Source organism: Pseudomonas sp. MCal1 (assembly GCF_026341415.1).
Classification (GTDB): Bacteria; Pseudomonadota; Gammaproteobacteria; order Pseudomonadales; family Pseudomonadaceae; genus Aquipseudomonas.
On the sequence record NZ_JAKUMP010000008.1, the window covers coordinates 55,353 to 113,023 of the forward strand.

At 62.9% G+C, this 57,671-nt stretch carries 50 protein-coding genes (1 of these 50 only partly in view); 28 read left to right on the plus strand and 22 right to left on the minus strand.

Features of this window, described 5'->3' with window-relative positions:
- Positions 1-75 precede the first annotated feature (75 nt).
- Together MKZ87_RS14625 and gspG are read right to left on the minus strand one after the other, a co-directional pair.
- A complete protein-coding gene (locus MKZ87_RS14625) occupies positions 76-1,263 on the minus strand; it encodes a type II secretion system F family protein (protein ID WP_115077250.1) in 1,188 nt (395 codons plus the stop codon).
- Positions 1,264-1,277: 14 nt separating this feature from the next.
- On the minus strand, positions 1,278-1,706 hold the full coding sequence (gspG, locus tag MKZ87_RS14630; RefSeq protein WP_085698578.1) for a type II secretion system major pseudopilin GspG: 429 nt from the start codon (positions 1,704-1,706) through the stop codon (positions 1,278-1,280).
- 203 nt (positions 1,707-1,909) lie between these two features.
- On the opposite strand from gspG, the gene MKZ87_RS14635 reads away from it, so the two are divergent.
- The 22 genes from MKZ87_RS14635 (at position 1,910) to MKZ87_RS14740 (ending at position 25,905) form a co-directional block, all read left to right on the plus strand.
- Positions 1,910-2,521, plus strand: coding sequence for a lytic transglycosylase domain-containing protein (locus tag MKZ87_RS14635; RefSeq protein WP_266201188.1), 612 nt, complete (start codon positions 1,910-1,912; stop codon positions 2,519-2,521).
- 202 nt (positions 2,522-2,723) lie between these two features.
- Positions 2,724-8,567: a manganese-oxidizing multicopper oxidase MnxG gene (gene mnxG, locus MKZ87_RS14640; RefSeq protein ID WP_323873473.1), complete on the plus strand. Its 5,844-nt coding sequence runs from the start codon at positions 2,724-2,726 to the stop codon at positions 8,565-8,567.
- Positions 8,568-8,741: 174 nt separating this feature from the next.
- A complete protein-coding gene (locus tag MKZ87_RS14645) occupies positions 8,742-10,664 on the plus strand; it encodes a YncE family protein (RefSeq protein ID WP_266201189.1) in 1,923 nt (640 codons plus the stop codon).
- 13 nt (positions 10,665-10,677) lie between these two features.
- Complete coding sequence (locus tag MKZ87_RS14650) at positions 10,678-11,328, plus strand: SCO family protein (RefSeq protein ID WP_266201190.1); 651 nt, start codon at positions 10,678-10,680, stop codon at positions 11,326-11,328.
- Complete coding sequence (locus MKZ87_RS14655) at positions 11,325-11,951, plus strand: SCO family protein (protein WP_227235122.1); 627 nt, start codon at positions 11,325-11,327, stop codon at positions 11,949-11,951. The genes MKZ87_RS14650 and MKZ87_RS14655 overlap by 4 nt, the downstream gene beginning before the upstream one ends.
- Before the next feature lie 9 nt (positions 11,952-11,960).
- On the plus strand, positions 11,961-13,511 hold the full coding sequence (locus tag MKZ87_RS14660) for an ABC transporter substrate-binding protein (protein ID WP_266201191.1): 1,551 nt from the start codon (positions 11,961-11,963) through the stop codon (positions 13,509-13,511).
- Between the two features lie 15 nt (positions 13,512-13,526).
- Positions 13,527-14,480: a peptidylprolyl isomerase gene (locus MKZ87_RS14665; RefSeq protein ID WP_266201192.1), complete on the plus strand. Its 954-nt coding sequence runs from the start codon at positions 13,527-13,529 to the stop codon at positions 14,478-14,480.
- Between the two features lie 236 nt (positions 14,481-14,716).
- Positions 14,717-15,250, plus strand: coding sequence for a response regulator (locus MKZ87_RS14670; RefSeq protein ID WP_085698586.1), 534 nt, complete (start codon positions 14,717-14,719; stop codon positions 15,248-15,250).
- 83 nt (positions 15,251-15,333) lie between these two features.
- Positions 15,334-17,055, plus strand: coding sequence for a GspE/PulE family protein (locus tag MKZ87_RS14675; RefSeq protein ID WP_085704843.1), 1,722 nt, complete (start codon positions 15,334-15,336; stop codon positions 17,053-17,055).
- Complete coding sequence (locus MKZ87_RS14680) at positions 17,036-17,839, plus strand: hypothetical protein (protein ID WP_085698588.1); 804 nt, start codon at positions 17,036-17,038, stop codon at positions 17,837-17,839. Before MKZ87_RS14675 ends, MKZ87_RS14680 begins: the two co-directional genes overlap by 20 nt.
- Position 17,840: 1 nt before the next feature.
- Entirely contained in the window at positions 17,841-18,386 is a 546-nt protein-coding gene (locus MKZ87_RS14685; RefSeq protein WP_266201195.1) for a PilN domain-containing protein, read from the plus strand.
- Positions 18,373-18,921 carry a GspMb/PilO family protein gene (locus tag MKZ87_RS14690; protein WP_085698590.1) on the plus strand — a complete coding sequence of 183 codons (549 nt, stop codon included), beginning with the start codon at positions 18,373-18,375 and terminating at the stop codon, positions 18,919-18,921. The genes MKZ87_RS14685 and MKZ87_RS14690 overlap by 14 nt, the downstream gene beginning before the upstream one ends.
- Complete coding sequence (locus MKZ87_RS14695) at positions 18,921-19,439, plus strand: hypothetical protein (RefSeq protein ID WP_085704849.1); 519 nt, start codon at positions 18,921-18,923, stop codon at positions 19,437-19,439. Before MKZ87_RS14690 ends, MKZ87_RS14695 begins: the two co-directional genes overlap by 1 nt.
- Positions 19,436-21,283 carry a secretin N-terminal domain-containing protein gene (locus MKZ87_RS14700; protein ID WP_085698592.1) on the plus strand — a complete coding sequence of 616 codons (1,848 nt, stop codon included), beginning with the start codon at positions 19,436-19,438 and terminating at the stop codon, positions 21,281-21,283. Before MKZ87_RS14695 ends, MKZ87_RS14700 begins: the two co-directional genes overlap by 4 nt.
- Positions 21,284-21,285: 2 nt before the next feature.
- A complete protein-coding gene (locus tag MKZ87_RS14705) occupies positions 21,286-21,759 on the plus strand; it encodes a type II secretion system protein (RefSeq protein ID WP_007956136.1) in 474 nt (157 codons plus the stop codon).
- 5 nt (positions 21,760-21,764) lie between these two features.
- Complete coding sequence (locus MKZ87_RS14710; RefSeq protein WP_011333435.1) at positions 21,765-22,139, plus strand: type II secretion system protein; 375 nt, start codon at positions 21,765-21,767, stop codon at positions 22,137-22,139.
- Complete coding sequence (locus MKZ87_RS14715) at positions 22,114-22,665, plus strand: type II secretion system protein (protein WP_085704853.1); 552 nt, start codon at positions 22,114-22,116, stop codon at positions 22,663-22,665. Before MKZ87_RS14710 ends, MKZ87_RS14715 begins: the two co-directional genes overlap by 26 nt.
- Positions 22,662-23,054 carry a curli production assembly/transport protein CsgE gene (gene csgE, locus MKZ87_RS14720; protein ID WP_085698595.1) on the plus strand — a complete coding sequence of 131 codons (393 nt, stop codon included), beginning with the start codon at positions 22,662-22,664 and terminating at the stop codon, positions 23,052-23,054. Before MKZ87_RS14715 ends, csgE begins: the two co-directional genes overlap by 4 nt.
- A complete protein-coding gene (locus MKZ87_RS14725) occupies positions 23,051-23,482 on the plus strand; it encodes a curli assembly protein CsgF (RefSeq protein WP_007956141.1) in 432 nt (143 codons plus the stop codon). The genes csgE and MKZ87_RS14725 overlap by 4 nt, the downstream gene beginning before the upstream one ends.
- A 29-nt stretch (positions 23,483-23,511) precedes the next feature.
- Entirely contained in the window at positions 23,512-24,372 is an 861-nt protein-coding gene (locus MKZ87_RS14730) for a CsgG/HfaB family protein (protein WP_227235128.1), read from the plus strand.
- A gap of 887 nt (positions 24,373-25,259) precedes the next feature.
- Positions 25,260-25,640 carry a DUF6124 family protein gene (locus tag MKZ87_RS14735; protein WP_085704922.1) on the plus strand — a complete coding sequence of 127 codons (381 nt, stop codon included), beginning with the start codon at positions 25,260-25,262 and terminating at the stop codon, positions 25,638-25,640.
- A gap of 73 nt (positions 25,641-25,713) precedes the next feature.
- Positions 25,714-25,905, plus strand: a complete 192-nt coding sequence (locus MKZ87_RS14740; RefSeq protein WP_085698598.1) for an antitoxin — start codon at positions 25,714-25,716, stop codon at positions 25,903-25,905.
- Between the two features lie 140 nt (positions 25,906-26,045).
- Here the strand turns inward: MKZ87_RS14740 and MKZ87_RS14745 are convergent, their stop codons facing one another.
- From MKZ87_RS14745 to MKZ87_RS14770, 6 genes are all read right to left on the minus strand, one after another.
- Positions 26,046-26,330 carry a type II toxin-antitoxin system RelE/ParE family toxin gene (locus tag MKZ87_RS14745; protein WP_080770598.1) on the minus strand — a complete coding sequence of 95 codons (285 nt, stop codon included), beginning with the start codon at positions 26,328-26,330 and terminating at the stop codon, positions 26,046-26,048.
- Positions 26,320-26,526, minus strand: a complete 207-nt coding sequence (locus MKZ87_RS14750) for a hypothetical protein (RefSeq protein ID WP_039767856.1) — start codon at positions 26,524-26,526, stop codon at positions 26,320-26,322. Before MKZ87_RS14750 ends, MKZ87_RS14745 begins: the two co-directional genes overlap by 11 nt.
- A gap of 271 nt (positions 26,527-26,797) precedes the next feature.
- Positions 26,798-28,249 carry a curlin gene (locus MKZ87_RS14755; RefSeq protein WP_085704857.1) on the minus strand — a complete coding sequence of 484 codons (1,452 nt, stop codon included), beginning with the start codon at positions 28,247-28,249 and terminating at the stop codon, positions 26,798-26,800.
- A gap of 26 nt (positions 28,250-28,275) precedes the next feature.
- Complete coding sequence (locus MKZ87_RS14760) at positions 28,276-28,740, minus strand: curlin (RefSeq protein ID WP_064595177.1); 465 nt, start codon at positions 28,738-28,740, stop codon at positions 28,276-28,278.
- Positions 28,741-28,833: 93 nt separating this feature from the next.
- Positions 28,834-31,068, minus strand: a complete 2,235-nt coding sequence (locus MKZ87_RS14765) for an Ig-like domain-containing protein (RefSeq protein ID WP_085704859.1) — start codon at positions 31,066-31,068, stop codon at positions 28,834-28,836.
- A gap of 35 nt (positions 31,069-31,103) precedes the next feature.
- Positions 31,104-32,450 (minus strand): hypothetical protein, encoded by a 1,347-nt coding sequence (locus tag MKZ87_RS14770; protein WP_085698601.1) that lies wholly within the window; start codon positions 32,448-32,450, stop codon positions 31,104-31,106.
- Between the two features lie 287 nt (positions 32,451-32,737).
- Here MKZ87_RS14770 and MKZ87_RS14775 point away from each other — a divergent pair, with 287 nt between their 5' ends.
- The 5 genes from MKZ87_RS14775 (at position 32,738) to MKZ87_RS14795 (ending at position 41,238) form a co-directional block, all read left to right on the plus strand.
- Positions 32,738-34,186, plus strand: coding sequence for an ATP-binding protein (locus tag MKZ87_RS14775; RefSeq protein ID WP_266201200.1), 1,449 nt, complete (start codon positions 32,738-32,740; stop codon positions 34,184-34,186).
- A gap of 159 nt (positions 34,187-34,345) precedes the next feature.
- Complete coding sequence (locus MKZ87_RS14780; protein ID WP_085698603.1) at positions 34,346-37,153, plus strand: multicopper oxidase domain-containing protein; 2,808 nt, start codon at positions 34,346-34,348, stop codon at positions 37,151-37,153.
- Positions 37,154-37,170: 17 nt separating this feature from the next.
- Positions 37,171-38,241 (plus strand): SCO family protein, encoded by a 1,071-nt coding sequence (locus MKZ87_RS14785; RefSeq protein ID WP_416383551.1) that lies wholly within the window; start codon positions 37,171-37,173, stop codon positions 38,239-38,241.
- Positions 38,242-38,345: 104 nt separating this feature from the next.
- The gene (locus MKZ87_RS14790; RefSeq protein WP_085704863.1) at positions 38,346-39,839 is read left to right on the plus strand and encodes an ATP-binding protein; all 1,494 of its coding nucleotides are present in this window, start codon (positions 38,346-38,348) and stop codon (positions 39,837-39,839) included.
- Positions 39,808-41,238, plus strand: a complete 1,431-nt coding sequence (locus MKZ87_RS14795) for a sigma-54-dependent transcriptional regulator (protein WP_266201202.1) — start codon at positions 39,808-39,810, stop codon at positions 41,236-41,238. Before MKZ87_RS14790 ends, MKZ87_RS14795 begins: the two co-directional genes overlap by 32 nt.
- On the opposite strand, the gene MKZ87_RS14800 is transcribed toward MKZ87_RS14795, so the two are convergent.
- Positions 41,229-41,597 (minus strand): hypothetical protein, encoded by a 369-nt coding sequence (locus MKZ87_RS14800; RefSeq protein ID WP_085698607.1) that lies wholly within the window; start codon positions 41,595-41,597, stop codon positions 41,229-41,231. The genes MKZ87_RS14795 and MKZ87_RS14800 overlap by 10 nt on opposite strands.
- A 163-nt stretch (positions 41,598-41,760) precedes the next feature.
- Between MKZ87_RS14800 and MKZ87_RS14805 the strand changes: the two genes are divergently transcribed.
- Positions 41,761-42,567 carry a class I SAM-dependent methyltransferase gene (locus MKZ87_RS14805; RefSeq protein ID WP_085704865.1) on the plus strand — a complete coding sequence of 269 codons (807 nt, stop codon included), beginning with the start codon at positions 41,761-41,763 and terminating at the stop codon, positions 42,565-42,567.
- A 163-nt stretch (positions 42,568-42,730) separates the two neighbouring features.
- Here the strand turns inward: MKZ87_RS14805 and MKZ87_RS14810 are convergent, their stop codons facing one another.
- The 13 genes from MKZ87_RS14810 to MKZ87_RS14870 form a co-directional block, all read right to left on the minus strand.
- The gene (locus MKZ87_RS14810; RefSeq protein ID WP_085698904.1) at positions 42,731-43,423 is read right to left on the minus strand and encodes a GNAT family N-acetyltransferase; all 693 of its coding nucleotides are present in this window, start codon (positions 43,421-43,423) and stop codon (positions 42,731-42,733) included.
- Positions 43,424-43,541: 118 nt separating this feature from the next.
- A complete protein-coding gene (locus tag MKZ87_RS14815) occupies positions 43,542-44,330 on the minus strand; it encodes a ChbG/HpnK family deacetylase (RefSeq protein WP_085704867.1) in 789 nt (262 codons plus the stop codon).
- Positions 44,302-45,489 carry a GNAT family N-acetyltransferase gene (locus MKZ87_RS14820; RefSeq protein WP_085704869.1) on the minus strand — a complete coding sequence of 396 codons (1,188 nt, stop codon included), beginning with the start codon at positions 45,487-45,489 and terminating at the stop codon, positions 44,302-44,304. Before MKZ87_RS14820 ends, MKZ87_RS14815 begins: the two co-directional genes overlap by 29 nt.
- A 4-nt stretch (positions 45,490-45,493) precedes the next feature.
- Entirely contained in the window at positions 45,494-46,183 is a 690-nt protein-coding gene (locus tag MKZ87_RS14825) for a GNAT family N-acetyltransferase (protein ID WP_085698906.1), read from the minus strand.
- Positions 46,184-46,251: 68 nt separating this feature from the next.
- Positions 46,252-48,171 (minus strand): hypothetical protein, encoded by a 1,920-nt coding sequence (locus MKZ87_RS14830; protein WP_085704871.1) that lies wholly within the window; start codon positions 48,169-48,171, stop codon positions 46,252-46,254.
- Entirely contained in the window at positions 48,168-49,487 is a 1,320-nt protein-coding gene (locus MKZ87_RS14835; RefSeq protein WP_085704873.1) for a lipopolysaccharide biosynthesis protein, read from the minus strand. Before MKZ87_RS14835 ends, MKZ87_RS14830 begins: the two co-directional genes overlap by 4 nt.
- The gene (locus MKZ87_RS14840) at positions 49,484-50,485 is read right to left on the minus strand and encodes a polysaccharide deacetylase family protein (protein ID WP_085704875.1); all 1,002 of its coding nucleotides are present in this window, start codon (positions 50,483-50,485) and stop codon (positions 49,484-49,486) included. Before MKZ87_RS14840 ends, MKZ87_RS14835 begins: the two co-directional genes overlap by 4 nt.
- A gap of 13 nt (positions 50,486-50,498) precedes the next feature.
- A complete protein-coding gene (locus MKZ87_RS14845) occupies positions 50,499-51,635 on the minus strand; it encodes a glycosyltransferase (RefSeq protein ID WP_085704877.1) in 1,137 nt (378 codons plus the stop codon).
- Entirely contained in the window at positions 51,628-52,596 is a 969-nt protein-coding gene (locus MKZ87_RS14850) for a glycosyltransferase (protein ID WP_085698615.1), read from the minus strand. Before MKZ87_RS14850 ends, MKZ87_RS14845 begins: the two co-directional genes overlap by 8 nt.
- Positions 52,593-53,963, minus strand: coding sequence for an O-antigen ligase family protein (locus MKZ87_RS14855; RefSeq protein ID WP_085704880.1), 1,371 nt, complete (start codon positions 53,961-53,963; stop codon positions 52,593-52,595). The genes MKZ87_RS14850 and MKZ87_RS14855 overlap by 4 nt, the downstream gene beginning before the upstream one ends.
- Complete coding sequence (locus MKZ87_RS14860) at positions 53,960-55,051, minus strand: glycosyltransferase family 4 protein (protein ID WP_085704882.1); 1,092 nt, start codon at positions 55,049-55,051, stop codon at positions 53,960-53,962. Before MKZ87_RS14860 ends, MKZ87_RS14855 begins: the two co-directional genes overlap by 4 nt.
- Entirely contained in the window at positions 55,048-56,640 is a 1,593-nt protein-coding gene (locus MKZ87_RS14865) for a GumC family protein (RefSeq protein ID WP_085698618.1), read from the minus strand. Before MKZ87_RS14865 ends, MKZ87_RS14860 begins: the two co-directional genes overlap by 4 nt.
- Positions 56,641-56,657: 17 nt before the next feature.
- On the minus strand, positions 56,658-57,671 hold the 3' portion of the coding sequence (locus MKZ87_RS14870) for a polysaccharide biosynthesis/export family protein (protein ID WP_085698619.1). The gene runs 12 nt beyond the window's last position; 1,014 of the gene's 1,026 nt are visible here — the last part of the coding sequence; its start codon lies off the right edge, out of view; its stop codon occupies positions 56,658-56,660.

Here is a 57,671-nt window from a genome sequence, read left to right on the forward strand (position 1 = left end):
TTCTCCGTCTTTGTTGTCTTGATTGGGAACGTGGATGTGCCTTGTTTTTGCGTGTGATCCGACCCGTTCCCGAGGTCAGTGGATACTCGAAGCCAGTTCGAAGATCGGGATGTACATCAGGATCACGATCACCCCGATCAACAGGCCGATGAAGGTCATGAGCAGCGGTTCGAACAGACGCACGAACCACTCGATCCAGCGGCTGATTTCCTCATCGTAGAAATCGGCGCTGCGTTCCATCATTTGCCCGAGGTTGCCGGACTGTTCGCCGGCGCGCAGCAGGCGCAGGGACACGGGTGTCACCAGCCGGTTGAGCTCAAGCGCGGTGGACAGCGATTGCCCCTCGCGCACCCGCTCGCAGGCCTGATCCAGCCGCGCCCGCGAGGCTACGGTGAGCAGGCCGCGCACCATACCCATGGCCGTCACCAGTGGAATCCCGCCTTGCAGCAGAATCCCCAGAGACCGGTAAAACCGCGCCAGCTCATACATGAAAATCCGCTGGTGCACGGCGGGCAGTTTCTCCACCAGCCGATCCAGCCCACGGCGAAACGCCGGTTGTTTCTGCAGCACGGCGAGGGCGATGACGATTGTCGCCAACAGGCCGAAAAACTCACCCTGATGGGCGTGCAGAAACATGCCGCTGCTCATCAGGATCTGCGACAGCCACGGCAGGTTCGAGCCCAGCCCTTCGAACACCAGGCTGAAGCGCGGCACCACGTAGCCCATCAAAAACAGCACCACGCCACCGCCGACCACCAGCAACAACAGCGGGTAGATCGAGGCGCTGACGATCTTCTGCCGCACCTCGTCCATGCGCTGGCGATAGCTCACGTAGCGGCCCAGCGCATCGCCGACCGCACCGGTCTTCTCGCTGGACTGTACCAACGCCACGTACAACGGCGGGAAAACCGCCGACAACTGGCCCAGTGCCTGGGAGAAGGATTTGCCTTCGTACAGCAGTCGCACCAGCTCGCTCAGGGTTTTGCGGGCGGCGGGGGCGGTTTCTTTTTCGGCCAGGCTTTCCAGTGCATCGATCAGTGGCAGGCCGGCGTTGAGCAGGGTGGTCAGTTCCTGGCTGAACAGCACCAGGTTGAAGGTCTCGCGCTTGCTCAGACGCAACGAGCGCCAGTGACGCTCGGCGTGCAGGCTGACCACGCGCAAGCCTTGATCTTCGGCGATGCGCCGCGCTTCGCTCTGGCCGGGCGCCTCGACGCTCAGCGACACCACCCCGGCCTTGCCCACTGCCTTCAAATGAAAACGCATGCGCTGTGCTCCGCTCATTGCCAGTTGGTGACTTCGGCGTTTTCGCCTTCGCCGCCGGGCTGGCCGTCCTTGCCCATCGAGAGCAGGTCGTACTCGGCGTTTTCGCCGGGATAGCGGTAGGTGTAGTTACGCCCCCACGGATCCTGCGGCAGTTTTTTCTGCAAGTACGGGCCGGTCCATTTGGCTTCGTCGCTCGGTGCGGTCACCAGCGCCTGCAAGCCTTGTTCGGTGGAGGGGTAGTGGCCGACTTCCAGCCGATACAGATCCAGCGCCTTGCTCAGGCCTTCGATCTGCGCCTTGGCGACCTTCACTTCGGAACGCCCCAGCTGGGCGAAATATTTGGGCGCGACGATCCCGGCCAGCAGGCCAAGCACCACCAGCACCACGAGCAATTCGAGCAGGGTGAAACCGCGTTGGGCATGCGGACGAAAATGCAGCTTCATGATGACCTCCCGTGAGTGGCAGCCGTGTCGCCACAGGGGCTTATGCAATTGCCATGCTCAGCCCCCGATAAATTCGGCTGTCGGGCTGTAGCCCTTGTATTACGGGCTCTTCAAGATTCGGCACAGTGCTTGCGTAGGGCTGGATGACGACGGGTCAGTGGGGCATTTCCCCCAATTTTTCGGGGCCTGTCAGGGGAGGCCCAATGATCCATTCATTCACTGCAGGACTGCTCGGCTGCGTGCTGTCAGTCGGTGCCGCGCAAGCCGATGTCTTTGTATCCGTGGACGCCAAGGGCAGCTACGTGCTGTCCAACGTCCACCGTCCCGGACGCACTTACGAGCGGGTGATCCGCGAAGCCGATGCGCCGCTGGTCAGCCTTGACCGGCAACCACAATTGATCGCCAACCAGCCCTATGCCGAGCTGGTGTCAGCGGCGGCCAGCGCCAATCAGCTGCCTGAAGCCTTGCTGCACGCGGTGATCAAGTCCGAATCCAATTACAACCCCGGCGCCACCTCGCCCAAGGGGGCCGGCGGACTGATGCAATTGATGCCCGACACCGCCCGCGAGCTGGGGGTGAAAGACGTCTACGACCCCAAGGCCAACATCCAGGGCGGGGCCAAATACCTCAAGCGCCTGATGACCCTGTTCGACAACGACATCGCCCTGGCCGTGGCGGCTTACAACGCCGGGCCTGACGCGGTGCTCAGCCGCGGCCGGGTGATCCCGCCGTTCGCCGAAACCCAACGTTACGTGCCCAGCGTCTTGCGCCAGTACCGGCGTCTGCAAGGGCTGGCAGTGGACGCGCCGTTGTAGGTCCGGACACGGATTTTCCCCACTTTCGGGGCAAATCCGAGGGGCCGGAAAAGTGGGGAAACGGGTGGGGAATATCCCCCGGATTCTCAAATGGCTTGTGTAACTGATTGAGATGGAAAGCAATTTTTTGTGGCATGCGGATTGCTCCAAGGGGTTTATCGAGAATCGTTCCCTGTGAGCACCCACTACGAGGTTTCCGATCATGGTTGGCATTCACCACGCACCGTCCCTGTTGAACTGGCTGCTGTTGCTGGTCTCGATGCTCAGTGTCGAACTGGCCAGCGCCACCGTGCGCTGTGAGCGCAATCTGGTGGCCAACGTCGTCGCCTTCGATCAACCGCTGATGTTCAACCGCCTCGGTGCGCAGAATGCCAACGGGATGATGTACGCGCTGCGCCGCGATGTGGTGGATGAGCATGACGTTTCGCTGGCCAATGGCGGCAGCGCGGTGCCGGGCAAAGTCTCGCTGCGGCCGGACAAACGTCCGCGGCCGCTGGTGCTGCGGGTGGCCGCCGGTGATTGCCTGACGATCAACCTGCAGAACCTGCTCGATTATCAGGCCAACCCGAACAAGCATTTCGAAGGCCCTGAAGGCGAAGAAGGCGAGGAGGGCACCGAGAACGCCAACGGCGCCGATGCTTTCAAAGTCGACGAGCAGGTCGCCGACCGCCATGTCGGTTTCCAGGTCAACGGCCTGCAAGCGGTGAACAGCATCGACGACATTTCCTCCTATACCGGGCGTAACGCCAATACCCTGGTGCCGCCGGGCGCGAGCCGTTCGTATGTGCTGTACGCCGAGCGCGAAGGAGCGTTTGCCGTCAGCAGTCGCGGCGCGACATTCGGTGGCGAGGGCGCGGCCGGGAATACCGCCAATGGACTGTTCGGCCAGGTCGTGGTCGTGCCGAAGTCGGGCCGCACCTATCGCAACACTCTCACTGAAGAAGAAATGCGTCTGGCCACCACCGGTCGCACACCGGCCGGTCAACCCATCGTCGATTACCAGGCTCGCTACCCGCAGCGCGAACCATGGCTGCGCGAAGGCAAGGCTGGCACGCCGATCATCAGCATGGTCGACGGCAACGAAATCATCTCCAGCGAAAGCGATGCGATTGTCATGGGCAGCAATGCCGATGGCAGTTTTGCGCCCAGCACCTATCCGTTGGAATCGATGGGCAAACGCAACCCGGCGATCCCCAACCGCCTCGAACCATTTCGCGATTTCGCCTCGCAGTTCCAGGATGAAACTGCCGCCACCCAGGCATTCCCCGCCTACTGGGCCGACCCGGTCATGGCCCATGTGCTGGAGCCGACCCGCGACTCGTTCATGATCAACTACGGTTCCGGCGGCATGGGCGCTGAAGTGGTCGCCAACCGTCTCGGCGTGGGGCCGATGCACGATTGCCTGTCCTGCGCCTACGAAGAATTCTTCCTCAGCTCGCACACCGTCGGTGATGTGGCGATGCTGGTGGATGTGCCGGCCAACACCGGGCTCGAGAACATCGCCCCCGGCCAGACACCCAGCGCCGATCAGGTCGGCGTCAAGGCCACCATGGCCCTTTATCCGTCGGAGCCGTCGAACGTCAATCACAGCTACATCGGTGACTTCGTCAAATTCCGCAACACCCACAACGGCCACGAGCAGCACATCTTCCACCTGCACGGTCACCAGTGGCTGTTCAACCCCAATGATGACAACTCCGATTATGTCGATGCCCAAGGCATTGGTCCGGGCGCCGGCTATACCTACGAAATCGCCAACGGCGGCTCCGGCAACCGCAACCGGGTGGCTGGCGATGCGATCTATCACTGTCACTTCTATCCGCATTTCGCTCAGGGCATGTGGTCGATGTGGCGGGTGCACGATGTGTTCGAAGAAGGCACCCGGCTTGAAGTGTCGCAACAGGGCGCCGATGGTTATCACAGCGAACCTTACGCACTGCGCAGCGGTAAACCGGCCGCCGGTGCCCGCGCCTTGCCGGATGGCGAGATCATTGCCGGCACGCCGATTCCGGCCGTCGTGCCGCTGCCCGGCAAAGCCATGGCCCCGATGCCGGGCAAAGTGGTGGTCGTGCCGAAAATCGGTGAAACCCTGGTCGCCGGCCACGATGACGACGATGAGGAAGAAGAGGGCGATGACGATGGCGAACACCATGGCGGCAACGGCGGATCGCAAGCCATCGGTTCCCTGGCATTGGTCGATCGCAGCGAAGCCAACCGCAACGCCGACGGCAGCCTGAAAAACCCCGGCTATCCATTCTGGATCGGCGGCATGGAAAGTTCGGTGGGTCAGCGTCCGCCAACCCCACCGCTGGACATGCTCGACGCCGCCACCGCGCAATCGTTGAAAGCCAGCGGCAAGGCGCTGTGGGCCAACCTCGACCCGAACCAGTCCGGCGGCTGGGATGGCGGCTTGCAGCGGCACGCCCTCGACGGAGTGGCGGCCGGAGGCGAGGCACACACCGTGACCACTTCGCTGGACTTCTCCAAGGAAGTCACCCGCGCCAAACCGATTTACCTGCCCGAAGAGGGCACGGAAGTGGAACAGGCCGCGATGGTGTTCCACGCGAAAAAAGACCACCCAAGCTTTGCCTTGCTGCCTGGCAATCAAATCGTGGCCAAGGCCTTCCGCACCAACGGCGCCTTGCCGATGGCCGGCGCGCCGTACTACGAACCGTGCATGGACGACCGGCAAAAACGCCTGACCAGCAGCGCCGGCAGCGGTGAATTCGCCAGCGGCGACCGGCTGGACGGCATGTCCTTCGTCGGCGCCTCGACCTTCACCGCCGACCGGCCACGGATCTACAAGGCCGCCAACATCCAGTTCGATGCGGTCTACAACAAGGTCGGTTATCACTTCCCGCAAGCCCGGATTCTGGCGCTGTGGGAAGACGCCTGGCCGGTGATCACCAAGCAGCGTCCGCCAGAGCCGCTGGTGATGCGCATGAACACCTTCGACTGCGTGCAATACCAGCAAACCAACCTGGTGCCCGCCACCTACGAGATGGACGACTATCAGGTGCGCACCCCGACCGACGTGATCGGCCAGCACATCCACCTGCCGAAGTGGGACCTGACGTCCGCCGACGGTTCCTCCAACGGCTGGAACTACGAGGACGGCGTGCTCTCCCCTGGCGCTGTTCAGGAACGCATTCACGCGATCCGCGAGTTCAACCAGTGCGAGGGCAGCGACCCGCGCGACGGCACCCAGGCGTGCCCGAAAGCCAAGGCGCATCCATTCTTCGGCCAGTTCGGGCGCAGCGACTGGATGGGCGCACGCACGGCCATGCAACGCTGGTTCGTCGATCCGGTGGTCAACGCCAAGGGCGTGGACCGGGGGCTGGGCACGATCTTCACCCACGACCACCTCGGCCCATCGACTCACCAGCAGATCGGGCTGTATGCCACGGTGCTGGCGGAGCCGGCCGGTTCCACCTGGTTCCACGCCGAAACCGGCGAGCCTCTGTACAGCGGCGCGCGCCAGGACGGCGGGCCGACCTCGTGGCAGGCGGTGATCAACACCGGCGACCTCGACGGCGACGGCAAGAACGACAGCTTCCGTGAGTTCTTCCTCGAATACAGCGATTTCCAGCATGCCTATGAAGCCGGTGTGTACGTGGGTGCCGGCCCTAACGGCGTGCCTGATCCGCAAGGGTTTCCGGCCACCGCCGACAGCTTCCGCTACGCGATCAACCCGCCGGTGCGCAGCAACGCCAGCTCCTTGCTCGAGGGCGTGCTGGAAATGCAGGGCGGTCAGGTGCCGGGCTGCCCGAGCCGGCCTTGCCCGCAAGCGATCTCCGTGGATGATCCGGGCATGTTCGTCGTCAACTATCGCAACGAGCCGCTGGCCCTGCGGGTCTACGACCCGAACAAGGTCGGCCCGGACGGCAAGCGCGGCATGCAGGCCGACGGCCTCGGCGGCGATCTGGCGTACGCCATGCAAAGCCGTACCGACCGGGCGATCCCGGCGATGAACCTGGCGCCGAATCTGGTGACGGCTGCCACCGGCCCGACCGGCGGCACCACGCTGTTCCCGCCGCACATCAACAAGGGCGGCAGCGAGCCGGGCGATCCGTTCACCCCGATGCTGCGTACCTACACCGGCGACAACGTGCGTCTGCGGGTCCATGCCGGCGGCCACGAGGAAGAGCACAACGTCACCCTGCACGGCGTGAAATGGCTGCAGAGCGGTTCCGGTTTCGGCAACAGCTCCAACTCTGGCTGGCGCGCCTCGCAGATGATCGGCATCTCTGAACAGATGGGCTTCATCGCACCCGTTTCGATGCTGTCCAGTTCCGCCGCGACCACCGGTGACTATCTGTACTCGATGGACGCTTCGATCGAAGGCTACTGGAGCGGGATCTGGGGCGTGATGCGCAACTACACGGCCAAACGCAATGACCTGTTCGCCATCCCCAACAACCCGAACCCGGCCGGCATGCGCAACACCGTGGCGTTTGAAGGCAGCTGCCCACGGATCAGCGCCAACCCCAACGGCATCGGCACCCGGCCGACGGTGCAGCGCAACTATGAAGTGGTCGCCGCGCTGGCCAACGACATCCTCGGCAATTCGCTGGGCCTGAGCATCGGCGATTCGGCCGGGCTCGGTCAGCATGTCGGCGGGCCGCTGAATCCGGCGGGCGGCACCCTGGTGCTGAACTCGCGCACGGTGAGCATCCCGCAAGTGACCGTGACTGATCCGGAGGACGGCGAGACCATCACCATCGGTGGCCAGAGCGGGCCGCTGCATGATCCGACGGCGATCCTGTACGTGCGCAAATCCGACCTCGATCCGGTCAGCGGCAAGCTCAAACCCGGCATTCCGGTCGAACCGCTGGTACTGCGCGCAGCGGCGGGGGACTGCATCAACATCACCCTGGAAAACCGTCTGCCGAGCGTGATGCCGGACCTGACCCAGACCGCGGTGATGCAAGGCATCGTCAAGCGCGACCGCAACAGCGGCCTGGGCTCGACCACTTTCAGCAACAACCTGATGCGGCCGTCCAGCCACGTGGGGCTGCACGCCCAACTGCTGGCCTACGACATCACCAAATCCGACGGTGCCAACGTCGGCGCCAACCCGATCCAGACCGTGCCGCCACGGGTTGGCAGCAGCGGCGCCTACCCGACCCGTACCTATCAGTACTACGCCGGGCACCTGGAGCGTGAAGGCAAACCGGTGACTCAACTGGGGCGCAGTGTCGACAACATCAACGCCACGGCCGTGGAATTCGGTGGCCTGAACATCACCCCGGCGGATGTGATCAAGCAACCGCAAAAAGGTCTGGGGGGGGCGATGAGCATCCTGCCGATCGGCGCGACCTGGGTCGACGATGCGCGCAAGGTCAACGCCACGGTCACCGCACCGGGGCAGACGACTTACCGCGACTTCGCGATGGTCTGGCACAAGGCGCTGAACACGCGCTGGGCCAATGGCCGGCCGGTCGAAGGCATCGCTGCCGAGGGCTTCGGCGTGCCGACCGATCCGCAGGACAACTCGAGCATGGCCATCAACTACAAGACCGAGCCGCTGTGGTATCGCTTCGGCCTCGCTCCGGATGCGCCGTTCGGCCATGCCGATGGCGCCGGTTACGGCGACATGACCAACGCGCACATGGCCTACAGCAATGCGCTGGTGGGGGGCGATCCGCAGACGCCGGTGCTGTATGCCAAACCGGGGCAGCCGTTGCGTACGCACATCCTGATGCCGAGCGGTGGCAGTCGCGGCACGACGTTCCAGCTCGACGGACATGTCTGGTCGCTCAACCCGTTCCAGGCCGAGAAGAGCGACACCGGTGGCTACCCGATGGGCACGCCGGGTGTGGGCTCGGTGCGCTTCGGCTACAACCCGATGTCGATGTACATCGGCGCTCACGAGAGCGTTCTGCCGGCGGCGCACTTCAGCTTCATGATCCCGAGCGCCGGGGGCAGCAACGCGATACCGGGGGACTACCTGTTCCGCGATTACGCCGCCTACGGCAATACCTCGGGGCTGTGGGGATTGCTGCGGGTGACCAATGAGCCGGAGCCGGCGCCGCCTGCTCAGTAGCTGGAATGCGATGGATCGGTGGATGCAAAAACTGTGGGAGCGAGCTTGCTCGCGAATGAAAGCAACTCGGTTTCGAGGGGTGAGGCGTCTGACGCCTTCGTCGGAACGCCGCCCGGACCAAGCTCGCTCCCACAGGGCGGTGGTGTTTCGGACAATGTGTCAGGGGAGAGCGACATGAACAGGATCATCAACATTATCGGCATCTGCCTGCTGGCGATGGCCGGCGCGCTGCTGACGCTGAGCGAGATAGCCCTGGCGCAAACCGGCGCCGGGCAGGTGCTGACCCGCGACGGCGTGTCGATCGCCTTCGATCTGAAGCCGCTGGCCAGCGACGGCCAGTTGCGTGAGGGCGAGTTCGCCGACGTGCAGTTTCGCGTCACCGACGGCGTGTCCGGCCAGCCGTTGTCCGGTGTGGCGCCGGGGGCGTGGATCGATCCGCAAACCGTTGCCGCCGATCAGGCCCAGGGCCGCGATCAGAGCTGCAAGTCGCGGGTCGGCACGTTCCTCAAATCCAACATCGGCGCGCGGCCATTGCTCGATCTCAACAGCTATTTCCTGTTGGTGATGAACCGCGATGCCAGCGTTTCGGTGGTCGATCCCTCTGTCTCGGTCGGCGGCATCACCAGCACGCTGGCGCGGATCGAACTCAAGCAATCGCCGATGGATTGGGTCACGCCCAAGGACAACAAAAAGGTCTTCGTGTCGATGCCGGCGGCGGGAGAAGTGGCGGTGATCGACAGCGAGCAGTTCAAGGTCATCGACTCGGTGGCCGCCGGCAGCCAGCCAGTGCGAGTCGCGCTGCAACCGGACGAGCGCCTGCTGTGGGTCGGCAACAACGCAAGCAAGGCTGAAGCGTCAGGCGTCACGGTGATCGACACCCAGAGCCTCAAACCGCTGAAACACCTGGCGACCGGTCGCGGCCACCACGAAATCACCTTCAGCAAGGACAGCCGTTTCGCCTTCGTCAGCAACCGCGACGACGGCACCCTCAGCGTCATCGACGTCGCCAGCCTGAGCCTGCTGCAACAGGTGCAAACCGGTTCCAGCCCGCTGTCGGTGGCGTACTCGCCGCTGTCCGGCGCGGTGTACGTGGCCGATGGCAAGGACGGCACCGTCACCGTGATCGACAGCAACAGCCGCGCAGTAAGGCGGGTAATCAAGCTGCAACAGGGCCTCGGCCCGATGGGTTTCAGCGCCGACGGCCGTTTTGGCGTGGTGCTGAACACGGTGGAGAACCGCGCCACGGTGATCGACGCGGCCAACGATTCGGCGATCCATGACCTGGAGGTTTCAGCCGAACCCTATCAAGTGGTGTTCACCCAGGCCTATGCCTACGTGCGCGGACTGGCCTCGCCGAAAGTCACCATGATCAACCTGTCTTCGCTGGGCGACGGGCGTCAGCCGATTACTCAAGGTTTTGAAGCCGGGCCGCAGCCGCCACGGCTGGCCGGGGATCTGCCGCTGGCGTCGAGCCTCGCGGTATCGCGCGATGACAACGCGGTGTTCGTGGTCAACCCGGTGGACAACACCACCTATTTCTACGCCGAAGGCATGAACGCGCCGATGTCCGGTTACCCCAACCGGGGTCAGATCGCCCGTGCCGCGCTGGTGATCGACCGCAGCCTGCGCGAGGTGTCGCCGGGGCTCTACAGCGCACGGGTCAAGCTGCCGGCGGCGGGGCGCTTCGACGTGGCGTTCCTGCTCAACCAGCCAAACATCATTCATTGCTTCACCGCGCAGATAGCGTCCGACGGCGCGCCTGAAAAACATCTGGGCCTGCCCAAAGTCGAGTTCCTGCTGGACAAGACCGCCGTGGCCCTCAACGACCCGTATGTGGTGCGTTTTCGCATCGTCCAGGGCAAACAGAAGATCCAGCGCAGCGGCGTGACCGACGTGCAGTTGCGCTACTTCCTCGCGCCGACCTCGCGCCCTCGCGAAGTGGCGGCACAGGAAGTCGCCGACGGCGTGTACGAAGCGCCGGTGACCCTCGACCGCAGCGGCGCCTGGTACCTGCATGTGCGCGCGGCCTCGCTGGGCGCCGGTTTCGACGACAAGACATTTGCCAGTGTCCGGGTGCTGCCCGGCCAGACCCAGTGACGAGGAAACGACCATGAACCGATTTGCATCCCGTGGCCTGCTGACCCTGTGCCTGTTGACCGTCGGTATCCAGCAGGCCAGCGCCCACTCGGCGGACGAGCACGCCGGGCACACGGCCCCAGCCGCCAACAGCCAGGAGCATGCCCAGGTCAAATTCGCCGACGTGCCGCTGCTCGACCAGAACGGCAAGACCGTGCACCTGGAGCAGGATCTGGTACACAACAAAATCGTGGTCATGAGTTTCATCTACACCAGCTGCACGACGGTGTGCCCGGTGGTCTCGTCGATCATGGGCAAGGTGCAGAAACAGCTCGGTGCCCGGGTCGGCACCGAAGTGCAACTGGTGTCGATCAGCATCGACCCGCAGCGCGATGACCCGAAACGTTTGCAGGATTACGCCCGCACCTTCCAGAAAGGCCCGGGCTGGAGCTGGCTCACCGGTTCGCCGCAATCGATCACCGCCACCCTCAAGGGCCTCGGCAGTTTCAGCGGCGACTTCAAGAATCACCAGCCGCTGATCCTCGTCGGTGACGGCAACAGCCGCCACTGGACGCGCTATTACGGCTTCACCGACCCGGTATTGCTGGCCAGGGAAGTCGAGAAACTCAGCGGCCTGCGCACCCACGCCAAACACACCGCGATTGCCATGGAGCAACAACCATGAGAACCCTGGACTGGATCACCCTGACGCTGTGTTTCTGGATTTTCAGCGCCATGGCCCTGGCCCACGAAGGCCACGAACAACCTGCACCGACAACGGCCAGCGCTGCGCCGGCACCGGCCAAAGGCACCCACGACGCGAAAACCTGGTTCACCGACACGCCGCTGCTGGATCAGAACGGTGACGTCCAGCGATTCTACAGCGACGCGCTGCACAACCGCGTGGTGCTGCTCAACGTGATCTTCACCCGTTGCAATGACGCCTGCCCGCTGATCACCCGCAAGCTCAAGGAAGTCCGCGAGCTGTTGGGCGACGAGGCCGACGGCATCACCTTCATTTCCCTTACCAGTGATCCGCTGCGCGACACGCCGGCGGTGCTCAAGGCTTACACCTTGAAGCAGGGTGCCGATGACCCTCACTGGCTTTTCCTCACCGGCGACAAGGCGCAGATGGACCTGGTGCTGGGCCGCATCGGGCAGATCGTGCCGACGCCCGAGCAGCACTCGACCCAGTTGATCGTCGGCGATGTCGCCAACAAACGCTGGAGCAAAATCCGTCCCGATGCCCCGGCCGCCGCCATTGCCCAGCGCTTGCAGTTGCTGACAATGCCCGTGGCCGGCCGCTGAGTCCGCGCCATGAACCTCGGCCGCGTCCTCGCCCTGATCCTGCTCGCTGGCGTCAGCCTCGGCGCGGCCGCGTTGCCGCTGACCGATGAAGAAAGCGCCGGCAAGCGCCTGTACCGCGAAGGTTTGTCCGCCAGCGGCGAACCGATCATGGCGCGGGTCGGCGCGGCGGATGTGTTGCTGCCGGCCACCAGCCTGCCGTGCGCCAACTGCCACGGCGCCGACGGTCTCGGTCGGCCCGAAGGCGGGGTGCGTCCGCCGGAACTCAACTGGTCGCGGCTGACCAGCGTCCACGGTCAGCAGCAAATCAATGGCCGCCATTACCCGGCTTACACCGAGAGCAGTCTGGCGCAGGTGATCCAGCAGGGCCGCGACCCCGGCAACAATCGCCTCGACCCGAGCATGCCGCGCTTTCTGCTGTCGATGAAGGATCAGCGCAACCTCACCGCGTACCTCAAACACCTGGCCGATGACCGCGATCCGGGGCTTGATGACCAGACCTTGCACCTGGGCACCTTGCTGCCCAGCCAGGGGCCGCTGGCCGAGGAGGGCGCAACCATCGCGGCGGTGCTCAACGGCAGCGTGGCGCGGATCAATCAGGCCGGCGGGATTCACGGCCGGCAGTTGCGCCTGACCGTGGCCGATCCCGGCCCGGATCGCGCGAGTGCTGAACGGGCCCTGCAACGGCTGATCGAGGAGGAGAAAGTTTTCGCCCTGATCGCACCGCTGGCCCCGGCACTGGACAGCGAACTGGCGCCGCGCCTGGAACAGTCCGGCGTGCCGTTGATCGGGGCCATGTCGCTGCTCGGTCCGGTGCAGGCCAGCCCGCAGATTTTCGAACCGCTGCCGGGATTGCGCGAGCAGCTGATCGCGCTGGCCGACTACGCCACCGCCAGCCTGCGAGTGCTGCAAGGGCCGACGCTGATTGCCTATCCCGATGACCCGGCGCAAGTGCTGGCGGCACAGACCCTCGGTCGCTATCTGCAGGAACACGGCTGGCAAAAAGTCCATCTGCAGGCTTACGACCCGACGGTGGACAGCTTGCCGCTGGGCTCGCGCTCGGTGTTTTACCTGGGCAGCGGCGGTGGTTTCAGTCGGCTGGCGACCGGATTGCAGAATGCCGGGCAAGTGCCTTATCTGTTTGCCGCATCGAGCCAGGTGGCGGGGGATCTGCTGCAAGTGCCGGAGGGATTTTCCCGGCGAGTGTTTCTGGCGTATCCGTTCGTGCCCAGCGACTGGACCCAGGCCGGGCGCATGGCGCTGACGCTGTTGCGCGAGCATCAAGGCCTCGGCGCCCAGCACGCGGTGCTGCAAGTCGGCGCTTACGCCTCGATGCTGTTGTTCAGCGAAGGCATGAAGCAGGCCGGCCGCGACGCCAGCCGCGAAAAACTGGTGGCAGCGCTCGAAGGCCTGCACGACTTCGACACCGGCCTGACCCCGCGCCTGAGCTTCGGCCCCGGCCGACGATCAGGCCTGAGCGGGGCGCACGTGGTCACCGTTGACTTGCCCGACCAGCGTTTTTACCTGGTCGCTCCCTACAAACCGATTATTGCCACGCCCTGACCGGAGGCCCTGATCATGAAGCTCAAAACCCTGTGTTTGCTGCTGACAGGCTGGTTGTCGGTGGCGCTCGCGAACGATGAACCGGTGGCCGCCCGGGTCAACGGCGAGGCGATTTCCGAGTTTCGCCTGGAACGCTATTTCGCCGAGTACCTGGAAGATCAAGGCCGCGCGGTGGCGAGCATCCGCAACCCGAAGGCCTATAAACAACTGCGGCAGGCCGCGCTGGATGCGTTGATCGACAAGGAACTGCTCTGGCAGGAATCGCGCAAGCGCGGGGTCAGGATCGATGAGCAAACGGTGCGCGATCAGGTCGAGCAGACCCGTACCGCGATCGGTGGCACCGATAAATTCCTCCAGCGTTTGCAAGACGCCGGTTTCGACGAGACCTCGTTCACCGAGTACACCCACCGCGAACTGGCGGCGCAGCGGATGTTCGCCGAGCTGACCCGGGTCCAGGCCCCGGACGAGCAAACGGTGCGGGCTTTCTTTGAAGAACACCGCGCTGAAATGGGCGCGCCGGAGCAGGTGCAGGCCCGGCACATTCTGATCAAGGTTGCCGGCGATGCTGACGCCGCCACGGTTGAAGCGGCGCGGCTACGCTTGATGCAAATGCGGGCGGCTATCGCTGAGGGGCAAACCTTTGCTAGCGTCGCCCAATCGGGATCGGAAGATGTTACCGCCCGCCAGGGCGGGGACCTGGGGTATTTCGCCCGTGGGCAAATGGTGCCGGCCTTCGAAACGGCGGCGTTTGCCCTCAAGCCTGGCGAAGTCAGCGAGGCGGTGCGTACACCGTTCGGCTGGCATTTGATCTTTGTCGAGAACCACAAGGAGGCGGCCGATGTCCCAGAGGAGCAAGGGCTGGAAACAGTCAGGGCGTACCTCGCCCGACAGCAACAGACCCAGGCTCGTCGTCAGGTGCTCGCGCAGTTGCGGGCAGAGAACAGGATCGAACGAATTGACGACGACTGAAGGTTCCCCCCCAAAAGTGGGGAATGGCTTCGATGCCCATTCAGGTGCTTCCCCGTTTCTGGGGAACGGGGTACCGGGACGAGCGGGCATTTCCATTCAATTCAAGGACATGAAGACAAAAATTTACCGGCACTCAGCCTGGCATGAAGTGTGCGTTACCTCTTGTGAGGCGCACTCCAGCAGGTTCGGGTCATTGAATTTCAATTGCCGGCACTTGAGGTTTCAGGGAGTCCACCTTGGTTAACAAAGTACTGGTTGTCGAAGACGAACAGCTGCTTGCACAGAACCTTCAGGATTATCTGTCGGCGCAAGGGCTGGAAGTCCGGATTGCACATGACGGCGCAGAGGGAATCGGCCTGGCCGAGACTTTCGCCCCCGACGTGCTGGTGTTCGATTACCGCTTGCCCGATATGGAAGGGTTCGAGGTGCTCGACGCGGTCCGCCAGAACAGGACGTGTCATTTCGTGCTGATAACGGGTCACCCGACCGCTGAAGTCTGTGAGCGGGCGCGGCAACTGGGGGTCAGTCACATCCTGTTCAAACCGTTTCCACTGGCGGAACTGGCCCGAGCTGTCTGTGACCTTCTGGGGATCCAGCGCGAAGAGAAACCCGGTGCGAGCCCATCCGAAGGCTTCGTCGAACGACGCCAGAGCAGGACCGAGAGCTTCCCGTTGCAGTTGTACGATGGCAGTTGGGTGCTGGCGGACCGCCGACGAAACCGGTCGGAGGCCATGGCACCGGACGACGATCAAATGCTCACCGGGGAGTAATGGCGCGATAGACGTTCCGGCACTCGCCGAACCCGCCTCCCGCGCCGTCAGGGCCTCAAGCCCCGGGTGTTGGAGAGCAAGCCATGGATCGTCTGTCCGTTGTCGTCGAACCGCTGTCGGTCACTCCTCCACAGGAGGCACAGACCCCGCCACGCTTTTCCAGTGAGCAACTGGCTCAGGCCCGGGCACGGGCCAGCACTTCCGGGGAACGGGTGCTCGATGCACTGGCCGTGCTCTGCGAACTGGCGCCGATGCCGTTCATTGCCAGCCTTGGCGCCACCCTGCATTACCCGGTGCTCGACACCGACACGCTGTTTCTGGCGACCCCGGTGTTCGACCGGGTCACCCTCGCGCAATGCCTCAAACGTGAATTCATCCTGCTGCGCCACAACGACGAAGTCATCGGCGTCTTCGCCGACCCCTTCGACACGTCGCGCCTGGCCTGGATCGACGAATGCCTGCACGGCGCGCCGCTGTACCTGGTGCACGCCGACGACCTCAAGGCCTATCTGGCCCGCCACGAAGAAAGCTTCCACGCCGTCGAATCGCTCAACGCCCAGGCCGATGCCGGCAGCGAGACCGACACCCTGCAAAGCCTGTCGCTGACCAGCATCAGCGAAGACTCGAGCGTGGTGGTGAAACTGGTCAACTCGACCCTGTACGACGCGTTGAAAATGCACGCCAGCGACATCCACCTCGGCACCACCGGCCATGGCCTGGTAATCAAGTACCGGATCGACGGCGTGCTGAACAACATCGGCAAGATCCAGGGCAGCGAGTTCGCCGAGCAGGTGATCTCGCGGGTCAAGGTCATGGCCGAACTGGACATCGGCGAAAAACGCGTGCCCCAGGACGGTCGCTTCAAGATCGGCATCAGCGGCCGGCAGATCGACTTCCGGGTGTCGATCATGCCGAGCATCTTCGGCGAAGACGCGGTGCTGCGGGTGCTGGACAAACAGGACCTGGCCGACAAGGTCTGCGGCGTACAACTTCAGGCGCTGGGCTTTGAAGACGAAACCCTGCGTCAATTGCGCCGTCTGGCTGCCGAACCCTACGGCATGGTGCTGGTGACCGGCCCCACCGGCAGCGGCAAGACCACCACGCTGTACGCGATGATCACCGAGATCAACCACGGTGTGGACAAGATCATCACCATCGAAGACCCGGTGGAATATCAGCTGCCGGGGGTGTTGCAAATTCCGGTCAACGAGAAGAAGGGCCTGACCTTCGCCCGTGGCCTGCGCTCGATCCTGCGTCACGACCCGGACAAGATCATGGTCGGCGAGATCCGCGACCCGGACACCGCGCAGATCGCCGTGCAATCGGCACTCACCGGGCACCTGGTGTTCACCACCATTCACGCCAACAACGTATTCGACGTGATCGGTCGTTTTACCCAGATGGAAATCGACCCCTACAGTCTGGTGTCGGCGCTCAACGCGATTCTCGCCCAGCGCCTGATCCGGCTGGTGTGCAGCAGTTGCAGCACACCGGTCAACCCGAGCGATGAAGAGCTGCGTGCCTCGGGCCTCGATCCACAGCAAGTCGATCACTACCACTTCGTCCACGGCAAAGGTTGCGGCCATTGCCGCGGCAGCGGCTATCGCGGTCGGACGGCGATTGCCGAGCTGCTGCATCTGGACGACGAACTGCGGCAGATGATCGTCGAGCGCCAACCCATCACCCAGATCAAAGCCCTGGCCTGCGCCCGTGGTTTGCGCCTGTTGCGCGAATCGGCACTGGAACTGGTGGAGCACGGTCGGACCACGCTGGAGGAGATCAATCGTGTCACTTTTATCGCGTGATCAATTCATCGCCGTGCTCGGCGCCAGCGGTGTCGGCCTCGGCCAGCGCCGGGGCAGCGACACCCTGTGGCTGGGCAGCGTCGGCTACATCGACGAAGGCTTCCAGAGCTACGCGGTGGCGCTGGACACCCTCGACCGTCTGCTCGGCGAACACACCCGCGCCGGTGCCGAGCTGAGCGTGGTGATCTCCGGCCATTTCAGCCGCTTTTGCCTGGTGCCCTGGAGCGAACAGATCAGCAGCCCTGAAGAACTGCGCGGCTTCGCCCGGTTGTGCTTCGAAGACCTGTTCGGCGCACCGACCCAACCGTGGAGTCTGGTGCTGTCGGCCGAGCCGGCCGGGCATGACCGGATCGCCAGCGCCTTGCCACAGGATTTGCTGGAACGCCTGCGCACGCTGGTCACGGGTCGCGGCCTGCGTCTGCGCTCGGTGCAGCCGTACCTGATGACCGCGTTCAACCGCTTCGACAAAAGCCTCGACGCCGGCGACTTCCTGTTCATCGTCGCCGAACCGCAACGCAGCGTGTTGCTGCTGGCAAGGGAAGGGCGCTGGTCGTCGGTGCGCTCGGTGGGCGGCAGCGACAGCGACGCGGCACTCAGCGCGCTGATCGGTCGCGAACGGCAATTGCAAGCTTCCACCAGCGAGCGCGCCTTCAACGTTTACCTGCACGCCCCGGCACGCCTCGATGCGCAACCGGATGTGGCGGGGGTGCACCTGCGCACCCTCGAAGACGAATCGATGACCGTGCGTGACGCCTTGTACGTCATGTCCCGGGCGGTGGCCTGACATGCGCGCCTTGAACCTCGACTTCCAGCCTCGTCCGCGTTCCGGCCCGTTGGGCTGGAGCCTGTTCGGCGGCGGTGTGTTGCTCGCGCTGGCGTGCTTCGGCGTGCAGCAGCACTTCGACGATCAGGCCGAACAACAGCAAGGTCACTTGCAGCACACCCAGCGCCAGCTCACCGGCGACAGCGGCGCCAAGACCACGCTGAGCCCGGCAGAAACCCGCGAGCAGGCGCAGAACCTCGCCGAAATGCGCAAGGTCTCGCAGCAACTGCGCCGCCCCTGGGAGCGCCTGTTCGCCATGCTCGAAGCCATGCCGCGCGACGACATCGCCTTGCTGACCCTGACCCCGGATGCGCGCAAGGGGCAGGTGCGGATCAGCGCCGAGGCGCGGGATCTGCAAGCGATGCTGGATTTTCACAAACGGCTGGAAGCCAGTGACGAGCTGTCCGACGTGTCGCTGCTGAGCCACGAAATCGTCGTCAAATCGCCGGAGCAACCGGTGCAATTCAACCTGTCGGCGACCTGGGAGATGGGCGATGCGAATCCCTAGACTGATCGTTCACGAGTACCTGCAAGGTCTCGGTGTTCCAGGCCTGGCCGGACTGGCGCTGCTGCTGGTCACGGTTGCCTGGGCACTCGGCGGTTTGCTGCCGGGCTGGCAATCGCTGCAACAGCTCAGCCAGCAAACCCAAGAGGCCAGCGAATACCTGGCCAGGGTCGAGGACGGCAGCATCGCGCCGCCCGTGGTGCCGCAACGTCAGCTCGACGATTTTCGCAACAAGCTGCCGGCCCAGCCGCAAGCCACAGTCGCCATCGACCGCATCTACGCCCTGGCCGCTCAGGAACACATCACCCTGGCGCGCGGCGAATACGCCCTCGGCGTCGATCCCAAGACGCATCTGGCGCGCTACCAGATCCTGTTGCCGGTGCGCGGCAGCTACCCGCAACTGCGCCGCTTCCTGCATGCCTTGCTCGGCCAGTTGCCGGCGGTGGTGGTGGAGGACGTCGAGTTTCAGCGCAAGAAAATCGCCGACACCGACCTCAGCGGCCGGATCCGTATGACCCTCTATCTGTCGAGGTCGTGATGGACAGCAAACGCATAACCGGCTGGGTGGCATTCTTCGGCGTGGCGGCGGCGCTGGCCTGGTTGCCGGAATATTTTTCGCCGAGCGACGAGGCGGATTCGACCGAGGTTGCCGTGGCCAGCCCGGCGAAAACCACTGCCCGTGGCGCCTTGCCCGCCAGCAGCGCCAAGGCGGATGCGGCGCCGATCAAGGACCTGAGCCCGGCCGGCGATCTGTTTGCGAGCAAATCCTGGAAGGCCGCGCCGACTTTGGCGACGGTCACCGAACAAGCGATCAACCCGACCCCGGTGGTGCAAGCCCCGAGCCTGCCACCGGTGCCGTTCCAGTTCGTCGGCAGGCTGCATGACCGCAGCGACCTGCAGGTGTTTTTGCAGGACGGCGAGAAAATCTACGTCGTGCGCAGCGGGGATGTGATCGACGACACCTGGAAGATTGCGGCGATTTCCGATCTGGAGCTGAGCCTGGTCTACCTGCCTTTGCATTTGTCGCAGACCTTGTCTGTGGGGAGTACGCAATGAACAGATCCCGTTTGCTGATGAGCCTGGGCCTGTGTGCCGGGCTGGCCGCGTGCAGTTCCGCGCAGGTCGCCAACAAGGAAGCCGCCGACCTGATCGATCAGGGGCAGTACGAGGCGGGCCTGGCCCGGATCGAGGAAGGCTTGCGGGAAAATCCGCGCGACACCGAGCTGCACCTGCTGCTCAACAGCGGCCGGGCCAAGGCAATCACTGCGCTGTTGACCTCCGGCGACACCGACCGCGCCCGCCGCGATTTCGCTTCGGCGCGTACCGCCTACAACCGCGTGCTGACCATCGAGCCCAACAACCGCCGCGCCCAGGACGCGCTGCGCCAGCTCGAATACCTGCGCAGCATGGACGAAAAGATCGAACTGGCCCGTGGCGACCTGCGCCGGGGTGACATTTACGGCGCCGACCGCCAAGTGAAACAGGTACTCGAACTCGACCCGACCAACGAAGGCGCGCTGGAACTGCAAGGCAATATTCGTCTGGTGCAGAGCCGCAACGTGGTCCAGTACCCGCAACTGCGCACCCGGCTCGACCGCCCCGTAACTCTGGAATTTCGCGACGCCAACCTCAAGACCATTTTCGAAGTGCTGTCGCAGGTCGCCGGCCTGAACTTCATCTTCGACAAGGACCTGCGCCCGGACATGAAAGCCACGATCTTCGTGCGTGACGTGCGCATCGAAGACGCCGTGCAACTGCTGCTGCAACAGAACCAGTTGCACCAGAAAGTGGTGAACGAAAACACCTTGCTGATCTTTCCGGACTCGCCGCAGAAGCTGAAGGACTATCAAGAGCTGGTGATGCGCACCTTCTACCTGACCAGCATTGACGCCAACACCGCGCTGAACATGATCAAAACCATGCTCAAGACCCGCGACGTGTTCGTCGACGAACGCCTCAACACCCTGACCATGCGTGACACCGAAGACGCGGTGCGCATGGCCGAGAAACTCCTGCAGTCGCAAGACCAGTCCAACCCCGAAGTGGTGCTGGAAGTGGAAGTGATGGAAGTTGCCACCCAGCGCATTCTCGACCTCGGCCTGCAATGGCCGAACACCTTCGGGGTGGTCAACAGCGACGGTTCGGCGGTGACCATTCTCGATCAACTGAAGGGCATTAACTCCAGCCGGATTTCGATCTCGCCGTCGCCGCAAGCCAAGATCAATGCCCAGGACAATGACATCAACACCCTGGCCAGCCCGGTGATCCGCGTCAGCAACCGTGAACAGGCGCGCATCCACATCGGTCAGCGCGTGCCGATCATCAGCGCCACCTCGGTGCCTTCGACTCAAGGCCCGGTGATCACCGAAAGCGTGACCTACCTCGACGTCGGCCTGAAGCTCGAAGTGCAGCCGACCGTGCACCTGAACAACGAAGTGGCGATCAAGATCGCCCTGGAAGTGAGTAACGCCACACCGCTGGAACCGACCCGCCAGGGGACGATTCCGGTGCAGGTCGATACCCGCAACGCCCAGACCTCGCTGCGTCTGCATGACGGCGAAACCCAGATCCTCGCCGGCCTGATGCGTAACGACCACGGCGCCACCGGCAACAAGATTCCGGGCCTCGGCGACATTCCCGGTCTGGGCCGGCTGTTCGGCAGCAACAAGGACACCATCGGCAAATCGGAACTGGTGCTCTCGATCACCCCACGGATCGTGCGCAACCTGCCGTACCAGAGCCCGTCGGACATGGAATTCCCGACCGGTACCGAAACCAGCATGCACATTCAGGCGCCGGACCGTTCGCAGAACTACACCATGCCAGCGCCTGCCGCGCAGCCTCGTGCAGTCGGTGAAGCGGCCGTGGCAACCACTCACGTGACCGTCGAGAAGCCTTGATCATGAACGCCTCCCAGCGCGGTTTTACCTTGATCGAAGTCGTGGTGACGCTGGCCCTGATCGGCCTGCTGGCCGGCATGGCCGCGCCGCTGACCGAAACCCTGGTACGGCGTGGCAAGGAGCAGGAACTGCGTACCGCGCTGTATCAGATCCGCGATGGCATCGACGCCTACAAGCGTGCCTTCGATGCCGGCTACATCGAGAAATCCCTGAACAGCAGCGGCTATCCGCCGAACCTGAAAGTGCTGGTCGAAGGCGTGCGCGACGTGCGCAGCGCCAAGGGGGCGAAGTTCTACTTTCTGCGCCGGATACCGCGGGATCCGCTGGTGCCGGCCAAACGTGACGACAACGGCGGTTGGGGCCTGCGGGCCTACAACAGTTCGGCCCAGAACCCGCGCGATGGCGAGGACGTGTTCGACGTCTACTCCCATGCCCGGGGCAAGGGTCTCAACGGCATCGCGTACCGCGAGTGGTGACTCTCATGCGCCGGGAAAAGGGGTTTACCTTGCTCGAGCTGATGGTGGTGATGGCGATCATCGCGACCCTGATGACCATCGCCTTGCCGCGCTACTTCAACAGCCTTGAGGCCTCGAAAGAGACCACATTGCACCAGAGCCTGTCGGCCATGCGCGAGGCGCTGGATCACTACTACGGCGACACCGGGCGCTATCCCGATTCCATCGAGCAACTGGTGGAGATGCGTTACCTGCGCAACGCGCCGCTGGACCCGATCACCGAACGCAATGACCAATGGGTGCTGATCGCTCCACCGGACGGCGTGGCGGGCGGCGTTGCCGACATCAAGAGCGGAGCTACCGGGAGGGCGCGCGATGGCAGCCAGTATTCCGAGTGGTAAGCACGCGGAGCAGGGTGGGTTCACCTACCTGGGCGTGCTGTTCCTGATCGTGATCATGGGCATGGGCCTGGCCAGTGCCGGCGAGTTGTGGTCGACCGTGTCGCGCCGCGATCGCGAGAAGCAACTGCTGTGGGTCGGCACCCAATACGCCCAGGCGCTGCGCAGCTACTACCGCAGTTCGCCGGGGCTGGCGCAGTACCCGAAAGAACTGGTGGACCTGCTCGATGACGAGCGTTTTCCCGAGGCGCGTCACCATATCCGCCAACTCTATCCAGACCCGATCGGTGGCGGCGAGTGGGCACTGCAACGCGGCTTCGACGGGCGCATCACCGGCATCAACAGTGCCTCCACCGAGGTGCCGTTGAAGCAGGCGGACTTCCCGTCGCAGTGGTCGGATTTCGAGGGCATGCAGCGTTATTCGGACTGGCAGTTCGTGGCCGAGAAAGCCTTTCTCGATGGCGCCGGCTCCGGCAGCGGGGGCCCGGCCAAAGGCCAGTCGGCCCTGCCGCAGGCGTTGCAGCCATGAACGCAAAAGGGTGGTGCGCGTTGATCCTCTCGCTAGCGGCGGCCTGCGCCATCGCCAGCGAGGAAGACGAAATGATGGGCTTCATCGTCGACGACACGATCTCGCACATCGGCCACGACTTTTACTACTCGTTCAGCGAACGCCTGCGCGACACCAGCCGCATGGATTTCAACCTGGTGGTGCGCGAGCGCCCCGACGCGCGCTGGGGCAGCCTTGTGACCGTCGAATATCAACAACGCCTGGTGTATCGGCGCTTCCTGCCGCCGAACACCGTGGAACTGAAGGACGAGGCCTACGAGGCCGCCGACTCGGTTCGCCTGGAGGTCGTCCGGCGCAAGCTGGAAGCCCTGTTGCAGGACACCACCGACCTTGAGAAGGACGAACTATGAACACGACAACGTTCTCACGGCGCAGCGGATTCTGGATCTCGGGGTTGTTGATCGGGCTTGCCAGCGCCGCTGCCGTCCAGGCCACCGAACTGGTCTACACGCCGGTCAACCCGTCGTTCGGCGGCAACCCGCTCAACGGCACCTGGCTGCTCAACAACGCCCAGGCACAAAACGACCACGACGATCCGGATCTCAAGAAGCGCTCGACGGTGGCCGGCACCTCGGCACTCGAACGTTTCACCAGTCAATTGCAGTCGCGGTTGCTGGGGCAACTGCTGGACAACATCTCCACCGGCAACACGGGGAGCCTGTCTACCGACGCTTTTATCGTCAACGTCGTTGATGACTCGGGGGCACTCACGATTGAAGTGACCGACCGAGCGAGTGGCGAAGTTTCCGAAATTCAGGTGAACGGCCTCAATCCATGACGGGATGACGGTTCCGGGGAGTGATGGACATGAAAAAAATAATCGCGCTAGGGCTGATGTTGGCAGCATTACAAGGGTGCAGTCTGCGCGAGCCGATGCCGGCCGAGCAGGACACCGAGACCCCGACCCTGACCCCCAGGGCCTCGACTTATTACGACTTGCTGAAAATGCCGCGACCCAAGGGCCGGCTGATGGCGGTGGTGTACGGCTTCCGTGACCAGACCGGGCAGTACAAACCGACGCCGGCGAGTTCGTTTTCCACCAGCGTGACCCAGGGAGCGGCGTCGATGCTGATGGACGCGATGCAGGCCAGTGGCTGGTTTGTGGTGCTTGAGCGGGAAGGGCTGCAGAACCTGCTGACGGAACGCAAGATCATTCGGGCGTCGCAGAAGAAGCCGAATACGCCGGTGAATATTCAGGGTGAGCTGCCACCGTTGCAGGCGGCGAACATGATGCTTGAGGGCGGGATCATCGCTTACGACACCAACGTGCGCAGCGGTGGGGAAGGGGCGCGGTATCTGGGGATTGATCTGACCCGGGAGTATCGGGTGGATCAGGTGACTGTGAATTTGCGCGCGGTGGATGTGCGCAGCGGGCAGGTGTTGGCGAATGTGATGACCAGCAAGACGATTTATTCGGTGGCACGCAGTGCCGGGGTGTTCAAGTTTATCGAGTTCAAGAAGTTGCTTGAGGCTGAGGCGGGGTACACGACCAATGAGCCGGCTCAGCTTTGTGTGTTGTCGGCGATCGAGGCGGCGGTGGGGCATTTGCTGGCGCAGGGGATTGAGCGGCGGTTGTGGCAGGTGGCGGGGGATGCTTCTACGCCTTCGCAGGATGATGTTTTGAATCGGTACCTGACTCAGAACAAGATTGATCCGGATGCGGAGTGAACGTGGCGGCCTTTGGGCCGACCAGGTTCCTTTTGGGGGGGGGGGTGAATATCCGTTTCTTTGGGTGCGGCCGCTGACGGTTCCGCCCTTACGGCGGGTCACTTTGGCAAACGCCCCAAAGTAACCAAAGGTCTGGGCCCCGGCGTTCGGCCCCTCGCTGGGGCTCGGGGTTCCTTCGCTCCGGGATTCATCCGGGGGCATCGCCTACGGTTTGCTTCGCTGCACCTCCTCTCGATGCATGCGGCTTCGCCGCACGGTCGCTGCGCTCCCACCCCCGGATAAATCCCTCCACTCAGCCTGCCGAAGGGGCCGGTACGTCAAAAGCGGTACTCGAGCTAACGCTCATTGTGTTGAGTGGTGAGAAGCAAAAGCTGGAGCCGGGTTGTTTGGCTCCTGCTTTTCTGTGGGAGCGAGCTTGCTCGCGAGGGCGGCCTGACAGACGACAGATCACTTTCGGCTGTACGTGAGACTGGTGCGGTAGCGAGCGTCCGCACTCGATTGATCGTTCCCACGCTCCGCGTGGGAATGCAGCCCGGGACGCTCCGCGTTCCATTCTCGAATGTTTAAAAGTTGTGTCTGTTTCAGCGATCCTTCCCACAAGGTTTTCAGGTTGTCCGTCGGAAGCGCGGGCTCTAGCCTGTTTCGGTCGCTGCCAATTCAGCGGCCGGGCCTGGAAACCCGGGAATGTGAGAAGGCGAAAACGCTGTTCATAACGTATGCTTGCGCACCTTCATTGTGTGCACGCTGTTATGGCGGCTGTGCGCGGGAGACATTTATGTCTGCCGGGTCGCGTTCTCCCCCGGATTTCCAGCCCGCGTACAGCTGCCACCCATTCTTCCTGGAAGTCGATTGGGCCGGCTGCAATCATCAATGAGGACGAAATGACCATGAAAAAACCAACGCCAAACCCACCCGAAACCCAATCCAACCTCGAAACCGACCCAACCTCCCCATACACCTCCATCAACTCGAAAAAACTCCACGAAGCCGCCGAACGCGCCCTCGATCATTACCTCTGCCCCGGCGCCCACATCATGGGCAGCGTCAACGAACCCGCCCCGATGTACCTCGCCAACCCGGCCTACAACACCGAATCCCTGCTCGCCAACGCCAGTGAATCCCTGGGCTCGGCCAGCGAAATGCTCAACAACTTCGCCGCTACCCTCGACCCGGCCCACCGCAAGACCGCCCTGGGCATCGCGCAGATCCTCATGCTGGGTGAACTGGCCGTGAATCAGGCCTTGGATCACGTCGAACTGAAGGGCTGATCCATCACATCCCCAATAAAAAAAACGCGGCCCAGTAATGGGTCGCGTTTTTCACATTCAAACTGGAGCCACCATGAATCCCCTGATTTCAGAAGTCGTTGCGGACTTCGAAAGCGAAGAGCAGGCCGCCAGCTACGACCGCTGGTTGATTGCCAAAGTACAGGCTTCAATCGATGACCCACGACCCAGCATTCCGAATGAGCAGGTGATTGCTGAAATGTCGGCCCTGATGGAGGAAAAACGAAGAAAGCTTGAGGCGATATAAGTGCTTTGCGTTGCTGACGGCAAGAAGGCTCGAGCCGCTATAAATCGCATATTTCATCTCAATTAGCTGAGTACTGAGATACAAAAAAACCGTACTTCCACGGGAGGCACGGTTTTTCGTGTTGATACGAGGACGCGATCTTAACTGGGGTCGCGTCGAGGGTATTCCTGACGCGCATGCAAGATGCTCACAATCTCAATTCGGTCCGCCACTTGATAAACGACGAGATAGTTCGGGCTTACCACAATCTCCCGAGTGCCGGGAGAGCGACCTTTGCGATACAGGTGTGGATGCCAAGGAAGCGCAGATGTAGTTTTTACGACTGACTTGTGAAGTGCTGTCGCCGCTACAAAATTTCGCTCGCCAATGTACTTCAGTATTTTCGAGAGTTCGACCCGAGCCTTGGGTCGCCACTTAATCTGCATCAGCGCTTTTGCGCATTGATTCCATCAAGGCGTTTATTTCCGCCATCACTTGCTCATGGGGAATACTCGGACGCGGATCATCGAGAGAGGCCTGTACTTCGGCCCGAAACCAACGGTCATAACTCGCAGCCTGTTCCTCAGGAGCAAGATCCGAAACAACCGGGCACAGTGGGTCGATCAAAGACGGGTCGATCATGGAACCTCCGGATTGGGTGCCTGGAAGTCTATTCGCTAACGGTATCGCTGTCGTCGCTGTCTGGATGAATTGCATGTTGGCCAAGCTCCATGAGGATCAAGTTGTCCCGGCAAATCCTAGAGCCTGCACTTCCGACGGCCAACCGCCAGAATTCGTCAGAAAAGTCCCCGATTTTCTGAAAACGGTATGTTTTCCGTAGGACGCCACTCAAGCGTCAGCGCAAAAAAAAACCGCGACCCTCAACAGGTCGCGGTTTTTCAACACCCAACCCTTACTGCTGCAACACTGTCGCCTGGTTAGCCGACCCGAACTGTTGAATATTCGCGGTCTGCGTCATCCCGCTCTGATCCACATTGGCAATGTTCCCGGTCCCGCCCTGGGTCACGTACGCCACGTTCATGGTGTCAGCCTGTTTGACCGTGATCATGTTGTCGCTGCCGTACAGCTGCGCGGTGTAGGCCTGGTTGCCAGTGCCGGATTGATCGAATTCGGCGCTGTTGCCCGAGCCGTTCGACGAGCCCTGAACCAGGTTGGTGGTGCCGCGCTGGTCGGCGATGAGGATGTTGTCGCTGCCGTTCTGGTCGAAGTACAGCTCGTTGTAGGAGTCCGCCTGGCTGACCGTGGTTTTGTTGCCGGTCCCGGTCTGGTTGGTGGTCATGATGTGGCCGACGCCGTCCTGGGTGAAGCTGGCGATGTTGCCGTTGCCGGCCTGATTGACCGTCGCACGCTGGTTGCTGCCGAACTGGCCGCCGTGTTGCGGGCCTTTCCAGTTGCTGGCGTAGACCTTGTTGTCGTTGCCCACCGAGGTGGCGTTGAGGGTGTGGCTGTCGCCGTTCTGGTAGGTGTAATGCACGTTGCCGTTGCCGACTTGATAGAGCGCCAGGGTCGAGTTGACCGACTCGAACTGGTCGGCATAGATGGCGTTGGTGTTGCCGACCTGGGTGACGGCGGCGGTGTTGTTTTCGCCATAGCTCTGGTCGACCACGGTTTCGTTGCTGTCGCCGTACTGGTTGACGGTGGCTTGGCTGGCCAGTTGCGAGTCTTGCCAGATTTCGCTGCCGTTGAGGTTGCCGAACTGGTTGATGGTGATGTTGCCGCCGGTGCCGTTGCGCTGGTCGCCATAGGCGTAGTTGGTTTCACCGGCCTGGTTGATGCCGATCTGGCCGCCGTTGTGCAGTACTTGTTCGGCGGTGCCGTAGTTGGCGGTGCCGTATTGGGTAATCACCGAGCTGTTGCCGGTGCCTTCGTACAGTTGCTCGATGTTGGCTTCGTTGCTGTCGCCGAACTGGAAGGTCTTGCCTTCGCTGCCGTTCTGCGAGTCCTGGTAGACGAACGAGAAGTTGCCGGTGCCTTGCTGTTGTTGCAGGGCCTGGTTGCCGGCGCCGAAACCGAGGGACTGGCTGGCGTGGGCGGTGTTGAAGGCGCCGGTCTGTTGTTGGGTGATGGTGCTGTTGTCTTCATACAGCTGTTCGGCGTAACCGGCGTTGTAGTCGCCGACCGCGTCCTGGGTGATGACGCTGGTGGCGGTATCTTGCACGGCGGCGGCGTTGTTGCCCTGGCCCAGTTGGGTCTGGGTCGCGGTGCTGAACGGGGCCTGGGTCTGCTTCACATCAGCGATGTTGGCGGTGCCGAGCTGGCTCTGGGTGGAAATGCTGTCGTCGGCCATGGCCTGGGCACTGATCATGACCAGGATGGCGGCGGTGAGGGGCGTCAGTTTGAACATGATGAACTCTCCGATGATTGCAGTGCTTAGCGATATTGCTTGACCGAAACGCTCATGCCGTTGCCCGACTGGGTCACGGCGCTTTGCAGCCCCGTGCCCGCCTGCTCGATGCTGGCGTCGTTGTTGTTGCCGTTTTGCGAAATCTGCGCACGGTTGTGGCTGCCGGTTTGCGTGATGGACGCGGCGTTGCCGGAGCCGTTTTGGGTGATCAAGGCCATCAGGTCGCTGCCTTGTTGCAGGATGTACGCCTCCTGATTGCTGCCCGACTGCACGATTCTGCCCAGCAGCGACTGACCGTTCTGCGAGAGCAGGGCAAGGTTGACCTGGCCGTTCTGGTCGATCAGGGCTTGCTGGCCCACGGGGGGCGGCAGTTCGCCGAGATCGGCGCTGTTGGGCGCCAGGTCATCGTTTTCCATCAGGTCGTCGGCGCGCACGCCCGCACTGACGCACAGGGCGAGCAGGCAAAGCAGGGCGGCGGTCGGCGTGTTCATGGCGTTGTCCTGTGTTTTCCTGAATCCGAAATCCGGGCTGAGCGGGCCCCACCCACTGCGCATTGAACGGTGTGGGGTGGGTGGGGCACGGGCTCAGAGCGTGGTCACCGATACGGTGCGAACGGTGCCCTGGGACGAACGGATGGTGGCGGTCGGGTTGGCTGACGGCACGACCAGCGTGTTGTTCAGCGTCAGCCGCCAGCGTCCGGTCACCGGTACCGTGGTGCTACCCAGCGTTACCAACCCGGTCGGGGTGGTGACCTGCACGGTGATGGTGTTGCCGGTGGTCACCGAGGAGGTCCCGGCGAAGTCCCAGTTGAAGCGTCCGCCGGAGCGGGCCTGCACGGTCGAGGTGGTGATCGTGAAGGTTTCCGCCGCTGGCCGTGGCGACACTTGCACCGTGACGGTCGCCGGCGTCGACTGGGCGCCGAAGCTGTCCCGGGCGATGTAGGTGAAGGTCGTGGTGAAGGCTGTGGTCACGGTGGCCGGTGGGGTGTAGGTGATCACCGTACCGTCGGTGCTGACCGTGCCGCGTCCTGCCGGCGGTTGGGTCAGGCTGGCGACGCCCAGCGGTGTGTTGCCTTCCGGATCGGTGTCGTTGGCCAGGACGTTGATCGGGATTGCGACACCCAGCGTGGCAACGCTGTCGGCGACGGCGGTCGGTGGCCGGTTGGGCGCGACGGAGATCGTCACGGTCGCCGGGTTGGCCGAGGCCAGGCCTTTGCTGTCCTGGGCCTTGTAGGTGAAGGTGGTGGTCAGCGGAGTGTTGACCACGGCTGGCGGGGTGTAGACCACCGAGGTGGTGCCGCTCAGCGCGACGGTGCCCTGGCCTGCGGCCGGTTGCGTCAGCGCGGTAATGGTCAGCGGCACGTTGTTGTCCGGGTCGCTGTCGTTGGTCAACAGGCTGAGGGTGATCGGCACGCCGAAGCTGGTGCTGCCGGTGTCTGCAACGGCTAGCGGTGCCTGGTTCTCGCCGGTGTCCGGTGCGGTACCGACCACCACCACTGGCTCGGTGTCGCTGCCGCCGGCGGCGGACTTGACCGTGACGGTGGCCGGAGGCTGGGTCAGGTCGGCCACGGTGATTTTTTGCAAAGTCCCGGATTTCGAAAGGCGTCCGTAACCTTGCGCGACCATGTCCGGCACCGCGACTTCATCGGTCGAGGTGGCTTCGATCAACAGGCTGTGGTCGGCCCAGCTGTAGCGGGCGGTCTGGATTTTCACCACGTCGGTGAGCTTGGCCGAAACGGCGGTCGGACGGGTCGTGCCGGCCGGGTTGGTCGCGGTCACGACCACCACCGACGGCAGGGTACCGGTGCCCAGACGCTGGCCGAAGAACAGCCCGTTGTTGTCACCCAGCAGGCTGGTCTGGCAAGGCGTCGGCGGTGGGCCGGGCAGCAACGCCAACGTTTCACGGAAGCACAGGGTCGAGCTGCTGTCGGCCTCGGCGAACACCTCGGCGCGCACACCGGCCGAAGTACGGCGATAAGTGGCGCGGTCGACGGCGACATGGGTCTGTTGCCGGTTGTCGAGGACCTTGCCGGCGACCGTGAACAGGTTGGTCTGAATCGAGCCGGCACCCGACGGACCATCGATCCGCAGAAAGTTGGTGTTGAACGGGCTGCCGGTCACCGCTTCGGTGAGGTTCGGGTCGCCGACAAAGGTTTCGATGCCGCCGGTGTCCGGGTTCACTTCGGTGTACGGGCCGTTGATGCTGCGCAGAAATGGGCCGATGGCCCCGTTGAGCGCACCGCTGAAGTTGCCCGGGGCGCCGATACCGATGTCTTTGGTGATGTTGATTGCCCGCCGGCCCGGCGTGGTGACATTGACGGTTTCAACACCGTACGGGTGGGTGATGGTGTAGGTGCCGGCCACCGGGACGTTCACCCGGATGCGGATCCGCGCGAAGCTTTGCTGATCGCCATCGACCGGATTTCCCGAGGCGAACGCCGCTTCGATACCGGCCACGTAGGCATCCACACCGAAACCGGCGCCGTTGTTCGGGATGTTGGTTTCCGCCAGGAACCAGAAGGCTTCCGGTGGCCAGTTGTCGGGAAACACCATCGGCAAGGTGTCATCGAACACGCCCGGTTCCGGCAGCAGGGTGCACATGTACGCCGGCGGGGTGCTGACCGGCACCCGCGAACTGGCGGCGCGGGACTGGCAGAGCTCCATCGACAGTTGATTGTTGTCCTGGTACCACATCGGGAATTTCCCGGTGGCGAAGGTGTAGGGGCCGGGATCGACGGCGGCCAGTTGCGCGAACGCACTGCCGGTCAGCGAGATTGTCAGCCCGAGCGCGTTGAGCGCGAAACGTGGCCACTTGTTCATGATGCCTCCTGATGCGGATCTGGGCATGTGAGCGTTCATTGCACGATGACCACTTCTTCGGTATCGCTGCCGCCGTTGGACGACGTCACCCGAACCCTGGCCGGTGGAATCGGCGTGATCCCGGTGGACAGGGTTTTCACCGCGCCATCACCGCCCAGCGCACCGATGGTGGCGCCGGTGCCGGAGGTCGCGGTGAGTACCGGTGGCGAAGTTTCGTCACTGGTCGAAGCCTCCACAGTCAATTGCCCGGAACTGAGGCTGTACTCGGCGCGCTGGATCACCACCAGGTCGGTCAGGGTCATGGGCAGGGTGGTCGGTGAACTGGTGGCGATCGCCAGGTGGTTGTCGGCGGTCACTTGCAGCACGGTCGGCAAGGCCGGGTTGACCGCCGATTGCGCGTACCAGCTGCCGGTGCTGTCGGCTTCTGTCATGTTCACCACGGGTGTGCTGCTGGTGATGGCGGCGGTACCGGGCGCTGGCGGCGCCTGGACAAATACGTCTTGCTGGGCCACCGGCGCACTGTCGCCGGGTTTGCGCGAGTAGGTGCTGCGCTGCGCAATCAGCGGGGTTGGCCGCACCACCGTCGACAACTTGCCGGACACGGCGAAGGTCGTGGTGCGCAGGTCTATGCCCCCCGGGCCTTCGATCCGCACGTAGTTGGTGTTGAACGGGCTGCCGGTCACCGCTTCGTTGAGGTTCGGGTCGCCGACAAACTGCTCGGCCGCACCGGTCAATGGGTTGGTCTCGGTGTAAGGCCCGTTGACGCTGCGCAGGAATGGACCGATGTCACCCTTGAGCGCGCCGTCGTAGGTTTGCGGGGTGCCGATGCCGATGTCGCGAGTCATGTTGATCGCGCGGCGACCGGGGGTGTCGACGGTGAACACATCGACGCCGTAGGGGTGGGTGATGACGTAGGTGCCGGCGGTGGGCACGTCGACCCGGATGCGGATCCGCGCGAAGCTGATCTGGTCGCCTTCCGCAGGGTCGCCGCCCCCGAACGCGGCCTCGACGGCGCTGACGTAAGTCAGGTCGATGCCGCGTGCCGCATCGACGATGGAAGTATCGCCGGTGAACCAGAATGCTTCATCGGGGAAGTTGGTGGGGAATACGAGCGGTTGCGTGTCATCGAACACGCCGGGGGTCGGCAACAGCGAGCACATGTACGACGGGGCGCCCGGTGTGCTTGGCACGCGGGAGCTGAGCGCTTTGGACAGGCACAGATCCAGGGTGCGACCGTGGGTGTCCTGATACCAGCTGGCGAAACCGCCATTGGCCGGTGTGTAGGGACCCGGGTCGACGGCGAACAGAGCGGCCTGGGCAATGCCCTGGGCCAAGGCGCTTACGACCAGGACGGTCGCGGTTTTGGACAGTAAAGGGTGCATGAGTTAATCCCTCTATCAAAGTACCTGCCCCTTGGGGATGGGTCAGTTGCAGAGGGCTTTACAACTTCCATACCAACGACGCGCCAGCTGGCGGCAAAGGCCCGTGGCGCAAGGGTTCGCGGCTTGCCGTGGGGGACAGGGACGCCCGCCCGGACAGGGCGACTTTCCCCAGCATTGGGGATTGTGGGGAGGGCGCTGGTTATCCGGGGGCTTGTGGGGACCCGCATCCGGGCAAACACCCAACCGTGGGCTATAACCCTATAGGGACGTATCGGGAAGTCGCCGCCATGAACATGCAGTCAACATCGCTACCGGTCGAGCAGGGCAGCCAGCGGCTGAGCTCGCCCAAACAGTCGTTCAACCTGTTGCGCTGGTTTTCACTGATCAGCATGGCGGTGATCGGCACTGTGGCAGTAGCGCTGGGGGCGGTGTCGACACGGTTCGTGATCGAGGAAAGCGTGCAGCGCGATGCCTTGCTGACCGCGCAGTTCATTCAGGCCATCGCCTCGGCCGAAGTGCGCCACGTCTCGATCCCCAATATCCGCACCATGGGGGAGCTGCTTGACCCTCGTCAGGACAACGACTTTCCCGATGTGAACCCGCAAGCCAGGGCCAGCGCGCGGGGCGAATTTCTTGATCACATCGAACATTTGCCGGATGTGATCCTTGCCAACGTTTATGCGCCGGATCGAACCGTGATCTGGTCGACCAATCCCGCACTGGTCAACACCCGCATTCATTCCGACGAAGACCTCGACCGGGCGTTCGATCAAAGGATTCCGGTGTCGGCCAGCTATCACGATGTAGACAAGGCCCGTGAAGAGCAGAAATTCGTGGTGCCGCCGGAATACATCTTCATCGAAAACTACATCCCGCTGTTCGACGCCGAGGGCAAGAACGTCACGGCGATGGTCGAGATCTATAAAGAGCCCAAAGACTTGATCGCCCGCATGGAGCGCGGGTTGGCACTGATCTGGCTGGCCACCGCGCTGGGCGGCGGACTGATTTATCTGGGGCTGTACTGGATCGTGCGCCGGGCGGCAATCCTGCTGGCAGCCCAGCAAAAACAACTGATCGCCAACGAAACGTTTGTCGCCCTGGGTGAGATGTCTTCGGCGGTGGCTCACAGCCTGCGCAACCCGCTGGCGACCATCCGTTCCAGTGCCGAGCTGGCGCTGGAGTTCGATGCGGGACCTGCGCAGAAAAACATCAAGGACATCATCGGCCAGGTCGATCGCATGTCGAAGTGGGTGCGCGAGCTGCTGCAATCGTTGCGACCGCTCAATGATGACCCGGAACCGGTGAATCTGGTGGCGGCGCTGCACGACAGCCTGATGGCGTTCGAGCAGCAGATCGCCAAGGCCGGCGTGCACGTGGTGTTTCATCCCCAGCAGACGCCGATGGTGCTGAGTCAGCCGGTGCAGCTCGCACAGATCCTCAACAGCCTGCTGGCGAACGCGCTGGAAGCGATGGACAAGGGCGGCACGCTGACTATCACCCTCGAACCGGGCGACAGCCGTGGCGTGATCGTCATGCTCAGCGACACCGGCAAAGGCATGAACGAAGAACAGCGCAGCATGGCGTTCCGGCCGTTCTTCACCACCAAACAGGGCGGCCTTGGCGTTGGGCTGGTGCTGGTCAAACGGATCATGGAGCGCTTCGGCGGCGGTGTGAGTCTGGACAGCCGCGAAGGCGAAGGCACCACCGTTCGTCTGGCGTTTCAGCTCATTCAGTAAGTTGGGGTGAACTTTCCCCCAGCAGTGGGTGTCAGGCCCCGGTCACCGGGGAGTGGGGAATGCAACAGCGCGCGCAAGCCACTGTTACAACTGGAAAAGATTTTTTGGCGAGGTAATTGCAAAACATCATCACCCCTTCCTTAGATGAGGCGGTTGGTGATGGACAGAACAACGCGTGACCCCAAAAAGCTATTCCTGTTGACGCCACTGAGCGTCGTTCTGATGTTGACCCTCGGTAATATGTCCGGGGTTCGAGCGAGTCCGATCGACGACGAAAACCAGCCGGAAGCGTCCGACCCGTCGGCGTACTACGACGAGCCGGCCGATGAACCGGCGGCACTCAACGCCATCCTGACGATGCCCGAGGCCAACGAAGACTCCTTCGATCTGCCCGATGGGGTCAAAGGCACGCGCAACACGACGCGCACGGAAAACATCCTGCCGCCCGCTGTCCAGACCAGTTTCAATTACCCCACCAACGGCAAGCCGAGCCCACTGTACGGTGCCCAGCCGTTCACTCAGCAACTGGTGCTGTTCGAAGAATTCGGCCCGGAAAAACTCGACCCCACCACACCGGCAGCACCCTTGAGTTTCCCGCCAGCGGCCATCGGCCCGGCACCGGCGCAGGACCCGAACAACATCGCCCGCAGTGCGCCTCCCGGCACCGCGCTGGACGCGTTTTTGCGTCAGCCGGGGCTCACGCCATTCCCGAGCCAGTTTGCCAACGTGGTTGACCGCAACCCGTGGCAGGCGCAGATCGAACTGTTCCTCAACCGTCATATCGGCTCTTCTGCCGAAGGCCGGCCACCGGGAAAAGGCTGGGCCCACCAGCGCTGGAACGAGTTCTACCCGCAAGTCGCCTACAAGACCGTGCAGACCGGTGCGCGGCTGAACGGCGGCCTGCGTGACAGTCGGCAAATGCACGGTTATGCGGTTGGCGAGTTCGGCCCCGGTGGTCTGTACCATAACGTCGCGGGTGTGCCTGCGACCGATGGCACGGCCAAGGGTGTCGATGCGCGCTTCCACCCGGCGATGCCGGTGCAGGACCATAATTCGGTGTGGACCTTTGACGGCACGCTGCCACCGAAACTGTTGATGGTGCGCTACGGCCAACCGGTGCTGATGCGTCACTACAACGGCTTGCCGATCGACCCTTCCGCCAACCGCGGTTTCGGTCTGCACACCATCACCACCCACGAGCATAACGGCCACGCGCCGGCAGAAAGCGATGGTTATGCCAACGCGTTCTTCTTTCCCGGCCAGTACTACGACTATCGCTGGCCGATCCAGCTCGCCGGTTACGACAGCATCAACACCAAGGCTGAAGACCCACGCGCGGCATTCCCGTGCGCGCCGGGTGAAACCCTGTGGGTCAACGACGTGCAGCCTGCGAAAAAGACCTGCGACCACGGCACCATCAAGATTCGTGGCGACTGGCGCGAAACCATGAGCACCCACTGGTTCCACGACCACATGCTCGATTTCACCGCGCAGAACGTCTACAAGGGCAACGCGGCGATGATGAACTACTACAGCGCCCTGGATCGCGGCAATGAATCGGTGAACGACGGCGTCAACCTGCGTTTCCCCAGCGGTAGCGCGTTGCCGTGGGGCAACCGCGACTACGACGTCAACCTGGTGTTCGCCGACAAGGCCTGGGATCAGCAAGGTCAGTTGTGGTTCAACCCGTTCAACACCGATGGCTTCATCGGCGACCAGGTGCTGGTCAACTGGCAATGGAAACCGACCCTCGATGTGAGGGCGCGCAGCTATCGCTTCCGCATCCTCAACGGTTCGGTATCGCGCTACTTCAAGTTCGCGCTGGTGCGTGAAGTCAAAGGCAACGGCGGCGAATTCCCGGGGCCGAAAAACGCCGGTGTGTCGTACAGCCGTGTGCCGTTCCACATGATCGCCAACGACGGCAACATCATGGAACACAGCGTGCCGTTCGACGGTTCGATGGACCTTGATGCCGACGGCGACAAACAGAACCACAATGCGATTCTGCCGACCCAGGGCATCGCCGAGCGGTTCGACATCATCGTCAACTTCGCGAAAAACGGCATCAAGCCGGGTGACAAGCTGTTCTTCGTCAACCTGCAAGCCCAGGACGACGGCAAAGGCCCGAAAGAAGTGATCCCGCTGGCCGACGTGCTCTCGGAGAAATACCTGCCGGTGATCAAGCAGACCAGCAAGGGGCCGCAGTGGGACAGGGGTGACCCGGTGGTGGGCAAAGTCCTGCAACTCAACGTCAAGGCCTACACCGGTCAGGACCTGGCCATGGACCCGGCGGCCTACGAGCCGGCCAAACCGGGCAAGGCCGAAGGCATGGTAATGATTCCGCTGAAGATCCACCGCGACAACGCTGCCGACAAGGCCTTGCTCGCCAGGGCACTGCACCGGACCTTCATCTTCGGTCGCGCCGACGGCACCGACGAAGCGCCGTGGACGATCAAGACCGATGGCGGTTTCGGCTTTCACATGGACCCGCGCCGGTTGAATGCCTCGACCAAACTGGCCAGCGGCCCGACCGACGCCGGGGTCAGCGGTATCGGCACCCTGGAGGTGTGGAGTATCAAGGCCGGCGGCAAGGGCTGGAGCCATCCGGTGCACGTGCACTTTGAGGAAGGCATCATCCTCAGCCGTGGCGGCAAGGCTCCGCCTGAGTGGGAAAAATGGGCCCGCAAGGACGTCTACCGGATCGGTTCGGAAGCCGACGGGCTGGATAACGTCGAGATGGCGATCAACTTCCGCGAGTTTGCCGGGACCTACATGGAGCACTGTCACAACACCCAGCATGAGGACAACTCGATGCTGCTGCGCTGGGACCTGGAAAAACCCGGGCAACTGCAGTTGATGCCGACGCCGCTACCGAGCTGGGATGGCGTGCGCTACGTCAACTCCGCCGCGCTGCCGACCTTCCGCACCGGCGACGGCTTCGGCCCGCAAGTGACCGTGAAACCATGAGCAGGGAGGGAGCCGACATGACCCAGCCAACGCCGCGCTCCCGCGCCCTGGGCATGCACCTGATTCTGGTGCTGGTCACCTGCCTGCTTGGCAGTCAGGTGCTCATCGCCCATCAGTCGCAGCCCGACGGCGCCAGCGAATCCGCCACCCCGTGGGGTGGCGACTATTTCCCCAACACCCTGCTGACCGATCAGGACGGTCGGCAGGTGCGTTTTTTCGATGACCTGATCAAAGACAAAGTGGTGGTGATCAACTTCATCTTCACCTCGTGCAGCGACTCCTGCCCGCTGGAAACCGCGCGCCTGCGCCAGGTGCAGAAGCTGCTGGGGGACCGGGTCGGCAAAGACATTTTCTTCTACTCGATCACCATCGATCCGCTGAGCGACACCCCCCAAGTGCTCAAGGCCTATTCGCAACGCTTCAAGGTCGCTCCTGGCTGGAAATTCCTCACGGGTGAATTCGAAGACGTCACCGAGCTGCGCAAGAAGCTCGGGCTGTTCATCGAAGGCGTCGACAACGGCCGCACCAAGGATCACAACCTGAGCCTGATTGTCGGTAACCAGAGCACCGGGCGCTGGATGAAAGCCTCGCCGTTCGAGAACCCGTGGATCCTCGCCGATCAGCTCGCCAATACCTTGCAGAACTGGAAACAGGCCAGCACTGAAGAAAGCTATGCCGACGCCCCGCAGATCCGTCCGCCGAGCAATGGCGAAGAACTGTTCCGCACCCGTTGCGCTTCGTGTCACAGCCTCGGCCCGCAGGACGGCGAGGGCATCGGCATGCGCAACATCGGCCCGGACCTGATCGGCGTGACCCGCCAGCGTGACCCGGCCTGGCTCAATCGCTGGATCCGCGAACCGGATCGCGTGCTGGCGGAGAAAGACCCGATCGCACTGCAACTGTTCGAGCAATACGAGCGCATCCCGATGCCGAATCTGCGTCTGGACGAGGCTTCGGCGCAGTCGATCATCGACTTTCTGAGTGCCGAAACCGAGCGTCAGCATCCGTCCGTGCAACCCTTGGCCGACGGGGCGTTGACGCCAGTAAAACCGGGCTCTGCCAGCGAAGCGGTGAGTCGTATGCAGTAGCGGCTAAATAGCATCATTGAACCGTATGCCACGGTCATTGCCACCTACACTCATTCGAGAAGGCGGCTGTAACGGGCTCGACACAAAAACGCCAGGGCATTCCCATGCAGCGACTGGAAGAACAAAAAACAGCAGCGCCGAACGTGGCGTTGGCAGCCATCAAGAGTTGGGGCAGACAGTTCAACCTCCTGCGCTGGTTCTCGCTGGCCAGTTTTTTCATCATCGCGGCCGTGGCGCTGGGGCTGGGTTATATCTCCACGCGCTTCGTGGTTACCGAAAGCGTGGAGCGCGATGCACTGCTCACCGCGCAGTTCGTGCAGGCCATCGGCGATGCGGAAATGCGCCACGCCAACATCACGCCGCAACGGACCATGGGCGAAATGCTCGACCCGCGCCAGGATCAGAATTACCCCGACGTCGATCAATTGGCCCATGCCGCGGCCCGCGCGGAGTTTCTCGATCATGTCGAACACCTGCCCGACGTGTTGCTGGCCACGGTGTATGCCCTGGATCGCACGGTCATCTGGTCGACCAACCCCGAGCTGATCAACGTCAAGTTTGAAGACGACGACGAACTGGATGAGTCGTTCGAGATGAAAGTCCCGGTGTCTTCCAGCTATCACAAGATCGACGATGAAAAACCCGAGCAGCGGCTGTCGCGGGAACCGAAATACCTGTTCATCGAAAACTACATTCCGATGTTCAACGCCGACAAAAGCAAAGTGGTCGCCATGGTGGAAATCTACAAGGAACCGGCGGATCTGGTGGACCGCATCGATCGAGGGTTCGCTTCGATCTGGGCCGCGACCCTCCTCGGCGGCGCGGTGATTTACCTGGGGCTGTTCTGGATCGTGCGGCGCGCCTCGACCCTGCTGCAGAGCCAGCAACGGCAACTGATCAGTAACGAAACCTTTGTCGCCCTGGGCGAGATGTCCTCGGCGGTGGCCCACAGTTTGCGCAATCCGCTGGCGACCATTCGCTCCAGCGCCGAACTGGCCCAGGAAGTCGCCAGCCCCGGTGCGCAGCGCAATATCGGCGACATCATCAGCCAGGTCGACCGCATGTCGCGCTGGGTGCGCGAGCTGTTGGTGTCGTTGCGTCCGATGAGTGACGACGGCGAGGCGGTGGAACTGCTGGCGGCGGTCGAGGACACCCTGGGGGCGTTTGACGCGTTGATCCGGCGCAATGGCGTCGAAGTGCGATTCACGCCACAAAATTGCCCGCCGGTCATCAGCCAAAAGGTGCTGCTGACGCAAATTCTCAATAGCCTGTTTGCCAACGCCCTGGAAGCGATGCCCAAGGGGGGCGTACTGAGTGTCGAGATTGAAACACCGCACACCGGTCATGTGCGCATGACCCTGAGCGACACCGGCAGAGGCATGAGCGCGCAGCAGCAACAACTGGTGTTCAAACCGTTTTTCACCACCAAACAGGGCGGCCTCGGGGTCGGCCTGGCGCTGGTCAAAAGAATCATGGAGCGGTTTCAGGGTTCGGTCGTGCTGACCAGCCGGGAGCAGGAAGGAACCCGCGTCAGTCTCAACTTTAGAGTGGCATCGGGAGGGGAATATGGAACACAGCATTCTGCTGGTCGAGGATGACGAACTGCTGGCCGAGAATATTCAGACCTACCTGGAGCGCAAAGACTTCGAGGTGACGGTCTGCCACTCGGCCGAGGACGCGCTGACGCAGCTGGAAAGTTTCATGCCGGACATCGTCCTGACCGACAACTCGCTGCCGGGCATGAGCGGTCACGATCTGATCCAGAAGCTGCGCATCAGCGCGCCGGAACTGAAAGTGATCATGATGACCGGTTACGGCAACGTCGAAGACGCGGTGGTCGCCATGAAGGAGGGCGCCTTTCATTACGTCACAAAACCGGTCGCGCTGCCGGAACTCAAACTGCTGCTGGACAAGGCCCTGGCCACCGAACGGATGGAGCGCACGCTGTCGTTCTACCAGGAGCGCGAAGCGCAGAAATCCGGCGTGCAGGCGCTGATCGGCGAGTCGTCGCCGATGCAGTACCTGAAAAACACCATCGGCCAGTTGCTCGACGCCGAGCGGCGCATGGCCAACACCGACCTGCCGCCGGTACTGGTGGAAGGTGAGACCGGTACCGGCAAGGAACTGGTGGCCCGCGCGCTGCACTTCGACGGTCCGCGCAGCAAGGGCCCGTTCGTTGAATTCAACTGTGCGTCGATTCCGTCCAACCTGGTGGAGTCAGAACTGTTCGGCCACGAGAAAGGCGCATTCACCGACGCCAAGGATCGCCGGGTCGGACTGGTGGAAGCGGCGGACGGCGGCACCTTGTTCCTTGACGAGATCGGCGAAATGGACCTGCTGTTGCAGGCCAAGCTGCTCAAACTGCTCGAGGATCGGACCATCCGCCGGGTCGGCTCGGTGAAGGAGCGCAAGGTCAACCTGCGGGTGATCAGCGCCACCAATTGCAACCTTGAGCAGATGGTCCAGCAGGGCAAGTTTCGCCGTGATCTGTTTTTCCGTTTGCGGATCATCTCGATCAAGGTGCCGCGTCTGTATGCCCGTGGCGAAGACATCCTGCTGCTGGCCCGGCACTTCCTCGCCAGCCACGGCAAGCGCTACGGCAAACCGAACCTGCATTTCAGCGATCAGGCCGAGCAACTGCTGCTCAGTTACACCTGGCCGGGCAATGTGCGCGAATTGCGCAACATGCTCGAACAGACCGTGTTGCTGGCGCCGAACGACACCATCGCCGCGCATCAACTGAATGTCTGCATGAGTCTGTGCGATGACCTGCCACCGCAGCATCAGCACGAAGTGCAGCATTTCGAACCACGTCCGGCGAGCAACACCGAGTCGATGAACCTGCCGGAAGTCGAACGCGACATGGTGCGCAAGATGCTCGACAAGACCGACTGGAACGTCACCAAATCGGCGCGCCTGTTGGGCCTGAGCCGCGACATGCTGCGCTACCGCATCGAAAAACTCGGCCTGGCCCGTCCGGACAAGTGTCAGTGGTAAACGGCGTTGCTGCGTGGATTCGGCGGGCTCAGGCATTCGAGCACGCACGTCGGGTCCAGCACTTCGTCGTTGACGTAAATGCCGCGCTCGGCATCGTAGGTGCGGATGAACACCCGCACCGTCGCATCGGCCACTGTGGGCAGTTGCGAGTCATGGAACACGTGGCGATCCGGGATGACGATGAAATCCTGCGGCGGCGTGTCATCGAACGGCCGGGGTGGCTGAGCGGACAGCGACGGCGGAGCGGGGTGGGCGAAAGGCTGGTCGGAACCGTAGTAATTGAAGTTGCTGTCCAGCGCCTGAGCCTGAGTGGCGGCGAGTAGACAAACGGACAGCAGCAATCGACTGAACATTCCCATGGCAGCACCTGTGGAAGCGGATTTCCCCAAGGCTATTAACTATAGCTGTCCGTGATGCAGGCGTTGGTGCAAGTGTTGTCGGCTTACAAGTTCGCAACAACCTGTAGCGCGAGGCTGAACTAGACTCGGGCCGCTCGATTGTGAGCATCGCCCGGAGTGCGCCATGGAAGTGCCAAACAATAAAAATGCCGTCGAGAGCAATCGTCAGGCGTGGAATGATTCCGCCCGTCATCATCAGGATTCGCCCGACTGGCAGGCCTTGCTGACCGAAGTCACGCAGGCTGACTTTTCCTGCCTCGACGACACCCTTCGCGGCTTGCTCGAGCAGGTCGGTGTCGATGGCAAAGACGTCGTTCAGCTGTGTTGCAACAACGGCCGCGAGAGCCTGTCACTGTTCGCCCTCGGCGCACGGAGCGTGATCGGTATCGATCAGTCGAGCGCGTTTCTCGAACAGGCCCGCGAACTGAACAAGCGTTCGCCGCACAATGCCGAATTCATCGAAGCCGATATTCATCATTTGCCTGAAGCGCTGCGCGCCCGTTTCGACGTCGCGCTGATCACCATCGGCGTCTTTGGCTGGATGCCCGACATCGGCGAATTCTTCCGCCACGTCGCCTCGACCCTCAAGCCGGGCGGACGGCTGGTGATCTACGAAACCCACCCATTCCTGGAAATGGTCGACCCCGAGGCCGAAGACCCGTTTCGCCTCGCCACCTCGTATTTCCGCCAAGAACCTTTCGTGCTGGAAAAGCCGATCGTCTACGTCGGCAAGGTCGAACAGCCGGCGGCGAAGTCCTACTGGTTCGTGCACAGCCTCGGCGCAATCTTCACCGCCGCCATCGAGGCCGGCCTGAACATCACGCACTTCAAGGAATACCCGCACTCGAACCGGGAAGACGTGTATGACCAGTACCAGAACCGCGAGGCGCAGATGCCGATGTGTTTTACGTTGGTAGTCATTAAAAGCTGAAGTTCTGGCGAACCGGTGTGTTGAGCTTACGAGCCCCTTCGCGAGCAAGCTCGCTCCCACAGTGTTTGCGGCGTACACAAATATGTAGTTCACCGAGAATTACTGTGGGAGCGAGCTTGCTCGCGAAAGCGATAGAGAGAACGCCGCAAATCTCAAAACTGGATCAAGCCTGCGCAGCCGCCGTCACCACCGGCCGTCCCGGTTTGCGCAGCGGGTCCAGGCGTGAGCCGGCGTAGCGGGTTTCGCGGAAGAACCGCCATTTGCCGAACAGGCAATAGACGTGGGTGACGCGGCCCTGTTCGTGGTAGCCCATGCGGATGTGCAGTTTCAGCGCCGGGATGTTGTGGGTTTCGCAGACATCCACCACTTTGTGGCAGCCCTGAGCGGCCATGGCCTCCCAGAGGGCGACCTGGACGTCCACTGACAGGCTGCTGCCGAAGTAGGCGCGGGTCATTTCGCCGCCGAATTCGAAGAACTCGCCGGGTTTGACCGGGAAGGTGCAGCCGTAATAGTGGCGGTCGTGGTAGTCGCGAATGCTGCCCCAGATGAACGCCACCGCATGGCCGTCGGCGTCCAGGTACATGTGCCCGGTGTGGCCCTCGTTGGCCAGTTCGGCCATGGTCTGCACGCGGTCACCGAAGTGTTTGGCGAACGCGCCGGCATTCTCGGCGGTGATGTCGACTTTGCGCAGGCCGTCGTAGGGGCGCAGCTTGTGCGGCGGTACCGGGCTGACCAGGTCGCGCTCCATCCACAACAGTTCCCAATGGAAGAACACGTAGCGTTTCCACAACGTGCCGAAGGTGCGGCTCAGGCCTTTTTGCTTGATACGTTCGCGCAGCTTTTGAATGACGCTCATGATGCCCTCCGTGGCCGAAGCCCGGGTGTTGTGGATGTCGCTTTTGTGGGTATAGATCAAGCCTTGCCAGTTCATGTCAAAGCGCCAGCTTTGAATTTATTGCAAGTTATGTAACCGTTCAGAGTGCCGCGGCACCGCGTAGGAAATCCCTGTTCAAGTCGGCATAGGAAACCCGTGGAACGCCCGCCAGCCGCTGCTCTAGCACAAGGCTCAGAGACTCTCCGGGTTGCAGATAGGCATCACCGAAGTCCGCCCCGAGCTGGTTTGGATGGGCGACTATTTCCAGCACACCGTCGGTCGGCGCGGGCGCGTTGCGCAGGTCCACCGGTGTGCAGACGTAATCCGCCGTAACCCCGGCCAGACCTTGCAACCGACGGTTGAGCAAACCCTTGAACACGCGTTTGGGCAGGCTGAGGTTTTGCCCCAGGTTGCGCGCCAGGCGCACCGGCACCCCTTGATGGGCGGCGAAGCGCGCGACGATCTCGCCGATCGGCCAGATGTTGTGCACGTGCTGATGTGAATCGAGGTGGCTGGGACGCACCCCGTGATCGACGCAGCGCTGCCACTGCGCCTGCAATTCTTCCTGCACCGCCTCGCGATCTTCCCGGCTCAGCCACAGGCTGTGGCGAGGCAGGTTGAGGTCGAACACGCCGTGGCTGTCGCAGAAAGTGCGACGCTCGAGAATCGCCCGGCTCAAGGGTCGGCCGTAGGTCAGGTTGAAGTGCAGGCCGATCCGGCCTTCCAGCAGCGGCAGCCGGGCCAAGGCGCAGGCCGCTTCGAACGCCGGCATGTTGGCCATGGCGGTGGCGGAACTGATGACCCCGGCCTGGAACGCACCGAGAATCACCGCGTTTTCGTTCGGGCTCAGGCCGAAATCGTCAGCGTTGACTATGACTTGGCGAGGCATGTTCGCCCTCCTTGGTCGGGTTGATCACAGCTGTCGCAATGGCCGCCGCTTTGGCCGCCGCACGCTTCGCCCGCCATTGTTGCAACGCAGGCTTGAGCCGGTGCCAGACGCGCAGCCCCAGCCCCAGCAACAGACCGCTCGGGCGCCACGAATAGAAGCTCCAGCGCCAGTGTTCCAGTTGCCCGGTCATGCGTTCGTGCAGTTGATGGCTGGAGTTTTCCAGGCTGACCCGCGAGGCATCGATCCAGCGCCAATTGTCGTCCAGCCCCCAGCGAATCCATTCCTCCAGCAACACCCGGCCGCTGCCCAGATCGGCGTATTGCGGCAGGAAGGCGAGGTTGTAGTCGTAGAGCCGGCCCTGTTCGAACAGGCCGAGCCGATAGCTGATGCAACGTCCGTCCAACTCCAGCATCACCACGCGGACCCGATCCGAAGCGGCGAGGGCGGTGAAGGCGTTTTCCATGCAGCGGCGGCTGCGCTCGCTGGCAAAGATTCCGACGCCTTCGTCGCCTTTCCAACTGACCGCTTCGACTTCACTGATGGCCTGCAGCAACGGGCCCATGCTGGTCGCGTCAGGAATGATCCGCCGGACTTCGGCGCCGCACGCGGCAATCCGTTTGCGCGCCCGGCGCAGCTTATAGCGCGGGTCGCCGGAGACTTCCTGGCGATCGGCGTCGCTGATCAGGTGCACCGGCACCCGGCAGCTCAAGCGACGTTCGCCGGTGGAGCTGTGGGCCATCCATTCGGTGAGCAGGCTTTCGTCGCCGACCGGCTCGGCGATTTCGTTGAGTTGCAACAGGGCGTGGGGCACTCGCTGGCGAATCAGCCGCAAGGCCTGGCGCATGTCTTCGGCATTCAGCCGTGATAACAACGCCAGGCGATCGGCCAGCGGATAACCCAGGTGGTGCACCACCCGAAACGGCAAACCGAAAAACCGTTCACGGCTGGCCACCAGCGGCAGGCAAAAGCGCAATTCGTCCGCTTCCCAGCCCAGCAATACATGCAGCCGCTCGTGCGCGTCGAGCGCCTGCTCTGCCGCACGCAGCCAGTCGAGGCTGTTGAACGGCGTGTGATCCGTCACCCGCAGGCGCAGCGCTTCATGAGCCGCCGCCGGGAAGTCAGGTGCGCACAACGAGGTGCGCCATTCGAATTGCGCCATAGGCTCAGGTCGCCGTTGCTGTGACAGGTGGACGGGAAGGTTTGCGCAGCGCGTCCAGACGCGATCCGCTGTAGCGGGTTTCGCGATAGAAGCGCCAGCGACCGAACAACTCATACACATTCATGATCCGGCCCTGTTCGGTATAGCCCATGCGCAGGTGCAGCTTGAGCGCCGGAATGTTGTGGAACTCGCAGACGTCCACAACCTTGTCGCAGCCCTGGGCGGCCATGGCTTTCCACAGTTGCAGTTGCAGGTCCACCGACAGTTCGGTGCCCCAATACGAGCGGGCCAGTTCGCCGCCGAACTCGAAGAATTCACCGGGTTTCACCGGGAACAGGCAGCCGTAATAGTGGCGGTCGAAATAGTCCCGGGCGGTGCCCCAGATGAAGGCCACCGCATGGCCCTGATCGTCCAGATGCATGTGCCCGGTGTGATGTTCCCGGGCCAGTTCCGCCATGGTGCCGACGCGGTCGCCGAAGTGGCGGGCGAAGGCGCTGACGTTGTCCGGGGTGATTTTCACCACCCGCAGCGGCGGGTAGGGCTTGAGGCTGTGGGGCGGCACCGGACTGACCAGATCGCGCTCCATCCACAGCAGTTCCTGGTGAGAAAAGACGTAGTGCTTCCACACCTTGGCCATGGTGGCCCGCAGGCCTTTGCGTTTGATGTGATCGCTGACTTTTTGCAGAACATTCATGGTCGTTGCTCCTGATGGCGAGTCATCGCGCGGCCAGGGGCCAGCGCGGCCGGACATCAACAGGGCGGTCATGAGGCGCTCCAGCTCAGGGCAAACAGGGTCTGCCCGGGCAGCTCGAAGCGCACGCGACCGTCCTGACAGCGAAAAGGTGCGTCGCGACTGCGGTTGTCGGCGCCGAAATAACGCAGCGCGCCGTTGTTCAACGGGCATTTGGCACCCGCCAGATCGACACGCTGCAAACGCGTGCCTTTGTTCACGCCGAGCAGCCCGCGTTGATCGTCGCCGGCCATCGCCAGCACATCGACTTCGAACGCGTCGTTCTCCAGCCACAGCACGTTGTGCAGCCAATGCTGCTGAATGAACTGCTGGGCCAGGCCCACGGGTTTCAATTCGAAACGGTCATCGCCCAGCACCCGCAACATGCCTTTGGGGTACTGCGGCTCATCGGCGGCCTGGAACCAGTTGAGCAGGGTCAGCAAACCGTCCTGGGAGGCGTTGATCACCACCGAGGCCCACCACAGCGAAGTGAAATGGGTTTCCTGATCGTAGGGGCTCAGGCTCGAGCCGCTGGACAGATTGGTCTGGTCCAGCAACAAGGCCTTGCGCGGCTGACCCTTGGCGTCGAGGCCGACCAGATCCGCCGCCCGGCGCACGCTGTCGCGGTAGACGCGGGTGGCGAGCAGATCGCGAATCATCCACTCGTGCCAGGCCAGCGCATCGACCTGATCGGCGGACTCACTCAGCAGGCGCCGCGCCCAGTCGATGCCACGCTTGTTCGCCGCGTTGTCAGCGAACGGCCCGTTGACCAATCGCGAACTGGCCGGCATCGCAATACGCACACCGGCCTGGGCATTGGCCGGATCGCTGCGCACTTGCCGGGCCATGCTGGTGAAGATCGAACGGTATTGCTCGTAACTCGAATAATTCAGGTTGGGCTCGTCGGCGAACCCGATGTAGTGGGTGCCTTTACCGCCCAGCGCACGGGTGCCGGCGAGCCAGGCGTCGAGGCCGCTGTTGCTTTGCACGTCGGCGCGCAGATCGGCCTGACGTTGGCTGCCGGCGAGCAAGGTGATGTCCTGACGAATGCCGAAACGATCCTGATAGACCTGGCGAAACGCATCTTCGAAGTGCGGATTTTTCGCCGTCACGTCGACAAAACTGTAGTAACTGGCGGCTGTCGGTTTCAGCGCATCGAGCAGCGGATGACTGGCCGGCGGCGGCATCACGTAGGGCAGGGCGATGCCCAGATCCGGGGTACGGCCGAGGACTTTGTCGTGCAGGGTCAGGCGCGTCTGGCCGTCGTCTTCGCGCAGCGGTTTGAGCTGTTGCGGGGTCTGTGCAAACAGATTGGTCGTGCCATCGAGCCAGAACGCCGCTTTGCCACTGCCTTGCAGACGCAGGCGCCAGACCTGTTCGCGTTCGCTGACCGGCAACGCCACCTGATCAAACTGCCAATAGGCGCGATAGGGTTTGAGTGCCAATGACAGCTGTTGTCCATCGCCGATTCGCTGCGCTTGCAGGCCGCTGACACCGCCGTGGAACTTGCCCGCCAATATCGCATGCTCACCCGCAGCGACCTTGAAATACAGTTCATCGCCGTTACGGGTTTGCGCACTGAAATGCACCTTGGCCGGGGCGAACAGCGCCACGGTGTTTTCGTCGTGTTCGACCCGGTAAATGCGGAAGCTGTAGCCGGGGATTTCCAGCTGATAACTCGCGGCGCCCGGCGCCAATGGCCAGCTCTGACTGCCACGGGTTTCGCTGGCTTTTATGAAGCGGTCGCCCTGCAATTGGCCCCGGCCGTCGAGCAGGTAAATGTGCTCTTCGTTGGCCTGCGCCTGCCACGCCGGCGCCCAGCGCACGGTTACCGTATCGGGGCGATCGGCTTGCAGGTACAGGCTGCCGTCGCGAATGTCGCCCCAGCGCATCGACGCCGCGAAGGCGTCCAGCGACAGACCGAGACCGAGCAGCAGGGCCAGGCCTTTCATGCCGATTTCCGCTGTAAAAAGCGACGCTGCAACATCAGCCAAATCGGCGTGAGGTCGTTGGGCAGAATGATCAGGGTTTGCCAGAACGCCACGCCGCTCAACCGGCAGTACAACACCAGCATCGCCACAGTCACCGCCAGATAGGCAATCGACGAAGCCGCCGCCGCGCCGACGATGCCGTAGGCCGGAATCAGCAAAAGATTCAGCGCAAGGTTGAGCAGCGCGCCGATCCCCATCATCAACGACACCGTGCCGGGGCGATTCTTGCCGATCAGGTCCAGGCGCAGGATGCTCGCGTAGCACAGGCCCAGCAGCCCCGGCAGCAACGCCAGCAGCGCCGGATACGCCGGTTGGTAGGCGACCCCGAACAGGGTGACGATCAGCCATTCGCCGATCACGGCCATGGTCAGGCAGGCGCCGAGCATCACCGTGGCGGTCAGGCGCAGGGCCAGCGGGGTGACCTTGTCCATGCCTTCGTCCTGTTGCAGCAGGCGTTTCATCAGCGGCGTGGTCACCGCTTCCGGGACGATCAGCAGCAACTCGGCGGCGGCGCTGGCCATCGCGTAATGCCCGAGGGCGGTGCTGCCGAGCAGGGCGCCGATGAACAGGTAATCGGAACGCAGGATCACCTGCTGGAACAGCAGATCGGGATGGCTGCGCGCACTGAAGCGCAGCAGTTCGTTCTGGCTGGCGCGGTCCCATTGCAGCTGCAACGGCTGCGCGCGTTTGAGCCACAGCCAGCCGACCAGTACCACCAGACTGATGCCGGCCAGCCAACTGATCAGCGCCGCTTCAAGCGCCGCTTCTTTCCACATCCAGAACAGCGCGAGAAACAGCAGCAGCGGCGCCAACGATTCCACCAGGCGCAAGGCATTGAACGCGACCACCCCGCCGGACGCATTGTGCAAGGTCAGCAAGCCGCTTTTGAGTACGGTCAACGGCACCGCCAACAGCAACAGCCACGCCAGCAGACCGAGTTGCATGGTCACGTCCAGTTCACTGCCGAACTCGCGCACCAGCGCCACCACCAGCAAGGTCAACAAACCCGCGAGCAAGCAACCGAACACCAGCACCTGAGCCAGCAGCAACCCCATCGGCCGTTGCTTGGCCGCCTGATAACCGACCGCCGAATTAAGACCGCCGCTGGTGGCCGCGCTGATCAGATCGGGCAGGGTGCTGAGCAGGGCGAACAGGCCCCGTTCGCTGGGGCCGAGGATCCGCGCCAGCAGCACATTCCTCAGCAGACGCAGGCCGATCATCGCCAGTTTGGTGCCCATGCTCAGCGCCAGGTGCTTGAGGTAATTGCCTCGACTCATGGCCGCGCCCCGCGATAGATCCGCCACGACAGCAGTTCCGGATTGCGCGCGGTGCGCTGGCTGACGCCGAAGCGCGGCAGGTTCAGCGGATCACTGTTGCCACGATAAATGCCGCTGCCGGTGCCGAGCGCGAACGGGTAATCGTGACTGGCAATCTGTTCGCGAACCCGTGCGTCGTTGTCACCGTTGGGGTAGCAATACACCGGCAATGGCCGGTTGCAGCCATTGAGCAGGGCATCGCGGCTGCGACTGATTTCTTCGCCCAGGCGCACATCGTCAAGGCCGGTGAGGATGGCGTGACTGGCGCCGTGGGGGCCGAAACGCACCAGGCCTGAAGACTCCATCAAACGCACCTGATGCCAGTCCAGCGCCTGGGGTTGCGACTCTTGCGGGCACTGGTCGGTCAGGTGTTCGAGCATCATCGGGTCAAGTGCCTTAAGCCCTTGCAGGTAATGCAACAGAGTCAGACTGCGCCGATCCACGTCGATGTCGTCCAGCAGTACTGGCAACGGCTGGCCGATCGATCGCAGGCATTCGATCAGATGCGTGCGGGCTTTTTCGCCATGGCTGCCCCACAGGGTTTCGCCGATGCTTTCCCACCAGAAACGCTGTCGGCTGCCGATGAAATCGGTGGAGAGAAAAATGCTCGCCGGCACCTGATGTTTCTGTAGCAGCGCGAAGGCGTTGGCGGCGTTGTCGCGCCAGCCGTCGTCGAAGGTCAGCGCCACTTGCGGACGCTCGGTGCGCAAGGCGTTGGGCTGCAGGATCTCCATCAGCGGCACGCAATCGAAATGCCTGCGCAGCCACACCAGCAAATGTTCGAAGGCCTTGGGCCCGACGCACAGTTCGTTGCGGTGCGGCAGGTCGGCGGCGCGGTCGTTGGACAGCACCCGGTGCAACATCAGGATCACGCCGGCGCCGTGCAACTGGTTTCGTCCCACGGACGAGTTGAGATAGAGCCAGCCGCTGGTGCGTTTAATCAGTTGTTTGATCGCCATGGCACTGTCCCTCTCAACGGTTTTGGTCAGGGTTCCACTGGGCGTAACGCTGGCCGCGCAGGAACTGCCACAGGCCGATACTCATGCCCGCCAGTGTCACCAGCAGGAATGCCGCAAGGCGAAACGGTTTGGGCAAGCGGTGTTGCGAATCCAGCAGGCCAGCAATCGCGATGGCGTAGCCGACCAGTTGCGCGATCAGGCAGAGGCGATAGAAACCGTGCTCTTCCCACAGCCATAAATTGCTCAGCAGCAGTGGCAGCAACAGGATCGGCGCCAGGCGGCGGATCAACTTGTGGCTGATCAACGCAATCGAATACAGCCCATGCTTGAACGGATTGAGCAGTTCACTGCGTTGCGCCAGGCTTTGCAGGCCACCGACAGTGACCCGCTGGCGACGGCGAAACTGCTTGTCGGCTTCATCCACGCCGTGGTCGATCACTTGCGCTTCGGGCACGTAGACGATGCGTTTGAATTTCACCGGCGCGCAGGTGCTGATGAAGAAATCGTCGTTGACCTCCGCCGGTACGTTCTCGAACAGTTCGCGGCGCAGGGCGAGCAGGGCGCCGTCGGCGGAGACCATGCAACCGGTGCGATTCTCGACCCGGCGCAACCAGCCCTCGTAATGCCGGTACAGGCTGTCACCGACGCTCAAGCCGCCACCGGTAACCGGGATCACCATGTGCCCGGCGCAAGCGCCGACTTGCGGATCGCTCAGGGGCGCCAGCAGGTAGCCGAGGGTTTCCCGCGACCATTGGTTGTCGGCGTCGGTGAACACCAGAATGTCGCCCGTGGCCAGCGCTGTACCGGCATTCAGCGTGGCAGCCTTGCCCTGGCGGGGCAGGTCGAGCACGGTGATTCGCGGGTCGACGACTTTGTGCGCGCAGGCCACGGTGTCGTCGGTGGATCCGTCGCTGGCCAGAATGATTTGCAGGGAGGCCGGCTGATAGTCCTGCGACAGCAGCGAGCGCAGCTTGTGTTCGATGTGCCGCGCCTCGTTGTGGGCGGCGATAACGATGCTGATGTTCAGCGGCGGTGCCGGGCTGTGGCGCCACGCCGGGAACAGCGGCGCGAGCAGCGTCAGCAGCAGTGGATAGCCGACATAGGCGTACACCGGCAGCAGCAGGCACATCCAGAAAATGAATTCAGCCACGGGCAGGCCTCCTGGCGTTCCAATGACACAGACTGAGAATGAACGCGGCGCCCGCCAGGTGCAGGCGCATCCAGTGCAGGCCCCACAGTTGCAGGGTGAAACCGAGGTCATGTTGCCGGTGGCTCTGGCGCACGCTGAGTAACAGCCCCGGAAGCAGCGTCAGCATCACCATGACCGCGGCGTGATGGGGGAAACCGTCGAGCAGGGCGGATATCGCCAGAAAATCGAGAATCCAGACCAGGATCGACAGCATCGGAAACCGCAGCAGGCGCAGGCTGAAACCGTGGGTACGGAGCAATTGCAAATGACTGCCCTGACGCCACAGTTCCTTGCCCATCCATTCGCGCCAGTTCATTTCATAGCCCCAGTGCAGCGCGACGTTTTCATTGATCGACAGCAGCCGCGCGCCGTGTTCGTGCAGGCGCAGGGTGAATTCCTTGTCTTCGCCGGTGCGCAGGTTTTCATTGAAACCGCCGACCTTGTCGAACCAGCGCCGGCGCAGCAGCAGGTTGGCACTGGGCAGCCAGTCGACGACATGGCTGGTGTGCGTGGTCGGGCGCAAGGTACGGCGCTGCCACGCGGTGGCGTACCACGGCGCGGCGGCGGGCGTGTGCAGATCGAGACCGAAGACGTCGGCCTGGCCGCTGGCTTCGATGTCGAACAACGGCCGCAGCCAGTCTTCCGGCATCTCGATATCGGCGTCGATGAACGCCAGCCATTCCCCGGTGGCAATGGCCGTGCCGCGATTGCGCAACGCGCCGATCAGCAGTCCCGGCATTACCAGCACCTGGGCGCCGAACTGCCGGGCGATCTGCGGGCCGTCGTCGCTGGAGCCGTTGTCGACCACGATCAGCTCGCATTCGACATCGGCGGCGTGGGCGGCTTTCTGCGCGGCCAGCAGGGTGCGACCAATGTGCCGCGCCTCGTTGAACATCGGGATGACAATACTGATCCGGCTCATGCTTTGGCCTCCGTCATTGGCGCCTGCTCGGCTTTCAGGCGCAGGACGCTGGTCAGCGCGAGCATGATCCACAGGTATTTCTGGTTCGGCGCGCTGAGGAACATCAGGAACAGCGTCAGCGACAGGAAACTCACCCCGAGGTGGGTCATCAGATCCGCCTGTTGCCAGTTGCGCCGCTGCATCCATTCCTTGCGTGCCCGCATCAGGTTGTACAGGCCCAGCGCGAGCATGCCGACGAACATCAGACCGGCGGGAACCCCCAGTTCACTGAAGATTTCCAGGTAGGTGTTGTGCGCCCGACGGTACAGATCGCCGATCTTGCGGTTCGCGGAAAACGCCTTGGCATAGCCGGTGGTGGCGTAGTGCAGGGGGAAGGTGCCGGGGCCGGAACCGAGCAGCGGGTTCTCGCGCATCATCTGGCCGCCGACCACGATGTATGAGGCACGGCGACCGAGGGATTCATCGTTGTGCCCCTTGGCGCCGGCGCTCAACACGCTGAGGGACTGGATGCGCGCGATGTAACCGGCAGGCATCGCATAGATCGCCAGCGGAATCACGATCGCCGCGCCGAGCATGGCAAAGCCCAGGTGACGGGGACGAATGCGCGTCAGTTGTGCGCGGTAGTGCCAGCAACCGATCACCAGACTCAAGGCCAGCACCACCAGCCCGGAGCGCGATTCGGTCTTGGTCATGCCGCCGAGCAGCAGCAGGCAGCAACCGCCCCAGAACAGCCGATGCAGCAAGTTCGGGCTGCGGATCACCAGCAGCAGCCCCAATGGAATGGCAAACGCGATCAGCAGGGCGAAGGCGTTGGGGTCTTCGAGCAGGCCGGCGGCGCGGCCCTGATCCTGGAATTTGGTGGAGAACATGGCCATGGCGCAGGTCATGCTGACGGCCAGGGTCACCAGCCGGGCGAACAGGTCAAGGTTCAGCTCGCGGCCGATCAGCAGGGTGATGACAAACAGGATCAGGCCGACGCTGATCTCCCGCAGGTGGCCGAGCGACATGCCCATGTCATCGGTGTCGAGCAGGCTCAGAAAGTACAGGGTCATGAAGGCGATCAGAAAGCGCCAGATATTGCTGCGCAGACGATCCGAGGGAATCTGGTGCATCGCCAGTTGCAGCATCAGGATCACCGCCAGCGAAGCGCCGATCAGTTTGCTGCCGGACAGTGAGCTGTCCTTGAAGAAACCCTCGAACGGTACCAGGGCGGCAATGCCGAGCAGGCCCCAGGTCGGTTTGCGGTACAACACCGCGAACCCCACCAGGCCGAGCACGGCGCCCGGCGCGAGATAGGGCCAGGGGCTGGCCAGCAGAGCGATGCAGACCAGGCCCAGCAGACTGACGATCGAGAGCGGGAAAATCATGCGCGTGCCTCCCGTGCCGTGCGGATGTACAGCTGCGACCAGCGTTCGGCCAGGGCCTTGAGGTCGTAGCGGTCCTGTTGCGTGCGTTTTGCGTTGTCGCGCAGTTGCCGCGCCAGGCCTGGCTCGGACAGCAACGTGTCGAGCTGGCGGGCGAGGGCGGCGCTATCGGTCGGGGCAGCGAGCAAACCGTTGTGGCGGTTCTCCAGCACGTCGGGAATTCCGCCGACGCCGAATGCCACGACCGGCACCCCGGCCTGCATCGCTTCCAGCAGAATCATCGGCGTGCCTTCGGTGCGCGAGCTGATCACCAGCGCATCGAGTTGCTGCCACCAATGCCGCATGTCGGTCTGATAACCCGGCAAGCGGATGCGCTGTTGCAAACCGGCGGCGTCGATTCGCGCCTGCAAGTCTTTGCGTTCCGGGCCGTCGCCGAGCATCACCGCATCGAGTTGCGGGTGTTGGTGACACAGCGGAATCAGCGCGTCGAGAAACAGATCCGGGCCTTTTTCACTGCTCAGACGCCCGACGTAACCGGCGAGCCAGCGTTGCCGGGGCGCTTCGGAAAGCAGCGCGGCGGCTGCCGGCAGACCGTTGGGAATCACCTGCAACTTCTCCGCGCGCACGCTGGCCTGACGGTGCAACTGCGCGATGCTTTCGGCGACGCACACCACCCGATCCACCGACGCCGTGCGGCACAGTTGCAGGCTCAGCCAGGTGTAGAACTTTTGCTTGCGGCTGCGCGGGGTGAAGCCGTGTTGGGTGATCACCAGTGGCAGGCGCAACAGCGTGGCGCCGACCCAGCCGAACAACAGGCCTTTGAAATTGTGAGTGTTGATCAACGGACGTTCACCGCGCCGCTGACGCAAGTGCCGCAGCAGGGCAGCGAGCCCTGCGCAGCCTTGTGCATCGACGCCGGCTTCGCGAAAGCGCGCGATCAGTTCCGGCGGCGCATCGAGGAACAGCACCTGGTGCTGCCCCGGCGTCGCCAGGCAATGATCGAGCAACATCCGCTCGGCCCCGTAGAACCCGCCGCTGCTGAGCAAATGCACGATCGGCAGGGCGGCGTTCGGGGTGGCGGGCGTGTTCAATTGCGCACCCAGTGCACGAAGCTTGGCACGGTCCAGTTCTTGTGCGGATTGCTCGGCTGCGCGTTCTGATCGTTGATCACCAGCAGCACCGGCAGGCCCAGTTCGTGGCTGATTTGCGCCGGGTGTTTGAAGCGGTGGTCGAAGAACTCACGCACGTAGACCAGTGCAATCGCCAGCAACAGGCCGGTGAACAAACCGAACGGAATGATCAGCATCGGTTTGGGAAACGCTGCTTCGGTCGGCTCGAACGGCGGGCTCAACACCCGGGCGTTGGACAAGTCGTCGCTCAGCGAGCGGGTGGTGCTGCTTTCGGCAAAGCGCTGGGCGTAGGTCGAGAACGCGGCGTGCAGGGCATCGATTTCAGTGTCCATCTGCCGCAGCTTGCTCTGGGTCTGCTGCAACTCATGGATACGCGCCTTGAAGTCGGCGATGCGCGCGGTTTTCTGATCGATTACTTGCTGGACCACCGCCAGGTCGTTGGTGCGTTCCTGGATGCGGTTACTCACCACTTTGAGGAACTGCTGACGGGTGCGGGCAATCTGTTCGCGGGTCAGCAGCATCGGTTCGCTGCCGGGCTGGAACACCGCCAGATCGTTCATGTAGCGGCTGACCTGGGTGGTCAGTTGCTCGCCCATCTGTTTGATTTCCCGGTCCTCGAACGCCACGTTGTCGACGGTGGTGGTGAAGGTGTAGGGGAAGGTGTAGTCGTTGAGTTTGCTGTTGCTGGCGGCGGCCAGCGCGGTCTTCAGGTACTCGAGCCAGCGCTGGCTCTGCAGCAGGCGGTCGCGGTACAGGTTCAGCGCCTGCTCTTCGGTGTTGATCGCGTTGAGGCGGAAGGTGATTTCCTCCTTCGGATCCGACGCGCCAACGCTTTCCAGCAGCGCCTGACGATTGCCTTCCAGTCCATCGAGGCGCACCTGATACAGATGCTTCTTGGTTTCGTAGAAGGACTGCGGCAGATCGATCGATTGCAGCGCCTGACGGCTCACCAGGTAGTTTTGCAGCAGGGCAGAGACGAAGTTCGTGCCTTGATGCGGATCGGGGAAGCTGTAGACGATCGAGATCACGTTGGAGCCGGGCAGGGTCTCGATTTTCAGGCTGTCGATGGCTTGCTGGGTCAGCGCATCGAGCGCGGTGTCGCGCACCGGATCGGTTTCAAGCCCGAGGGTGTTGCGCACCGGGTTGATCACGTACTGGCGCAGCGGCGAGCTGATGTAGCGCTTGAACGGTTCGCCCACCAATTTGCTGAACAGGCCCGGCGACGGAGTGTATTCGCCCTTGTCGCGCAGCTCGCTGATGGTCTGACGGATCAGCGCCGGCGAGCGCAGGATATTGCTCTCGGTTTCCATGTCCGCCAGCGACGGCGGGATGAAGGTGGCGTTGTCCACGGTCAGCGACGTGGTGGCGTCGCCCTGTGAAAGTTTTTTCGACTGCACGATCACTTGAGCGGTGATATCGAAGCTCTGTTTGAGCAGCAGCGGCAGCACCAGGGCGATCACTGCAAAGATCAGGAAGACGCGCTTCACCAGCTGCTTGTTGGCGAAGAAGATCCTGAAGAACTCATGCAGGTAGTTTTCCTTTGGATTCATGGTCGGTCACCTGAGAGTCAGTTGTTGTTGCTGTCTTTGTTGTCGACGCGGTAGCCGAAGCTGAAGCCCACGCCCTGGAATAGCACCACGTCGGCCAGTTGCCGGGCGAGTTCGCCGGCGCTGGCCAGTTTGGTTTTCGGCACGTACAGCATGTCGTCCGGTTGCAGGTAGGCGATTTGCGGCGCCTCGCCCGACAACGCTTTCTCGACGTCATAACGCACGGCCTGCACCTGATTGCCGTTGCGCCGCATGATCACCACCGAATCGAGCCGCGCCTTGACGTTGGTGCCGCGCGCCAGGGTCAGCGCCTCAAGCACCGACACTGGCCGGCGGATCGGGTAGGAGCCCGGCTGACCGACTTCGCCCAGCACGTAGATCTCGTTGCCGGCGGTGGACTTGAGCAGCACGTCCACGGTCATCCGGCCCGGCAGTTGCGCGTACTTCTTGTTGAGGAAGGTTTCGAGCTGGTTGACGGTCATGCCTTGCAGCGGCACCGCGCCGATTTCCGGGAAGCTCGCGTAACCGTCGGTGCCGACGGTGATCTCGCGGCTCATGCCGGTGGCCGGGTGGTTGAGGGCGTTTTTCAGATTCTGCTCGTTGGTCAGCGGGCTGATGATCTGCACCGTCAACTGATTGCGGTTGGGCTGGAACAGCTGTTTGCGTTGGTAGGCGCGCTGGATTTCCTGGCGCGCTTCGTCGCTGGTCAGCCCGGCGATTTTCACCGAAGTGTTGGCGCCCGGCAGTTCGATGGTGCCGTCCGGCAGCACCAACTGGTTGCCGTTGAGCTGACTGGCGGCGGTGAAGTTCAGGCCGATCTGGTCACCCGACTGCACGCGGTAGGCGTCCGAGCCGCTGGTGCTGATGTGGAAGATCACGTCCAGCACGTCTTGCGGGCGCAGGGTCTGTTCGACCTTGGGCATGTCGGTGGCCTGGGCGTTGGCCGGGGTGGCGGTGAGAATATTCACCGGCATGTTCTGGGTTTCGGAAGTGCTTGAGCAACCTGCAAGCGGCAGCATCAGCAGAACCAGTAT

Excerpts from the sequence above, each read along its gene's own strand:
- MKZ87_RS14715 (WP_085704853.1), top strand. The coding sequence starts at position 22,114 with ATGGCAGCCAGTATTCCGAGTGGTAAGCACGCGGAGCAGGGTGGGTTC.
- MKZ87_RS14840 (WP_085704875.1), bottom strand. The coding sequence starts at position 50,485 with ATGGCGATCAAACAACTGATTAAACGCACCAGCGGCTGGCTCTATCTC.
- MKZ87_RS14815 (WP_085704867.1), bottom strand. The coding sequence starts at position 44,330 with ATGCCTCGCCAAGTCATAGTCAACGCTGACGATTTCGGCCTGAGCCCG.
- MKZ87_RS14685 (WP_266201195.1), top strand. The coding sequence starts at position 17,841 with ATGCGCGCCTTGAACCTCGACTTCCAGCCTCGTCCGCGTTCCGGCCCG.
- MKZ87_RS14650 (WP_266201190.1), top strand. The coding sequence starts at position 10,678 with ATGAACCGATTTGCATCCCGTGGCCTGCTGACCCTGTGCCTGTTGACC.
- MKZ87_RS14830 (WP_085704871.1), bottom strand. The coding sequence starts at position 48,171 with ATGAAAGGCCTGGCCCTGCTGCTCGGTCTCGGTCTGTCGCTGGACGCC.
- MKZ87_RS14730 (WP_227235128.1), top strand. The coding sequence starts at position 23,512 with ATGAAAAAAATAATCGCGCTAGGGCTGATGTTGGCAGCATTACAAGGG.
- MKZ87_RS14865 (WP_085698618.1), bottom strand. The coding sequence starts at position 56,640 with ATGAATCCAAAGGAAAACTACCTGCATGAGTTCTTCAGGATCTTCTTC.
- MKZ87_RS14660 (WP_266201191.1), top strand. The coding sequence starts at position 11,961 with ATGAACCTCGGCCGCGTCCTCGCCCTGATCCTGCTCGCTGGCGTCAGC.
- gspG (WP_085698578.1), bottom strand. The coding sequence starts at position 1,706 with ATGAAGCTGCATTTTCGTCCGCATGCCCAACGCGGTTTCACCCTGCTC.
- MKZ87_RS14820 (WP_085704869.1), bottom strand. The coding sequence starts at position 45,489 with ATGGCGCAATTCGAATGGCGCACCTCGTTGTGCGCACCTGACTTCCCG.
- MKZ87_RS14800 (WP_085698607.1), bottom strand. The coding sequence starts at position 41,597 with ATGGGAATGTTCAGTCGATTGCTGCTGTCCGTTTGTCTACTCGCCGCC.
- MKZ87_RS14825 (WP_085698906.1), bottom strand. The coding sequence starts at position 46,183 with ATGAATGTTCTGCAAAAAGTCAGCGATCACATCAAACGCAAAGGCCTG.
- MKZ87_RS14645 (WP_266201189.1), top strand. The coding sequence starts at position 8,742 with ATGAACAGGATCATCAACATTATCGGCATCTGCCTGCTGGCGATGGCC.
- MKZ87_RS14675 (WP_085704843.1), top strand. The coding sequence starts at position 15,334 with ATGGATCGTCTGTCCGTTGTCGTCGAACCGCTGTCGGTCACTCCTCCA.
- MKZ87_RS14665 (WP_266201192.1), top strand. The coding sequence starts at position 13,527 with ATGAAGCTCAAAACCCTGTGTTTGCTGCTGACAGGCTGGTTGTCGGTG.
- MKZ87_RS14790 (WP_085704863.1), top strand. The coding sequence starts at position 38,346 with ATGCAGCGACTGGAAGAACAAAAAACAGCAGCGCCGAACGTGGCGTTG.
- MKZ87_RS14750 (WP_039767856.1), bottom strand. The coding sequence starts at position 26,526 with ATGATCGACCCGTCTTTGATCGACCCACTGTGCCCGGTTGTTTCGGAT.
- MKZ87_RS14635 (WP_266201188.1), top strand. The coding sequence starts at position 1,910 with ATGATCCATTCATTCACTGCAGGACTGCTCGGCTGCGTGCTGTCAGTC.
- MKZ87_RS14740 (WP_085698598.1), top strand. The coding sequence starts at position 25,714 with ATGAATCCCCTGATTTCAGAAGTCGTTGCGGACTTCGAAAGCGAAGAG.
- MKZ87_RS14765 (WP_085704859.1), bottom strand. The coding sequence starts at position 31,068 with ATGAACAAGTGGCCACGTTTCGCGCTCAACGCGCTCGGGCTGACAATC.
- MKZ87_RS14795 (WP_266201202.1), top strand. The coding sequence starts at position 39,808 with ATGGAACACAGCATTCTGCTGGTCGAGGATGACGAACTGCTGGCCGAG.
- MKZ87_RS14835 (WP_085704873.1), bottom strand. The coding sequence starts at position 49,487 with ATGAGTCGAGGCAATTACCTCAAGCACCTGGCGCTGAGCATGGGCACC.
- MKZ87_RS14745 (WP_080770598.1), bottom strand. The coding sequence starts at position 26,330 with ATGCAGATTAAGTGGCGACCCAAGGCTCGGGTCGAACTCTCGAAAATA.
- MKZ87_RS14805 (WP_085704865.1), top strand. The coding sequence starts at position 41,761 with ATGGAAGTGCCAAACAATAAAAATGCCGTCGAGAGCAATCGTCAGGCG.
- MKZ87_RS14760 (WP_064595177.1), bottom strand. The coding sequence starts at position 28,740 with ATGAACACGCCGACCGCCGCCCTGCTTTGCCTGCTCGCCCTGTGCGTC.
- MKZ87_RS14755 (WP_085704857.1), bottom strand. The coding sequence starts at position 28,249 with ATGTTCAAACTGACGCCCCTCACCGCCGCCATCCTGGTCATGATCAGT.
- MKZ87_RS14850 (WP_085698615.1), bottom strand. The coding sequence starts at position 52,596 with ATGAGCCGGATCAGTATTGTCATCCCGATGTTCAACGAGGCGCGGCAC.
- csgE (WP_085698595.1), top strand. The coding sequence starts at position 22,662 with ATGAACGCAAAAGGGTGGTGCGCGTTGATCCTCTCGCTAGCGGCGGCC.
- MKZ87_RS14625 (WP_115077250.1), bottom strand. The coding sequence starts at position 1,263 with ATGCGTTTTCATTTGAAGGCAGTGGGCAAGGCCGGGGTGGTGTCGCTG.
- mnxG (WP_323873473.1), top strand. The coding sequence starts at position 2,724 with ATGGTTGGCATTCACCACGCACCGTCCCTGTTGAACTGGCTGCTGTTG.
- MKZ87_RS14690 (WP_085698590.1), top strand. The coding sequence starts at position 18,373 with ATGCGAATCCCTAGACTGATCGTTCACGAGTACCTGCAAGGTCTCGGT.
- MKZ87_RS14810 (WP_085698904.1), bottom strand. The coding sequence starts at position 43,423 with ATGAGCGTCATTCAAAAGCTGCGCGAACGTATCAAGCAAAAAGGCCTG.
- MKZ87_RS14855 (WP_085704880.1), bottom strand. The coding sequence starts at position 53,963 with ATGATTTTCCCGCTCTCGATCGTCAGTCTGCTGGGCCTGGTCTGCATC.
- MKZ87_RS14710 (WP_011333435.1), top strand. The coding sequence starts at position 21,765 with ATGCGCCGGGAAAAGGGGTTTACCTTGCTCGAGCTGATGGTGGTGATG.
- MKZ87_RS14695 (WP_085704849.1), top strand. The coding sequence starts at position 18,921 with ATGGACAGCAAACGCATAACCGGCTGGGTGGCATTCTTCGGCGTGGCG.
- MKZ87_RS14770 (WP_085698601.1), bottom strand. The coding sequence starts at position 32,450 with ATGCACCCTTTACTGTCCAAAACCGCGACCGTCCTGGTCGTAAGCGCC.
- MKZ87_RS14705 (WP_007956136.1), top strand. The coding sequence starts at position 21,286 with ATGAACGCCTCCCAGCGCGGTTTTACCTTGATCGAAGTCGTGGTGACG.
- MKZ87_RS14785 (WP_416383551.1), top strand. The coding sequence starts at position 37,171 with ATGACCCAGCCAACGCCGCGCTCCCGCGCCCTGGGCATGCACCTGATT.
- MKZ87_RS14655 (WP_227235122.1), top strand. The coding sequence starts at position 11,325 with ATGAGAACCCTGGACTGGATCACCCTGACGCTGTGTTTCTGGATTTTC.
- MKZ87_RS14780 (WP_085698603.1), top strand. The coding sequence starts at position 34,346 with ATGGACAGAACAACGCGTGACCCCAAAAAGCTATTCCTGTTGACGCCA.
- MKZ87_RS14735 (WP_085704922.1), top strand. The coding sequence starts at position 25,260 with ATGAAAAAACCAACGCCAAACCCACCCGAAACCCAATCCAACCTCGAA.
- MKZ87_RS14775 (WP_266201200.1), top strand. The coding sequence starts at position 32,738 with ATGAACATGCAGTCAACATCGCTACCGGTCGAGCAGGGCAGCCAGCGG.
- MKZ87_RS14725 (WP_007956141.1), top strand. The coding sequence starts at position 23,051 with ATGAACACGACAACGTTCTCACGGCGCAGCGGATTCTGGATCTCGGGG.
- MKZ87_RS14700 (WP_085698592.1), top strand. The coding sequence starts at position 19,436 with ATGAACAGATCCCGTTTGCTGATGAGCCTGGGCCTGTGTGCCGGGCTG.